The organism is Nocardia sp. NPDC057353 (genome assembly GCF_042667085.1).
GTDB lineage: Bacteria > Actinomycetota > Actinomycetes > Mycobacteriales > Mycobacteriaceae > Nocardia.
Genome location: NZ_JBHVAK010000051.1, coordinates 1 through 53,607, shown reverse-complemented (window position 1 = coordinate 53,607; position 53,607 = coordinate 1). Strand labels below are relative to the sequence as shown.

The 53,607-nt window shown below is 72.3% G+C and carries 55 protein-coding genes and 1 riboswitch; of the genes, 22 read left to right on the top strand and 33 right to left on the bottom strand.

The genetic code is table 11. The annotated features are described in order from the left end of the window. Positions 1-94 precede the first annotated feature (94 nt). Positions 95-718: a uracil phosphoribosyltransferase gene (gene upp / locus ACFUUZ_RS23845; RefSeq protein ID WP_378699745.1), complete on the bottom strand. Its 624-nt coding sequence runs from the start codon at positions 716-718 to the stop codon at positions 95-97. A gap of 120 nt (positions 719-838) precedes the next feature. Between upp and ACFUUZ_RS23840 the strand changes: the two genes are divergently transcribed. Genes ACFUUZ_RS23840 through ACFUUZ_RS23820 form a run of 5 tightly spaced genes read left to right on the top strand, consistent with a single transcriptional unit; the run spans position 839 to position 4,242 of the window. Beyond that, a complete protein-coding gene (locus ACFUUZ_RS23840) occupies positions 839-1,153 on the top strand; it encodes a hypothetical protein (RefSeq protein ID WP_378699743.1) in 315 nt (104 codons plus the stop codon). A 4-nt stretch (positions 1,154-1,157) separates the two neighbouring features. Beyond that, positions 1,158-2,267 carry a C40 family peptidase gene (locus ACFUUZ_RS23835; protein WP_378699741.1) on the top strand — a complete coding sequence of 370 codons (1,110 nt, stop codon included), beginning with the start codon at positions 1,158-1,160 and terminating at the stop codon, positions 2,265-2,267. Further along, positions 2,264-2,614, top strand: coding sequence for a hypothetical protein (locus ACFUUZ_RS23830; RefSeq protein WP_378699739.1), 351 nt, complete (start codon positions 2,264-2,266; stop codon positions 2,612-2,614). Before ACFUUZ_RS23835 ends, ACFUUZ_RS23830 begins: the two co-directional genes overlap by 4 nt. Then, complete coding sequence (locus ACFUUZ_RS23825; protein ID WP_378699737.1) at positions 2,611-2,952, top strand: YbaB/EbfC family nucleoid-associated protein; 342 nt, start codon at positions 2,611-2,613, stop codon at positions 2,950-2,952. The genes ACFUUZ_RS23830 and ACFUUZ_RS23825 overlap by 4 nt, the downstream gene beginning before the upstream one ends. Before the next feature lie 33 nt (positions 2,953-2,985). Further along, complete coding sequence (locus ACFUUZ_RS23820) at positions 2,986-4,242, top strand: primosomal protein (RefSeq protein ID WP_378699735.1); 1,257 nt, start codon at positions 2,986-2,988, stop codon at positions 4,240-4,242. A gap of 4 nt (positions 4,243-4,246) precedes the next feature. Here the strand turns inward: ACFUUZ_RS23820 and ACFUUZ_RS23815 are convergent, their stop codons facing one another. From ACFUUZ_RS23815 to ACFUUZ_RS23805, 3 genes are all read right to left on the bottom strand, one after another. Then, positions 4,247-5,344, bottom strand: coding sequence for an adenosine deaminase (locus ACFUUZ_RS23815; protein ID WP_378699733.1), 1,098 nt, complete (start codon positions 5,342-5,344; stop codon positions 4,247-4,249). Positions 5,345-5,676: 332 nt separating this feature from the next. Further along, a complete protein-coding gene (locus ACFUUZ_RS23810; protein ID WP_378699731.1) occupies positions 5,677-6,966 on the bottom strand; it encodes a thymidine phosphorylase in 1,290 nt (429 codons plus the stop codon). A gap of 153 nt (positions 6,967-7,119) precedes the next feature. Beyond that, positions 7,120-7,521, bottom strand: a complete 402-nt coding sequence (locus ACFUUZ_RS23805) for a cytidine deaminase (protein ID WP_378699729.1) — start codon at positions 7,519-7,521, stop codon at positions 7,120-7,122. A 493-nt stretch (positions 7,522-8,014) separates the two neighbouring features. Between ACFUUZ_RS23805 and sdhC the strand changes: the two genes are divergently transcribed. Genes sdhC through ACFUUZ_RS23785 form a run of 4 tightly spaced genes read left to right on the top strand, consistent with a single transcriptional unit; the run spans position 8,015 to position 11,404 of the window. Beyond that, positions 8,015-8,413, top strand: coding sequence for a succinate dehydrogenase, cytochrome b556 subunit (sdhC, locus tag ACFUUZ_RS23800; protein ID WP_378699727.1), 399 nt, complete (start codon positions 8,015-8,017; stop codon positions 8,411-8,413). Position 8,414: 1 nt separating this feature from the next. Then, positions 8,415-8,846: a succinate dehydrogenase hydrophobic membrane anchor subunit gene (locus ACFUUZ_RS23795; RefSeq protein WP_378699725.1), complete on the top strand. Its 432-nt coding sequence runs from the start codon at positions 8,415-8,417 to the stop codon at positions 8,844-8,846. A 15-nt stretch (positions 8,847-8,861) separates the two neighbouring features. Next, positions 8,862-10,631 carry a succinate dehydrogenase flavoprotein subunit gene (gene sdhA / locus ACFUUZ_RS23790; protein ID WP_378699723.1) on the top strand — a complete coding sequence of 590 codons (1,770 nt, stop codon included), beginning with the start codon at positions 8,862-8,864 and terminating at the stop codon, positions 10,629-10,631. Continuing rightward, positions 10,631-11,404, top strand: a complete 774-nt coding sequence (locus ACFUUZ_RS23785; RefSeq protein ID WP_378699721.1) for a succinate dehydrogenase iron-sulfur subunit — start codon at positions 10,631-10,633, stop codon at positions 11,402-11,404. The genes sdhA and ACFUUZ_RS23785 overlap by 1 nt, the downstream gene beginning before the upstream one ends. Before the next feature lie 62 nt (positions 11,405-11,466). Here the strand turns inward: ACFUUZ_RS23785 and ACFUUZ_RS23780 are convergent, their stop codons facing one another. Both ACFUUZ_RS23780 and ACFUUZ_RS23775 read right to left on the bottom strand, forming a co-directional pair. Then, complete coding sequence (locus tag ACFUUZ_RS23780) at positions 11,467-12,144, bottom strand: RadC family protein (RefSeq protein ID WP_378699719.1); 678 nt, start codon at positions 12,142-12,144, stop codon at positions 11,467-11,469. A gap of 60 nt (positions 12,145-12,204) precedes the next feature. Continuing rightward, positions 12,205-12,408 (bottom strand): type II toxin-antitoxin system VapB family antitoxin, encoded by a 204-nt coding sequence (locus ACFUUZ_RS23775; protein ID WP_378699717.1) that lies wholly within the window; start codon positions 12,406-12,408, stop codon positions 12,205-12,207. Between the two features lie 157 nt (positions 12,409-12,565). Between ACFUUZ_RS23775 and ACFUUZ_RS23770 the strand changes: the two genes are divergently transcribed. Continuing rightward, entirely contained in the window at positions 12,566-13,462 is an 897-nt protein-coding gene (locus tag ACFUUZ_RS23770) for a phenylalanine 4-monooxygenase (protein WP_378699715.1), read from the top strand. Here the strand turns inward: ACFUUZ_RS23770 and ACFUUZ_RS23765 are convergent. Beyond that, positions 13,451-14,047: a TetR family transcriptional regulator gene (locus ACFUUZ_RS23765; protein ID WP_378699713.1), complete on the bottom strand. Its 597-nt coding sequence runs from the start codon at positions 14,045-14,047 to the stop codon at positions 13,451-13,453. The genes ACFUUZ_RS23770 and ACFUUZ_RS23765 overlap by 12 nt on opposite strands. Before the next feature lie 81 nt (positions 14,048-14,128). Between ACFUUZ_RS23765 and ACFUUZ_RS23760 the strand changes: the two genes are divergently transcribed. Continuing rightward, complete coding sequence (locus ACFUUZ_RS23760; protein ID WP_378699711.1) at positions 14,129-15,412, top strand: D-alanyl-D-alanine carboxypeptidase family protein; 1,284 nt, start codon at positions 14,129-14,131, stop codon at positions 15,410-15,412. Here ACFUUZ_RS23760 and yhjD read toward each other — a convergent pair whose 3' ends face one another. From yhjD to ACFUUZ_RS23745, 3 genes are read right to left on the bottom strand one after another with little or no spacing between them, the layout of a single operon-like run. Then, positions 15,413-16,432 (bottom strand): inner membrane protein YhjD, encoded by a 1,020-nt coding sequence (gene yhjD, locus ACFUUZ_RS23755; protein WP_378699709.1) that lies wholly within the window; start codon positions 16,430-16,432, stop codon positions 15,413-15,415. Positions 16,433-16,465: 33 nt separating this feature from the next. Then, positions 16,466-17,491, bottom strand: coding sequence for a tryptophan--tRNA ligase (gene trpS / locus ACFUUZ_RS23750; RefSeq protein ID WP_378699707.1), 1,026 nt, complete (start codon positions 17,489-17,491; stop codon positions 16,466-16,468). A gap of 22 nt (positions 17,492-17,513) precedes the next feature. Further along, positions 17,514-18,398, bottom strand: coding sequence for an oxygenase MpaB family protein (locus ACFUUZ_RS23745; protein ID WP_378699705.1), 885 nt, complete (start codon positions 18,396-18,398; stop codon positions 17,514-17,516). Positions 18,399-18,533: 135 nt separating this feature from the next. Here ACFUUZ_RS23745 and ACFUUZ_RS23740 point away from each other — a divergent pair, with 135 nt between their 5' ends. Continuing rightward, positions 18,534-19,172, top strand: a complete 639-nt coding sequence (locus tag ACFUUZ_RS23740; protein WP_378699703.1) for a TetR/AcrR family transcriptional regulator — start codon at positions 18,534-18,536, stop codon at positions 19,170-19,172. Here ACFUUZ_RS23740 and ACFUUZ_RS23735 read toward each other — a convergent pair. The 4 genes from ACFUUZ_RS23735 to ACFUUZ_RS23720 are packed head-to-tail and all read right to left on the bottom strand — an operon-like array spanning position 19,162 to position 21,819. Further along, positions 19,162-19,611 carry a barstar family protein gene (locus ACFUUZ_RS23735; RefSeq protein ID WP_378699701.1) on the bottom strand — a complete coding sequence of 150 codons (450 nt, stop codon included), beginning with the start codon at positions 19,609-19,611 and terminating at the stop codon, positions 19,162-19,164. The genes ACFUUZ_RS23740 and ACFUUZ_RS23735 overlap by 11 nt on opposite strands. Continuing rightward, positions 19,611-20,093 carry a ribonuclease domain-containing protein gene (locus tag ACFUUZ_RS23730; RefSeq protein WP_378699754.1) on the bottom strand — a complete coding sequence of 161 codons (483 nt, stop codon included), beginning with the start codon at positions 20,091-20,093 and terminating at the stop codon, positions 19,611-19,613. The genes ACFUUZ_RS23735 and ACFUUZ_RS23730 overlap by 1 nt, the downstream gene beginning before the upstream one ends. Before the next feature lie 32 nt (positions 20,094-20,125). After that, positions 20,126-20,599, bottom strand: a complete 474-nt coding sequence (locus ACFUUZ_RS23725; protein WP_378699699.1) for an NUDIX domain-containing protein — start codon at positions 20,597-20,599, stop codon at positions 20,126-20,128. Beyond that, positions 20,599-21,819 (bottom strand): helix-turn-helix domain-containing protein, encoded by a 1,221-nt coding sequence (locus tag ACFUUZ_RS23720; protein ID WP_378699698.1) that lies wholly within the window; start codon positions 21,817-21,819, stop codon positions 20,599-20,601. The genes ACFUUZ_RS23725 and ACFUUZ_RS23720 overlap by 1 nt, the downstream gene beginning before the upstream one ends. A gap of 292 nt (positions 21,820-22,111) precedes the next feature. Here ACFUUZ_RS23720 and ACFUUZ_RS23715 point away from each other — a divergent pair, with 292 nt between their 5' ends. Next, complete coding sequence (locus ACFUUZ_RS23715; RefSeq protein WP_378699695.1) at positions 22,112-22,342, top strand: hypothetical protein; 231 nt, start codon at positions 22,112-22,114, stop codon at positions 22,340-22,342. Here the strand turns inward: ACFUUZ_RS23715 and ACFUUZ_RS23710 are convergent. Beyond that, the gene (locus tag ACFUUZ_RS23710) at positions 22,339-23,175 is read right to left on the bottom strand and encodes an exodeoxyribonuclease III (protein ID WP_378699693.1); all 837 of its coding nucleotides are present in this window, start codon (positions 23,173-23,175) and stop codon (positions 22,339-22,341) included. The two genes, ACFUUZ_RS23715 and ACFUUZ_RS23710, sit on opposite strands and share 4 nt — an antisense overlap. A 174-nt stretch (positions 23,176-23,349) precedes the next feature. Here ACFUUZ_RS23710 and ACFUUZ_RS23705 point away from each other — a divergent pair, with 174 nt between their 5' ends. Further along, positions 23,350-24,474 carry an alpha/beta fold hydrolase gene (locus ACFUUZ_RS23705; protein ID WP_378699691.1) on the top strand — a complete coding sequence of 375 codons (1,125 nt, stop codon included), beginning with the start codon at positions 23,350-23,352 and terminating at the stop codon, positions 24,472-24,474. On the opposite strand, the gene ACFUUZ_RS23700 is transcribed toward ACFUUZ_RS23705, so the two are convergent. From ACFUUZ_RS23700 to ACFUUZ_RS23680, 5 genes are all read right to left on the bottom strand, one after another. Continuing rightward, complete coding sequence (locus ACFUUZ_RS23700; protein WP_378699688.1) at positions 24,475-25,314, bottom strand: SDR family oxidoreductase; 840 nt, start codon at positions 25,312-25,314, stop codon at positions 24,475-24,477. Between the two features lie 11 nt (positions 25,315-25,325). Then, entirely contained in the window at positions 25,326-26,558 is a 1,233-nt protein-coding gene (locus tag ACFUUZ_RS23695) for an acyl-CoA dehydrogenase family protein (RefSeq protein WP_378699686.1), read from the bottom strand. A gap of 93 nt (positions 26,559-26,651) precedes the next feature. Continuing rightward, a complete protein-coding gene (locus ACFUUZ_RS23690) occupies positions 26,652-27,284 on the bottom strand; it encodes a TetR/AcrR family transcriptional regulator (protein WP_378699684.1) in 633 nt (210 codons plus the stop codon). A gap of 149 nt (positions 27,285-27,433) precedes the next feature. Next, complete coding sequence (locus ACFUUZ_RS23685) at positions 27,434-28,648, bottom strand: MFS transporter (protein WP_378699682.1); 1,215 nt, start codon at positions 28,646-28,648, stop codon at positions 27,434-27,436. A 135-nt stretch (positions 28,649-28,783) separates the two neighbouring features. Beyond that, the gene (locus tag ACFUUZ_RS23680) at positions 28,784-30,001 is read right to left on the bottom strand and encodes an NADP-dependent isocitrate dehydrogenase (protein WP_378699680.1); all 1,218 of its coding nucleotides are present in this window, start codon (positions 29,999-30,001) and stop codon (positions 28,784-28,786) included. Between the two features lie 401 nt (positions 30,002-30,402). Continuing rightward, positions 30,403-30,513: riboswitch (SAM riboswitch) on the top strand. 14 nt (positions 30,514-30,527) lie between these two features. Here ACFUUZ_RS23680 and ACFUUZ_RS23675 point away from each other — a divergent pair. After that, positions 30,528-31,844, top strand: coding sequence for a bifunctional o-acetylhomoserine/o-acetylserine sulfhydrylase (locus ACFUUZ_RS23675; RefSeq protein WP_378699678.1), 1,317 nt, complete (start codon positions 30,528-30,530; stop codon positions 31,842-31,844). Further along, on the top strand, positions 31,841-32,968 hold the full coding sequence (locus ACFUUZ_RS23670; RefSeq protein WP_378699676.1) for a homoserine O-acetyltransferase: 1,128 nt from the start codon (positions 31,841-31,843) through the stop codon (positions 32,966-32,968). Before ACFUUZ_RS23675 ends, ACFUUZ_RS23670 begins: the two co-directional genes overlap by 4 nt. Here ACFUUZ_RS23670 and ACFUUZ_RS23665 read toward each other — a convergent pair. The 3 genes from ACFUUZ_RS23665 to ACFUUZ_RS23655 form a co-directional block, all read right to left on the bottom strand. Continuing rightward, complete coding sequence (locus tag ACFUUZ_RS23665; protein ID WP_378699752.1) at positions 32,965-33,210, bottom strand: DUF3017 domain-containing protein; 246 nt, start codon at positions 33,208-33,210, stop codon at positions 32,965-32,967. The two genes, ACFUUZ_RS23670 and ACFUUZ_RS23665, sit on opposite strands and share 4 nt — an antisense overlap. Positions 33,211-33,284: 74 nt before the next feature. Next, positions 33,285-33,641: a VOC family protein gene (locus ACFUUZ_RS23660; protein WP_378699674.1), complete on the bottom strand. Its 357-nt coding sequence runs from the start codon at positions 33,639-33,641 to the stop codon at positions 33,285-33,287. A 143-nt stretch (positions 33,642-33,784) separates the two neighbouring features. Then, positions 33,785-34,576 carry a helix-turn-helix domain-containing protein gene (locus ACFUUZ_RS23655; protein WP_378699672.1) on the bottom strand — a complete coding sequence of 264 codons (792 nt, stop codon included), beginning with the start codon at positions 34,574-34,576 and terminating at the stop codon, positions 33,785-33,787. Positions 34,577-34,660: 84 nt separating this feature from the next. On the opposite strand from ACFUUZ_RS23655, the gene ACFUUZ_RS23650 reads away from it, so the two are divergent. Further along, positions 34,661-35,125: a tRNA (cytidine(34)-2'-O)-methyltransferase gene (locus ACFUUZ_RS23650; protein ID WP_378699670.1), complete on the top strand. Its 465-nt coding sequence runs from the start codon at positions 34,661-34,663 to the stop codon at positions 35,123-35,125. 37 nt (positions 35,126-35,162) lie between these two features. On the opposite strand, the gene ACFUUZ_RS23645 is transcribed toward ACFUUZ_RS23650, so the two are convergent. The 5 genes from ACFUUZ_RS23645 to ACFUUZ_RS23625 form a co-directional block, all read right to left on the bottom strand. Further along, positions 35,163-36,230, bottom strand: coding sequence for a DUF4349 domain-containing protein (locus tag ACFUUZ_RS23645; RefSeq protein ID WP_378699668.1), 1,068 nt, complete (start codon positions 36,228-36,230; stop codon positions 35,163-35,165). Between the two features lie 21 nt (positions 36,231-36,251). Further along, the gene (locus ACFUUZ_RS23640) at positions 36,252-39,671 is read right to left on the bottom strand and encodes an error-prone DNA polymerase (protein ID WP_378699750.1); all 3,420 of its coding nucleotides are present in this window, start codon (positions 39,669-39,671) and stop codon (positions 36,252-36,254) included. 162 nt (positions 39,672-39,833) lie between these two features. Further along, the gene (locus ACFUUZ_RS23635; RefSeq protein WP_378699666.1) at positions 39,834-40,286 is read right to left on the bottom strand and encodes a hypothetical protein; all 453 of its coding nucleotides are present in this window, start codon (positions 40,284-40,286) and stop codon (positions 39,834-39,836) included. 79 nt (positions 40,287-40,365) lie between these two features. Then, positions 40,366-41,556, bottom strand: a complete 1,191-nt coding sequence (locus ACFUUZ_RS23630) for an epoxide hydrolase family protein (RefSeq protein WP_378699664.1) — start codon at positions 41,554-41,556, stop codon at positions 40,366-40,368. After that, entirely contained in the window at positions 41,556-41,990 is a 435-nt protein-coding gene (locus ACFUUZ_RS23625; protein ID WP_378699662.1) for a MarR family winged helix-turn-helix transcriptional regulator, read from the bottom strand. The genes ACFUUZ_RS23630 and ACFUUZ_RS23625 overlap by 1 nt, the downstream gene beginning before the upstream one ends. Before the next feature lie 85 nt (positions 41,991-42,075). On the opposite strand from ACFUUZ_RS23625, the gene ACFUUZ_RS23620 reads away from it, so the two are divergent. Beyond that, positions 42,076-42,996, top strand: coding sequence for an SDR family NAD(P)-dependent oxidoreductase (locus tag ACFUUZ_RS23620; RefSeq protein ID WP_378699659.1), 921 nt, complete (start codon positions 42,076-42,078; stop codon positions 42,994-42,996). A 74-nt stretch (positions 42,997-43,070) separates the two neighbouring features. Here ACFUUZ_RS23620 and ACFUUZ_RS23615 read toward each other — a convergent pair whose 3' ends face one another. After that, on the bottom strand, positions 43,071-44,639 hold the full coding sequence (locus ACFUUZ_RS23615) for a DNA polymerase Y family protein (protein ID WP_378699657.1): 1,569 nt from the start codon (positions 44,637-44,639) through the stop codon (positions 43,071-43,073). A gap of 168 nt (positions 44,640-44,807) precedes the next feature. Between ACFUUZ_RS23615 and ACFUUZ_RS23610 the strand changes: the two genes are divergently transcribed. Further along, positions 44,808-45,953 carry a serine/threonine-protein kinase gene (locus ACFUUZ_RS23610; protein ID WP_378699655.1) on the top strand — a complete coding sequence of 382 codons (1,146 nt, stop codon included), beginning with the start codon at positions 44,808-44,810 and terminating at the stop codon, positions 45,951-45,953. A gap of 3 nt (positions 45,954-45,956) precedes the next feature. Here ACFUUZ_RS23610 and ACFUUZ_RS23605 read toward each other — a convergent pair whose 3' ends face one another. Together ACFUUZ_RS23605 and ACFUUZ_RS23600 are read right to left on the bottom strand one after the other, a co-directional pair. Beyond that, complete coding sequence (locus ACFUUZ_RS23605) at positions 45,957-46,592, bottom strand: response regulator (protein WP_378699748.1); 636 nt, start codon at positions 46,590-46,592, stop codon at positions 45,957-45,959. Positions 46,593-46,638: 46 nt separating this feature from the next. After that, complete coding sequence (locus ACFUUZ_RS23600) at positions 46,639-47,943, bottom strand: PspC domain-containing protein (protein WP_378699653.1); 1,305 nt, start codon at positions 47,941-47,943, stop codon at positions 46,639-46,641. Positions 47,944-48,067: 124 nt separating this feature from the next. On the opposite strand from ACFUUZ_RS23600, the gene ACFUUZ_RS23595 reads away from it, so the two are divergent. Together ACFUUZ_RS23595 and ACFUUZ_RS23590 are read left to right on the top strand one after the other, a co-directional pair. After that, on the top strand, positions 48,068-49,675 hold the full coding sequence (locus ACFUUZ_RS23595) for a PspC domain-containing protein (RefSeq protein ID WP_378699651.1): 1,608 nt from the start codon (positions 48,068-48,070) through the stop codon (positions 49,673-49,675). Further along, on the top strand, positions 49,668-49,880 hold the full coding sequence (locus tag ACFUUZ_RS23590; protein WP_378699649.1) for a hypothetical protein: 213 nt from the start codon (positions 49,668-49,670) through the stop codon (positions 49,878-49,880). The genes ACFUUZ_RS23595 and ACFUUZ_RS23590 overlap by 8 nt, the downstream gene beginning before the upstream one ends. Before the next feature lie 44 nt (positions 49,881-49,924). Here the strand turns inward: ACFUUZ_RS23590 and guaA are convergent, their stop codons facing one another. Next, positions 49,925-51,496 carry a glutamine-hydrolyzing GMP synthase gene (gene guaA, locus ACFUUZ_RS23585; protein WP_378699648.1) on the bottom strand — a complete coding sequence of 524 codons (1,572 nt, stop codon included), beginning with the start codon at positions 51,494-51,496 and terminating at the stop codon, positions 49,925-49,927. A gap of 66 nt (positions 51,497-51,562) precedes the next feature. Between guaA and ACFUUZ_RS23580 the strand changes: the two genes are divergently transcribed. Then, on the top strand, positions 51,563-52,387 hold the full coding sequence (locus tag ACFUUZ_RS23580) for an alpha/beta fold hydrolase (protein ID WP_378699647.1): 825 nt from the start codon (positions 51,563-51,565) through the stop codon (positions 52,385-52,387). Here ACFUUZ_RS23580 and ACFUUZ_RS23575 read toward each other — a convergent pair. After that, a complete protein-coding gene (locus ACFUUZ_RS23575) occupies positions 52,347-53,507 on the bottom strand; it encodes a GuaB3 family IMP dehydrogenase-related protein (protein WP_378699646.1) in 1,161 nt (386 codons plus the stop codon). The genes ACFUUZ_RS23580 and ACFUUZ_RS23575 overlap by 41 nt on opposite strands. Positions 53,508-53,607 lie beyond the last annotated feature (100 nt).

Genomic DNA, 53,607 nt, shown 5'->3' with positions numbered 1-53,607 from the left:
GCCGAGACGCACGTGCCGAAGGCGCAAGTCTCGGCCGCTCGGACGTGAGCCCCCGAAGGGCGCGAAGCCCGTCGCGCCGGAGGCGCGACCACAATTACCGCGGCCCGAATTGACGGTCCCCGGCGTCGCCGAGGCCGGGGACGATGAAGGCGTCGGCGTTCAGGCCGGTGTCGATGGCGGCGGTGACGAGCCGCACCGGCAGGCCGGAATCGCCGAGCACGGCGATGCCCTCCGGCGCGGCGACGACGCAGAGCGCGGTGATGTCGCGCGCCTTGCGGGCCACCAGCAGCTCCAGCGTGTGCCGCATGGAGCCGCCGGTCGCGAGCATCGGGTCGAGGACGAAGACCGGCACCTCGGAGAGGTCCTCGGGCAGCGACTCCATGTAGGGCACCGGCTCGTGCGTGGTCTCGTCCCGCGCCATGCCCACGAAGCCGATCCTGGCGTCCGGCACGAAGGCCGCGGCCGCGTGCACCATGCCGAGCCCGGCCCGCAGCACCGGGACCAGCAGCGGCGGCGCGGCGAGCCGGGTGCCGTCGGCGATCGAGACCGGGGTGGCGACGTCGAAGCGGGTCACCGGGGCGTCGCGTAGAGCCTCGTAGACGAGAATTCCGGTGAGATCGCGCAGCGCGGAGCGGAACTCGGCATTGACGGTGCGCGCGTCGCGCAACGTGGTGAGCAGGGCGGCGGCCAGCGGATGGTCCACGGTGTGGGTGCGCATGATGGAACGATAAGGTCGCGCCGGGGAAATTCGCCGCCTTGCCGGGGAACCAGGGGCCGAGCGGGCGCGTCGAAGACAGTGAATGACGTACTCTGCCTGGGAAACGGATGGGGGGCTGTTATGGACAAGACGTCGGCGGATACCGACGGCATCGTCGCCTACGGTGCGTCCGCGCAAGTCATGGCAGGCGAGATGGCCGCGGCGGGCACGTCGGCGGCGGGGGCGGGGCCCGCGCTGCTCGGCCCGATCATGGGGTTGATCGGCGGTGATTTCATGGCCGCCTACGCCGCCGCGCACGCGGGCCAGGTCGCCGCCATCGGCCAGCTCTCCGCGGTGCTCGGCAGCATGGGCGGCGCGGTCACGGCCGCGGCGGGCGCCATCGCGGACACCGAGCTCGGCAGCGCGGCCGCCATCGCCGCCGATCCGAACGGGTGAGCGCGTGATCGACATCGACGCACTGGCGAAACCGCTGGTCGAGCTGCTGAATTCGTTCGGCTCCGGGGTACTGCCCTCCGGCGGCCCGGCCGACGCGCTGCGCGCCACCTCCGCCGCGGTGGACCGGATCCACGAGCTCGGCCGCAGCAGCATCAACCAGGTGAACACCGCGTGGGACGGCACCGCCGCCGACGCCACCACCGCCAAGGCGCTGCGGGTGCAGACCTCGGCCGCCACCATCTCGGACAACAGCACCGACATGGCCGCCGTGGTGAACCAGGCCGCGGGCGAGGTGGAGAGCGGCCAGAAGGATCTCAACGGCATCCTGCAGTCCTTCGTCTCCACCGCGACCGCGCTCGGCCCCGCGATCGCCACCCCGCCGGGGCTTACCGCGGTCATCGGCTCCGCCATCGACCACATCAACCAGGCGGTCGGCGTGGTCGGCCGGGTGCAGAACGAGCTGGACACGCACACCGCGAGCATGAACGGGCTGACGCCGCCGCCCTCCACCTCGCTCGCCTCCACCCTTGCCTCGTCCGGGCTGCCGCAGCAACTGCTCTCCGGGGCGAGCGGGGTGGCTAGCAGCGCCGGTTCGCTGCTCACCACCATCATGAACAACCCGCTGGTCACCGAGGCGTCGAAGGCGGCTACGCCGACGGCCACCACGCCGACACCTGGCGCCCAGCCGGACACCGGCTCCGGGGAGGCGACCCGCGACGGCGTGGAGATCACGCTGCCGGACGGCAGCCGGGTGGAGGCGCCGAACGAGCAGGCGGCCACCGCGGTGCAGGCGGCGCTCGGCACGCTCGGCACCCCGTACGTCTGGGGCGGCAACTCCCCCGGCGCCGGGCTCGACTGCAGCGGGCTCACCAAGTACGCCTACGGCGAGGCCGGGGTGGAGCTGCCGCGGCTCGCGGCCGAGCAGGGCAACGGCGCCACCCAGGTCTCCGCGGGCGATCTCATGCCCGGTGACCTGGCGATCTGGGACGGGCACGTGGCGATGGTGATCGGCAACGGCCAGTTCGTCGAGGCCGGTGACCCGGTGCAGATCAGTTCGGTGCGAACGGAGAATGTGGGGATGGACTTCTACGGCTTCTACAGGCCGACGTCGTGAGCGAGCAGCAGGAGCCCGGCGTCCCGCCGGTCACCGTGGCGGCGAGCAGCAATCGCGCGGGCACCGTCACGGTGCGCGCCACCGATCAGGGCATGCCGGTGGAGATCGCCTTCGAGCGCAGCGAGTACCGGTACGGCGCGCAGACGCTGGCCGCCGAGATCCTGCGGCTCACCAAGCGCTCCACCATCGCGGCGAAGGCCAAGCGGCGGGAAGCGCTGGCCGAGGCGGGCATGCCCGCCGACATCCTGGACCGGCTGGGGCTGCCCACCCGCGGCCAGGCGGTGGACGAGCTGGATCGGATGGACGACGCGGACACCGGCCCGACGAGCTGGATGAGGCCGGTATGAGCGCGGAGATGGACGCGCTGGTCGCCAGGGCGACCAGCAAGCTGGAGGCGCTGGAGGCCGCGCTGCACGGCTTGAAGCAGGTGCGCGGCCACTTCGTCACCGAGGACGGCGCGGTCGAGGTCGAGGTGGACAGCGACGGCGCGCTCACCGCGCTGCGGCTCTCCGAGGCGGTCACCGGGCTGCCGCCCGCCGAGGTGGGCAAGCTCATCGTCTGGGCCTGCAGGCAGGCTGCCGAGGAGGCGGGCGGGCAGCGCTCGAAGGTCGTTGCGACACTGAACGAGTCGTTCGCTCCCGAGCCCGCCCCCGGCGCCGCCCCCGGGGTGGGGCAGGCGGGATAGTGCCTGAGCCGGAAGGTCGATAGGCTTCCGCCCATGGCTTCTGGAGACATCGTCCCGATCGAGCTCGGTCTGACCGATGGCGATCTCGTCACCCTCTGGGCACCGCGCTGGCGGGACGGTGACGACGAGTGGGAGGCGTTCCTCGGGCACGAGGACAGCCTGTACGGATTCGAGTCCGTCGCGGAGCTCGCCGCGTTCATCCGTACCGACTCGGACAACGATCTCGTCGAGCACCCGGCCTGGAAGGTCGTGGCCGGGCTGTCGGCGGCGGAGCTGGAGCCGGAAGAGGAGCACACCTTCGACCTGGTCGGCGTCCCCGAGCTGGCCGCGAGCGACCCGGACGGCGACACCGTCGCCGAGCTGGAGGACACGCTCGAGATGGTGCGCACCATCGGCGAGGTCTGCGAGCTGGACCCCGTCACCAAGTTCTTCGGCGGGCACCCGGTGCTCGGCGCGCTGCCCGGCGGGCCGAACTCCTTCGCAGGCCGGGAGGGCGAGGAGCTCTGGGACCAGATCGGCGCCGCCATCGCCGAGGGCTGGGACGACGTGCTCGACGCCATCGACGGCGTGGTGAAGTCGCCCGAGGTGGACGCCGAGGCGGTCGCGGTGGCCGAGGCCGAGCTGCTCGCCGCGGCGGAGAACGTGGTCGACGCCGACGACGCCGCGGACAGCGAGGAGTTCGAGGCCGTCGATCTCACCAAGACCGACGACGAGGACCCCGACGACGAGGACGAGGACGAGTCGTTCTGGGCCGAGGTCGGCATCGACCCGGTCAAGATCATCACCTCGGACGGCACCTGGTTCACCCTGCGCTGCTACCTCGACGACGAGCCGATCTTCCTCGGCCGCAACGGCTCCATCGCGGTCTTCGACTCCGAGCGCGCGCTGGCCAGGCACCTCGCCGACGACCACGAGCACGACCTGGCCAGGGTGAGCACCTACGACGAGGTGCAGACCGCGGCCATCGACGGCTCGCTGGAGGTCGAGGTCACCGACGAGAACGTCTACGTGCTGCCCGGCCTCGGCGACGACCTCGGTGAGGGCCCGCTGACCGTCGACGTGGACCAGCTGGACCTGGCCGTCGAGCTCTTCACCGACGCCGCCGACTACGCCGAGGACGACGCGGTGGAGAAGGCGCTCGCCCCCTCCACCCCGCTCGGCTGGTACGTCTCCTACCTGCTCAACCCGGACCCGACCCGGCTGGCCCCGAGCCCGCCGTTCCAGGCCGAGGCCGCCGCGTGGCGCGAGCTGGAGACCTGGTTCGAGGGCAGGCTCGACCGGCCCGAGTGAGCCGCTACCCGAGCATCACCGCGTAGCCCGGCTTGATCACGTCGTCGATGATCTTCAGCCGGTCCGGGAACGGGATGAACGCCGACTTCATCGCATTGATGGTGAAGCGCTCCAGGTCGCTCCAGCCGTAGCCGAAGGTCTGCACCAGCTTGAGCATCTCCGCGCTCATGCTGGTGTCGCTCATCAGCCGGTTGTCGGTGTTCACCGTGACCCGGAAGCGGAGCCGGGCGAGCAGGTCGAACGGGTGCTTGTCGAGCGAGGGGACGGCGCCGGTCTGCACATTGGACGACGGACAGAGCTCCAGCGGGATCCTGGTGTCCCGCACGTACTTCGCCACCAGCCCGAGTTCGGCGTCGGCGACCGAGCCCGCGACGGTGATGTCGTCGGTGATCCGCACCCCGTGGCCGAGCCGGTCGCAGCCGCAGTAGGCCAGCGCCTCGTGGATCGAGGGCAGCCCGAAGGCCTCGCCCGCGTGGATGGTGAAGTGCGCGCTGTTGGCCCGCATGTACTCGAAGGCGTCCAGGTGCCTGGTGGGCGGGTAGCCCGCCTCGGCCCCCGCGATGTCGAAGCCGCCGACGCCGCGGTCCCGGAAGCGCACGGTGAGCTCGGCGATCTCGCGCGAGCGGGCGGCGTGCCGCATGGCGGTGAGCAGGCACACCACCCTGATCCGGCCGCCCGCCGCCGCGACCAGCGCCTCGCCGTCGCGGAAGCCCGCAAGGGTGTGCTCGACCACCTCGTCCAGGGTGAGGCCGCGGTTCAGGTGCTGCTCCGGCGCGAACCGCACCTCCGCGTAGACCACGCCGTCCGCGGCGAGGTCCTCGACGCACTCGCGGGCGACCCGGCGCAGCCCCTCCGGGGTCTGCATGACGGCGACGGTGTGCGCGAAGGTCTCCAGGTAGCGCTCCAGCGAACCGCTGTCGGCGGCATCGCGGAACCAGGTGGCGAGCGACTCCGCGTCGGCGGCCGGTAGCTCGTCGTAGCCGCACTCACGGGCCAGTTCGAGGACGGTCGCGGGGCGCAGCCCGCCGTCCAGGTGGTCGTGCAGCAGCGCTTTCGGCGCGCGGCGGATCGAGGCGAGGGTGAGCGGCATCGGTCCTGTCATGACCCAACGTTAGCCGCCATCGGCGCCCGCGTACCGCTGGTTACCGGCTGTGGCAGCGCTGGTTCACCACCCGCTCGCCGGGTGCCCCCTTCCGGTTGGCCGCGGCGTCACGCGCGGCGGCGCCGCGCACTGCCGCGAACCGTTCGCGGCGGATGGCGCCGCGCGCCGCGGCGGCGTGCGGTACGCCGCCATCCAGTTCCGACCACGCGGATGGCACGCGCGCTCCGGTCACGCCTGCGGCAGGGGTCGGAGCGATCGTCCCTGCGCACCGGCTTGCCCGAGCGCGACGGGGGCGGCCGCACGGTGCGTGGCCTCGGGCGTGGGGAGCGGCGTCAGCCGATCCGGTCGAGGATCAGGGGGCCCGCGGGGGTGTCGCCCGCTTCGGGGGCGATCGTCGTCGCGCCGTCCAGGGCTGCGCGGGCGCCGTCGAAGGTCGCGGGGGTGTCGGTGTGCAGGGTGAAGAGCGGGGTGCCCGCGCGGACCCGCTCGCCGGGCTTGGCGTGCATGACCACGCCAGCCCCCGCCTGCACGGGATCACCCTGGCGGGCCCGGCCCGCGCCCAACCGCCAGGCGGCGATGCCGACCGCACGGGCGTCGAGCCGGGTGAGCACACCGTCCGCGGGGGCGGTGACGGTCTCGGTGTGCGCCGCGCGCGGGAGCGGGGCGTCCGGGTCGCCGCCCTGGGCGGCGATCATCGCCCGCCAGTGGTCCATGGCGCGCCCGGAGGCGAGGACATCGGCGGGGTCGGTGTCGAGCCCGGCGGCGGCGACCATCTCGCGGGCCAGCGCGAGGGTCAGCTCGACCACGTCCGCGGGCCCGCCACCGGCGAGCACCTCGACCGATTCGGCGACCTCGAGCGCATTGCCCGCGGTCAGCCCGAGCGGGCTCTCCATGGCGGTGAGCAGGGCGGTGGTGCGCACCCCGGCGTCGGTGCCGAGCTCGACCATGGTGCGGGCGAGTATCCGCGCGTCGGCCAGGTCGGGCAGGAAGGCCCCCGCCCCGACCTTGACGTCCAGCACCAGTGCCGCGGTGCCCTCGGCGATCTTCTTGCTCATGATCGAGCTGGCGAGCAGCGGCACCGACTCCACCGTCCCGGTGACGTCGCGCAGCGCGTACAGCTTGCGGTCCGCCGGGGCGAGGTCGGCGCCCGCCGCGCAGATCACCGCGCCGATCGCCGGATCCACCAGCAGCTCGCGCATCCGGGCGACCGGGATGTCGGCCTGCCAGCCCGGGATCGCCTCCAGCTTGTCCAGGGTGCCGCCGGTGTGCCCGAGGCCGCGCCCGGAGAGCTGCGGCACGGCGGCGCCGCAGGCCGCGACCAGCGGCGCCAGCGGGAGCGTGATCTTGTCCCCGACCCCGCCGGTGGAGTGCTTGTCCACGGTGGGCCGCGGCAGGTCGGTGAAGTCCATCCGGCGGCCGGAGGCGATCATGGCGGCGGTCCAGCGCGCCGTCTCCCTGCGGTCCAACCCGCGCCAGACGATCGCCATGGCCAGCGCCGACATCTGCTCGTCCGCCACCGCGCCGCGGGTGTAGGCGTCGACGACCCAGTCGATCTGTGCGTCGGTGAGCTCGCCGCCGTCCCGCTTGGCCGTGATGATGGAAACCGCGTCGAGTGCCGTCACGGGCCCGAGTGTGGCACAGCGCCGCCGCCCGCGCCCGGCCGCGAAAGCCGCCGTGTGGGCGGCGGCTCGCGAACCGCGCGGCCCCGCCTCGACCGCTCCCGCAGCGTGGCAGCGGCCGGGCCGAGCGACGCCGCGGGGCGCGGTGCCGGGAGTTCAGCGCTCCTGTTCGCCCGCGGCGAGATCGTCCGGGCCGAAGGCGTCCGGGAGCAGGGCGCCGAGCGGCTTCGGCCCGGAGACGTGGTCGACGAGCAGCTCCGCGCCCCCGTGCTCGAAGAGCACCTGCCTGCACCGCCCGCACGGCATCAGGATCGCGCCGCGGGAATCGCAGACCGAGACCGCGCGCAGCCGCCCGCCGCCGCCTGCGACGGCATTGCCGACCAGCACGCACTCGGCGCACAGCCCGAGCCCGTAGGACACGTTCTCCACATTGCAGCCGGTCACCACCCGGTCACCGACCAGCGCCGCCGCGCCGACCGGGAAGCGCGAATAGGGCGCGTAGGCTCGTTCCATCGCCCCCCGCGCGCTCGCCCGCAGCCCCGCCCAGTCGATCGTCATCCGCACCCACTTTACGTTTTTCCGATTACCGCCGAGTAGCTTTCCGGGCACGGGTAGCGACGCGGTGAGACATTTTGCACATTGCGCCGGTGCGCAATGCGGAGCATCGCATCACCTCACCGCTCCCGGAGCGGAATACGGAGAAGTCGGACAGCAGCCGCGCCCTATTCGGTTTCCCCCTTGTCACACAGGGTATTTCACTGACGGAACCGGGTCGGGAAGACCCACCGCACCGGCCCGGAAACGGACATGCGGAGGCCGCACGACAACCCTTTCCGCTGCGACAAAGGTAAGCCTAACTCCAACCGGTGTAGCGCAACGCACGGCACGCCGAATTAGTTCCGGCAAACCCGGAGGATTAGAGTCGTTCACAGAACGGTTCAGTTTCCCGGCGGCGGGCCGGAGCGCAGCCACCTGGGCATTCGCCCCCTCCACGCAGCCGGCGTCGGATCTGTGACCGGGTCCATCAACGACGTTGGAGGCACCGCACGCTATGACCACGATCGAAGCTCCGGCTCAGCCGAAGCGGAAGACGCTGTACCGAGGCGACCCCGGAATGTGGTCCTGGGCGCTGCACCGGATCACCGGCGTCACGCTGTTCTTCTTCCTTTTCGTCCACGTGCTGGACACGGCGCTGGTCCGGGTGAGCCCCGAGGCCTACAACGCCACGATCGAGACGTACAAGAACCCGCTGGTCGCCCTGATGGAGATGGGGCTCGTCGTCGCCGTGCTCTTCCACGCGCTGAACGGCGTGCGGGTCATCCTGGTCGACTTCTGGTCGCAGGGCCCGCGCTACCAGAAGCTGATGCTCTGGGTCGTCCTCGGCGTCACCGCGGTGCTGGCCGGCGGCGCCATCGGCCGGATGTTCTACTACCTCTTCACGGAGCACTGAGATGTCTGCACCCGTTCTCGGCAAGTCCTACGACCGCCCGGCCAGCCTCGACCTGCCGCGCTCGCCGCGCGGCCGGGCGGGCAACAACTTCGAGAAGTACGCCTGGCTGTTCATGCGCTTCTCCGGGCTGCTGCTGATCTTCCTGGTGATCGGCCACATGTCGATCATGCTGCTGCTCGACGGCGGCGTGAAGCGGCTGAACTTCGCCTTCGTCGCGGGCCGCTGGTCCAGCCCGTTCTGGCAGATCTGGGACCTCTCCATGCTCTGGCTGGCCCAGCTGCACGGCGGCAACGGGCTGCGCACCGTGATCGCGGACTACTCCCGCAAGGACTCGACCCGGTTCTGGCTGAACACGCTGCTGGCCATCTCGATGATCCTGATCATGGGCGTCGGCACGTACGTCATCTTCACCTTCGACCCCAACATCAGTTAGGAACAGGCACCCTCGATGACAGACATTCGTCCTGTTCAAGAGCACCGCTACGACGTACTGATCGTCGGCGCGGGCGGCGCGGGCATGCGCGCGGCGATCGAGGCGGGGCCGCGGGCCAGGACCGCCGTCCTGACCAAGCTGTACCCGACCCGCAGCCACACCGGCGCGGCCCAGGGCGGCATGTGCGCGGCGCTGGCCAACGTCGAAGAAGACAACTGGGAGTGGCACACCTTCGACACCGTCAAGGGTGGTGACTACATCGTCGACCAGGACGCCGCCGAGATCATGGCCAAGGAGGCCATCGACGCGGTGCTCGACCTGGAGAAGATGGGGCTGCCGTTCAACCGGACGCCGGAGGGCCGGATCGACCAGCGCCGCTTCGGCGGGCACACGCGCGACCACGGCAAGGCGCCGGTGCGCCGCGCCTGCTACGCCGCGGACCGCACCGGCCACATGATCCTGCAGACGCTGTACCAGAACTGCGTCAAGCACGACGTGGAGTTCTTCAACGAGTTCTACGCGCTCGACCTGGTGCTCACCGAGACCGACCGCGGCCCGGTCGCCACCGGCATCGTCGCCTACGAGCTGGCCACCGGCGACCTGCACGTCTTCCACGCCAAGTCGATCATCTTCGCGACCGGCGGCTCCGGCCGGATGTACAAGACCACCTCGAACGCGCACACGCTGACCGGCGACGGCATGGCGATCGTGTTCCGCAAGGGGCTGCCGCTGGAGGACATGGAGTTCCACCAGTTCCACCCGACGGGGCTGGCCGGGCTCGGCATCCTCATCTCCGAGGCGGTCCGCGGCGAGGGCGGCATCCTGCGCAACGCCGACGGTGAGCGGTTCATGGAGCGCTACGCCCCCACCATCAAGGACCTCGCGCCGCGCGACATCGTCGCCCGCTCGATGGTGCTCGAGGTGCTGGAGGGCCGCGGCGCCGGGCCGAACAAGGACTACGTCTACATCGACGTGACCCACCTCGGCGAGGACGTGCTCGAGGAGAAGCTGCCCGACATCACCGAGTTCTCCCGCACCTACCTGGGCGTCGATCCGGTGAAGGAGCTGGTCCCGGTCTTCCCGACCTGCCACTACGTGATGGGCGGCATCCCGACCCGGATCCGCGGCGAGGTGCTGCGGGACAACGAGAACGTGGTGCCGGGGCTGTACGCCGCGGGCGAGTGCGCCTGCGTCTCGGTGCACGGCGCCAACCGGCTCGGCACCAACTCGCTGCTCGACATCAACGTCTTCGGCAGGCGCGCGGGGATCGCCGCCGCCGAGTACGCCGAGCGCTCGGAGTTCGTCGAGCTGCCGGAGAACCCGGCCGCCATGGTGCAGGACTGGCTGGCGCTGATCCTCTCCGACCACGGCAACGAGCGGGTGGCCGACATCCGGACCGAGCTGCAGCGGTCGATGGACAACAACGCGTCGGTGTTCCGCACCGAGGACACGCTGAAGCAGGCGCTCACCGACATCCACGCGCTCAAGGAGCGCTACGCGCGGATCACCGTGCAGGACAAGGGCAAGCGCTACAACAGCGACCTGCTGGAGGCGGTCGAGCTCGGCTTCCTGCTCGAGCTGGCCGAGGTCACCGTGGTCGGCGCGCTGAACCGCAAGGAGTCGCGCGGCGGGCACGCCCGCGAGGACTACCCGGACCGCGACGACGTCAACTTCATGCGGCACACGATGGCGTACAAGGAGGGCGCGGAGCTGCTCTCGGACATCCGCCTCGACTTCAAGCCGGTCGTGCAGACCCGCTACGAGCCGATGGAGCGTAAGTACTGATGACTGCCGTACTCGAGAAGACGACGCCGTCGAACCCGGCACCGGTGCCGGAGGGCTCGGTCATGATCACCGTCAAGGTGGCGCGGTTCAACCCGGAGAACGACCTCGGCGCGCACTGGGAGTCGTTCCAGGTGCCTGTCCTCTCCACCGACCGGTTCCTGAACGTGCTCACCTACATCAAGTCCTACCTGGACGGCACGCTCACCTTCCGCCGCTCCTGCGCGCACGGGGTCTGCGGCTCCGACGCGATGCGGATCAACGGGGTGAACCGGCTGGCCTGCAAGGTCCTGATGAAGGACATGCTGCCCAAGGACGGCAAGAGCATCACCGTCTCCGTCGAGCCGATCCGCGGCCTGCCCGTGGAGAAGGACCTCGTGGTGGACATGGAGCCGTTCTTCGACGCCTTCCGCGCGGTCAAGCCGTACCTGATGACCTCGGGCAACGAGCCGACCCGCGAGCGGATCCAGAGCCAGGCCGACCGCGCCAGGTTCGACGACACCACCAAGTGCATCCTCTGTGCCTGCTGCACCACCTCGTGCCCGGTGTACTGGCACGACGGCAGCTACTTCGGCCCGGCCGCGATCGTGAACGCGCACCGCTTCATCTTCGACAGCCGGGACGAGGGCGCGCGCGAGCGGCTGGACATCCTGAACGACGTCGAGGGCGTGTGGCGCTGCCGCACCACCTTCAACTGCACCGACGCCTGCCCCCGCGGCATCGAGGTGACCAAGGCGATCCAGGAGGTCAAGCGGGCCCTGCTCTTCGCCCGCTGAGCCCGGAGCACTCCGCGGCGACGGCCGCTCTCGCCACCGGCGCGAGAGCGGCCGTCGCCGTCTCACCAGCCGTCCGGCAGCGGATCCGCGCGGGACCAGCGCTCGCCGGCGAGCACCACGTGGCCGAGGAAGCGCAGCCCGACGGTGTTCGCGGCGGCGCCGAGCACGGTGCTGGCGCGCCGGTCGTCGTAGCTGGGGGACGGATCACCGGACGGGTGGTTGTGCACGACGGCGAAGGCGCGGCCGTCGTGCCTGAGCACGGTATTCAGGATCTCCCGCACCGGCACCGCGACCTCGTCCAGCGCGCCCTGCGCGACGAAGACCCGGTGCCGCAGCCGGTGCCTGGCATCGCAGACCAGGACCAGCAGCCACTCCACCCTGGCCCCGGTGAAGAGCGGGGCCGCCACCGCGGCCACGTCGGCCGCGCCCGCGAGCACCCGGCCGGGGGCGGCGCCGCGGGCCCGCGCGGCGAGGTGGAACGCGGCGACCACCGTCGACGCCTTGGCGACGCCCATGCCGGTGCGTCTGGCCAGCTCCTCGGGGCGGGCGGCGGCCAGCCCGGCGGGCCCGCCGTACTCGGCGAGCAGGGCGAGCGCGAGCTCGACCACGCCGATGCCGCGGTTGCCCTCGCGCAGCAGCAGCGCCAGCAGCTCACCGTCGGTGAGCGCGTGCGCCCCGAGCGCGAGCAGCCGCTCCCGTGGACGCTGATCGCCGGGTAGACCGGCCAACGGTACCGACATCGAACCCCCTCCATGCACGGTGCAGGTGCGCCATGATGCCAGGGGGTACCGACAGACCGGTCAGCCGTCGAGCACGACCGGCTCGCGCGGTGGCAGCGCGGCGAGCCGGTCCGCGGTCAGCCGCTCGAGCTGCCGCAGCTGCCGCTCGTGCACGACGATCCGGCGCAGCGCCTCGTTGACGGTGGCGTTGCTGCTCGACGTGCCCATGATGGCGGCGGCGTCGGCCAACAGCCGCTGGTCCAGATCGATCCGCACAGTTCGCATGCGTCCTCCTCAATACATTCGCCATCTTGCGTCATGCGAGCCGTCGAAGCGAGAGCTTCGGCCCGAATCACGTACCGCGGTGTTCCCAACTGAGCAGTGTGTACAGCTGCGGCGGCGGCCGTTGCCGTGCCCGGCCCCGCGGTGCTTGCATCGGGGCATGTTCACCGAAGCGCAGCTCTACTCGCCGGTGACCCGCGACGGCGACGGCGCGGTCAGCGTCCGGCTGAGCGCCGACCACCCCGGTGCGCGCGACCCCGAGTACCGCGCCCGCCGCGGCGCGATCGCGGCACTGGCGCTGGCGCACGCGCCGGGCGAGCCTGCGCCGCGGGTGGCCTACACCGAGCGCGAGCACGCCGTCTGGCGCACCGTCGCGGCCGAACTCGCGCGCAAGCACCGGCGCTACGCCTGCGCCGAGATCCGGCGCGCGGCCGCGGAGTTCGGGCTGCCCGCCGACCGGGTGCCGCAGCTGGACCAGGTCTCGGCCGCGCTGGCGCCGCTGAGCGGGTTCCGCTACGCGCCCGCGGCCGGGCTGGTTCCGCTGCGGCAGTTCTTCGGCGCCTTCGCGGACCGGACCTTCCACGCCACCCAGTACCTGCGGCACCACAGCGCCCCGCTCTACACCCCGGAACCGGACGCCGTGCACGAGATCGTCGGGCACGGCACCCAGCTGGCCAGCGCGCGGCTGGCCGCGCTGTACGTCGCGGTGGGCGCGGCGGCGCGCAGGCTGCGCACCGACGCCGCGCTGAAGTTCCTGGCCGACGTCTTCTGGTTCTCGCTGGAGTTCGGGGTGCTCCGGGAGCGCGGCGAGCTCCGCTGCTACGGCGCCGGGCTGCTCTCCTCGTACGGCGAGATCGAGGAGTTCCGCGCGGCCGCGCTGCGCCCGCTGGACGTGGCCGCCATGGGCACCGCGGTCTACGACATCGCGCACTACCAGCCGGTGCTCTACTGCGCCCGCTCGTTCACCGAGGTGGAGGAGGTGCTCGGCGCCTTCTTCACCGGCATGGACGACGACACCCCGGCCCGCTGCGCCAGGGACGGGCGGCTACCCGCCTGACCGGCCGAGCCGCAGGCCGTCCTCCAGCTGGGCCATGGCCGAGTCCAACGCCCGCCAGTCCAGCGGCCTGCCGAGCACGGTGACGAGCGCGGCGCCGACGAACGCGCCCGCCAGCACCCTGACCTCCCGGTCGGCGGGGTCGCGGCCCAGCCGCTCGGCGAACAGCCCGGTCAGCATGTCGACCCCACGCTCGATCTCCAGCGCGATGGCCGAGCGCAGCTCGGGGGTCCGGTAGAGCAGGTCATGGCGCTCCCGCTCGAAGGCGAGCTCCGCCGGGGACAGCGTGCGCAACACCGCTCGCACGGCCGCCCGCAGCGCCGCGAGCGGGCTGCACTCCGGCGGCTGCGCACGGAACTCGGCGATCAGCGGGGCCGCCAGGTGGTCGGCGAGGACCAGCTGCTCCTTGGCGGGGAAGTAGCGGAAGAAGGTGCTCGGCGAGACCGCGGCGGCGGCCGCGATCTGCTCCACCGTCGTCGCCGCGTACCCCTGCGCCCGGAACAGCGAGAAGGCCCGCTCGCGGATGGTGCGGCGGGTGCGCTCCTTCTTGCGCTCGCGCAGTCCGCGCCCCGCGACGTCATCGGCCATGCCCCCGATTCTGACGGATCGGCGGCGCGGCGTGTCCACCGCTTCCGCCGCGCTGTCCAGACCCCGATACCCTTCTCCGTGATGAACACTCGCGACCCGTGGCGCGCGGTCGCCGCGGTGCTGGCCACCGCCGCCCTGCTCGCGGGCGCCGGGGCCGCACCGGCTCTCGCCCAGCCCGCCGAACCGCCGACCACCACCCCGTTCAGCACGCCGGACACCGGCGACTGCGCCCAGCGGACCAGCCCGCCCGCCCCGGTCGACCTCTCCGAGGTGCCTGCGCCCGGCGAGCGCGCACCCGGGCCGCTGCCGGTGCCGAACCCGCCGATCGGCGGCAGCCGGATGGCGGAATGCGGTGTGGTGCTGCCCGATTCGGCCAAACCCGTGCCCGCCGACATCTCCGCCACCGCCTGGCTCGTCGCCGACCTCGACACCGGCGAGGTGCTGGCCGCCAAGGACCCGCACGGCCGGTACCGGCCAGCGAGCACCATCAAGGTGCTGCTCGCCACCGTCGCGCTGCGCGCGCTGAAGCTGGACACCGTGGTCACCGGCACCGCCGCGGACGCCGACGTGGAGGGGACCAGGGTCGGGATCGGGCCGGGCGGGCGCTACAGCAACCGGCAGCTGCTGCAGGCGCTGGTGATGGCGTCCGGGAACGACGCCGCGCACGCGCTCTCCGCCCAGCTCGGCGGCGACCCGGTGACGGTCGCCAAGATGAACGAGCTGGCCCGCGAGCTGCGGGCGCTGGACACCAGGGCCGCGACCCCGTCCGGGCTGGACGGACCCGGCATGAGCACCTCCGCCTACGACCTGGCGGTGCTCTTCCGCGAGGCCATGTCGGAGCCGCGGTTCGCCGAGTTCATCCGCACCGAGCAGATCGATTTCCCCGGCTTCCCGCCGGACCCGCGGATCCCCGGCGACACCGACCACCCCGGCTTCGTGATCGGCAACGACAACCACCTGCTCTACAACTACGAGGGCGCGCTCGGCGGCAAGACCGGCTTCACCGACGACGCCAGGCAGACCTTCGTCGCGGGCGCCGCGCGCGACGGCCGCAGGCTGGTGGTGACGCTGCTCAAGGCGGATGTGCGGCCGCTGCGGCCGTGGGAGCAGGCGGCGCGGCTGCTGGACTACGGGTTCGCCGTGCGGGCGGGCACCGGGGTCGGGTTGCTGCCCGCCGAAGCGGCGGAGGCGCCCGCGCCGGGAGCGCCCACCCTGGCCGCGCCGCCCGTCGGCACCGGGACGGACCGGTCGGGGCCGAGCAGCGACGCCCGCGAGCGCGCCCGGCTCTTCTTCGTCGCCGCAGGCGTCTTCGTCGTGCTCGCGCTGCTCGTCGCCGCGCGCGGGGTCAACCGACGCAGGCGCTGATCACCGCTTGCGCAGCAGCGAAAGGCCAAGCGCGGCAAGGGCACCGGCGCCGAACCAGGCGGCACCGGCCGCGGCCGTGGTCCCGGCGGGCCCGACCCGCGGCTCGATGATCGCGGGCGCGGGCGCGGGGATCACCGCCTCGCGCTCGTTCTCCCGCGCGGTCGCCGCCCACGCTGTCGCGAAGAGCACGATCCGGTAGGTGATGTAGCTGAACACCATGAGCCCGATGATCGAGCCGAAGGTCGCCCCGGCCGGGCTGCTCAGCACCGTCTGCAGGTAGAACGAGGCACCCAGCTTGAACACCTCGAAGACCACCGCGGCCAGCGCAGCCGCCTTCACCGCGCTCTTCAGCGTGACCGGCTCGCGCGGCAGCCGGGCGATGATCCAGCAGAAGACCGCCAGCGAGGCGAGCGAGCCGAGCAGGATGCCGATCAGCACGAGCAGGAACCGCGCGCCGGGCAGCTCGGAGAGCTTGAAGAACTCCAGCAGCCGCTCCCCCAGCCCGCTGGAGGCCAGCCCGGAGAGCCCGAGCGAGACCACCATGGCCAGCCCGAGCCCGACCAGCGCGACGAAGTCGGAGAGCTTGGTGACGAACCAGTTCCCCTCCTCGGTCTTCTGGTCCCACTGCTCGGTGAGCGCGGCGCGCAGGTTCGACATCCAGCCGAGCCCGGTGTAGACGCCGGTGAGCAGGCCGAGCACGCCGACCGTGCTCCTGGACCGAATGGCCTGGTCGATCAGGTCGTTGAGTTGGTCGCCCATCGAGCCGGGGATGTTCTCGATGACCTTCTGCTGCACCTCGGCGAGCAGCTCGGGGTTGCCCGCGAGCACGAACCCGGCGGCCGCGAAGGCCACCATGAGCAGCGGGAAGAGCGAGAGCACGGTGAAGTAGGTGATGCCTGCGGCGTAGTAGTCACCGCGCTGCCGCTGGTAGCGGCCACCGGCCCGGACCAGGTGGTCCAGCCACGGCCGAGCCTGGATGCGCCGCTCGATGCCTGCCTTGGTGTCGTCGATCGACTGCATGGTCTCGCCCCTCGGTCCGGCCCCCGCGCCCACTCATCGAGTGAGCAGACCGACCCGATCGTAAACCTGCGCGAGCGTGTTGCCCGCGATCTCGCGCGCCCGCTCGGCGCCCGCGGCGATGATGCGGTCGAGTTCGCCCTGATCGCTCAGGTACTCGTCCACCCGGGCGCGCAGCGGGGTGACGAAGTCCACCAGCACCGCCGCGACGTCGGCTTTCAGATCGCCGTAACCCTTGCCCGCGTAGTCCTTGTCGAGGGTCTCGATCGGGGTCCCGGAGAGCGAGCTCAGGATCACCAGCAGGTTGCTGACGCCCGGCTTCGCCTCCGGGTCGAAGCGGATCTCGCGCTCGGTGTCGGTGACCGCGGAGCGGATCTTCTTCGCCGTCACCTTCGGGTCGTCGAGCAGGTTGATCAGCCCGGCGTCGGTCGAGGCCGACTTGCTCATCTTGGCCGTCGGGTCCTGCAGGTCGTAGATCTTGGCGGTGCCCTTGACGATGTGCGCCTCCGGCACCACGAAGGTCTTCTTGAAGCGGGTGTTGAAGCGCTGCGCGAGATTCCGGGTCAGCTCCAGGTGCTGGCGCTGGTCCTCGCCGACCGGGACCTGGTGCGGGCGGTAGAGCAGGATGTCTGCGGCCATGAGCACCGGGTAGGTGAAGAGCCCGACGGTGGTGTTGTCCGCGCCCTGCTTGACCGACTTGTCCTTGAACTGGGTCATCCGGCTCGCCTCGCCGAAACCGGTGATGCAGCTCAGCACCCAGGAGAGCTCGGCGTGCTCGGGCACCTGGCTCTGCACGAAGAGCGTCGACTTGGCCGGGTCGATGCCGATGGCGAGCAGCTGCGCGGCCGCGCCGCGGGTGCGCTTGCGCAGCTCCTTCGGGTCCTGGGCGACGGTGATGGCGTGCAGGTCAGGGATGAAGTACAGGGCGTCGTAGTCGTCCTGCATGGTGACCCAGTACTGCAGCGCGCCCAGGTAGTTGCCGAGGTGGAACGAGGAGCTGGTCGGCTGGATTCCGGAGAGCACGCGCTGCTTGCGCTCGCCGGGCTGCGCTGGACTGGACATGCCCCGATCTTCGCACGGCGCATCAAGCGGAATTGCGGGTGTCCACCCCCGGCATGCTCGGCCTTCCGGTGCGCACCAGCTGCTGCTCGCGCTTCGACACCAGCTTGTACATCGGCGCGCTCGGCCCGGCCAGGGTGGTGCGCAGCACCGGGGGCAGCAGCGGCGGCCGCAGGTGCGCGGCGCGCGCGGCCCGCACCAGCGCCCGGTACCCCGCCTCCTCGCGCAGCCCCCAGCGCATGCCGTACATCTCCCTGATGCGCGGCGGCAGGCTGCCCTGCACCATCAGGAAGAAGCCGGAGGTGAGCTGCTGCAGCGGCGGCCGCTGCGGGTACGGCACCCGCTGCCCGGCCAGGTAGGAGCCGACCAGCTTCGCCTCCTCGGTGAGGAAGAGCTGGTCCGAGGCGAGGTAGCCGTCGAAGTACGCGCGGAAGCCGCGGTAGCTCGCGGGCGCGGCGCTGCGCGGCATGCCGAAGAGCTCGCCCCAGCGCACGTAGTCCTGGTAGAGCCCCTCGCGCTCGCCGTCGGTGAGCCGGTGCACCAGCAGGTCGTACATGACCTCGGCGGAGTCGAAGGTGAAGGCCATGGTCAGGAACATGAGGTGCGGGTCGTTCGCGGAGTAGGCGGTGCCCGCCGGGTGGTGCGCGCCCGCGTCCTCGGGGAGCGCGCCGCGGACCGGGGCGTGCCTGCGCGCGGTGTAGGCCAGCGCCCGGTCGGCCTCGTCCCTGGTGCCGAGGAAGACCGCCTCGAAGAGCCTGCCGGTGAGCGCGAGCCGGGTGTAGGGGGTGGCGCGGTGCGCGGTGTTCTCCGCGGTGCCGACGTAGAGCAGCGGGTTCACCGCGCCGACGACGAGCGCGCGCTGCCCGTAGGTCAGCCCGACGATGCGCTTGCGCATGACCCGCCTGGCCATGGAGCTCTCCGCGAAGTATCCGGTGCTAATCGGGGGTGCCGCCTTCCGTTCGTGGCATCTGGCAAGATGATCCCCCAGATTGCGGCGCGGGGCAAGCGCAGGGAGCCGGAACACGGCCGTGTCAGAATCGAGACCGTGACGGCCCAGCGAACCTACGGCGGCGTCTCCGCCGACGAGCGGCGGGCGCAGCGGCGATCGGCCCTGCTCACAGCGGCGCTGGAGATCGTGGGGACGCACGGCCTCGGCAAGCTCACGGTCTCCGGGCTGTGCACCGCGGCCGGGCTGAACGAGCGGTACTACTACGAGAGCTTCGACAGCAGGGACGCGGTGCTCACCGCGCTGATCGACAGCATCGCCGAGGAGCTCGCGGCCGCCATCCTGAACGCGCTGCGCACCGCCCCCGACGAGCCGGGCGCCAAGGCGCAGGCCGCCATCGCCGCGGGCATCCACCTGCTCACCGACGACCCGCGCAAGGCCGAGGTCGCGCTCATCGCGGGCATGGCCACCCCGGAGCTGCGCGCCCGCACCAATGCCACCGTGCGCGCCTTCGCCCGGCTGGTGGCGGCGCAGGGCGGCGACTTCTACGGCGTCACCGACCCCAGCTCGGCCCCGCTCATCGACTTCCGCGCCACCTACCTGGTCGGCGGCCTCGTGCAGACCCTGACGGTCTGGCTGCAGGGCGACCTGACCATGTCGAAGGAGCAGCTCATCGAGCACACCACCGAGGTGTTCGTGCTGCTCGGCGAGGACCTGGCGCGGCGCTTCAGAACGTGAGCGGCACCGCCCGCACCGGGGCGGGCTCGCCCTGCAGCACCACCCGGAAGCGCACGTTCCTGCGCTCCCAGTACGCCGCGCCGTCCCGCATGGCGTCCGCGAACCACTCCCGCTCGGCGGGCTGTTCGGCCAGCAGCTCCGCCGAATCCCTGACGACCGCCAGGTACCCCTCGGCCGTGCCGAGGCTCTCGTCCAGGTCGCGCAGGCACTCGTCGAAGGCGTCCTTGTTCGCGCCGAAGTAGTACGGGAACTGGAGGGCGGCGGCGAACTCGTCGAAGACGCCTTTCACGGTGCGCATCCGACTGCCGCGCAGTTCACGCACCACGAAACCGGCAGGCGCGCGGTGGCGGACCTCGCTGAACTCGGCCGGGTCGACCGCGAGCGAGCCCAGCGGTGCGTCCGCGGCGAGGAAGCCTGCCAGCGTGATCGGCCTGGTCATCAGCGCATCCTCGTGAAGGTGGCGTAGTGGTCGCCGGTGTACCAGGCGGTGCCGTCGCTGCCGGTGACTATGCGCTCGGCGTCGCGCGATCTGTTGCGCTGCTTCGGGTTGACGTCCCACTCCTGGTAGGTGACCGGTCTGCCGTCGGCGCCGGTGCGCGGGAGGTTGCCTTCCCTGTTCTGCCAGCGTTCGCCGCCCTTGGTGCCGGGCGCGTTGGCGGAGTCCGGCCAGCGGCCCGCGTCGATTTCCGCCAAGGTCTCGTAGGCGCGGGCCGGGACACCGGGCGCCTGCGCGGTGATCGGCGTATTCCGGTCTGCCGAGGGGGTCGCGGGCTTCGCCGACTGCGTGGTCGCGGACGGTGCGGCGCTCCCGGGGTCGTCGCCGCCGCGCGCGAACAGGCCGACCAGGACGACGACGACCAACCCGCCGAGCGCGATCAGTACCTTCGTCAGGGCGCTGCGTCCCGTGCCCTGCCCGCTCATCATGACGATGAACTTACGTCACCTACCGATCGTCACCCCAGGTACGGAGCCGACCCCTGTTCGACGTGGTGGCGCAGTCGAAGCCGGACAGTATCGTGCACGGGCAGCGCATCCAGTTCTTCGAGGCCGAAAAACTTCACTTCCGTCGACTCGTCGGATACCGAGATCTCCCCGCCGATCACCCGGCCGTAATAGACCACCGCGAACTCTTGCCTGATCTCTCCATCCGCGTGGACGATGACGTGCTCGGGATCGGTATAGATACCGAGCAGGCCCGTGATCGTTATAGCGAGCCCGGTTTCTTCACGGGTCTCCCGAACAGCGCAATCTGCAAGAGTCTCGCCCAACTCCATAATCCCGCCGGGAAGCGACCAGTTACCCGAATCGCCACGACGCTGCATCAGCACGCGTCCACGCTCATCGGTGACCAGTGCCGAAGCTCCCGGCTTCAGCGAGTTCGGAAGGGGGGCGTCCGGGTCTCGGTAGTAATCACGCCGTGCGCCCACTACGCCGCGATACCTACTTCATCGCATAGACGCCGGATATCGGTGCGCATCCCCGATGGCGGATTCTTCCGCAGCCCGTGCAGCATCTCCCGGGCGAAGCCGTTGTATCGAATCGTCTCCGGCGCGGTTTGTGCCGCCTTGTCCAGCAGCGCGAAGGCGGCCACGTGTTCGTCGCGGTGCGTATGCGCCCGTGCCACCTCGATGAAGTGGCGGGATCGTCGCGGCACCGACGCGATGCTGTCGGCATCGAAGCTGTTCGCAGCCCGCAGCGCTTCACCCGAGCGCCGCAGTTCCACGCCGAGAGTCGTGGCGTGCGCTGCCATGACCGGCACCGAGAACGAGGTCTGGACGTGCCGATATCCGGGGCCGAGCGCACGGGCCGTCCGATCTGCCTTCTCCCAGTACGCCCAGGCTTCACCATGCCGACCGCGGCGAGCGTGGACGTAGGCGAGCTCGGCGGCCAAAGCGCCGGTGATGCCGCGCCAATCGTCCGACGTGTTGTCGCGATCGAGGTAGGGAGCGATTCGCTCGCTCGCTGTCCGGGCGAGGCCGAGCGCTTCCTCCCAGCGCCCGGAATCCCGCAGCGCCTGGACCATCGCCCAGGCGCCACAGGCGATGACGTAGGGGTCGTCGGATTCGTAGCCCTCGTTCAAGGCCCGGTCGGCGACGAGCCAGACCAGCTCCGGAGCGGGTTGATAGGCGACGTAGAAATCCGCCAGTTGATAGACGCCCGCCAGAACCCGACGCGCGGCTCGGCGGTCTGGTCCGCCGGAGCGGACCGCGCCCTGCGCGTCTCGGATCAGGCCGGGCAGCAGTGCGCCCAATTGCGTTCTGTGGTCCGGGCTGGAATGGCGAATTGTCCAAGCCTGATTCAGGCGTACCGCCAGGTGCCCCACCGATTCTGGTCGTGGCGCGCTGTGCATTCGGTAATCGGTGAGCGCCAATTGCACGTCGGTCAGCGCCGCATGACGTTCGCCGGCGAAAATACCGACGGGGACGGCATGACCGTCTCCAGTCAGCTCGGCCAGGTCCTCGATTTCCAGAGCCCGCGCGATGCGGAGCAGCATCGGCAGCGCAGGCGTCTTGATGCGGCCGTTCTCCACGGCCTTGACCCATTCGGCAGACCTGCCGAGAAGTCCGGCCAGCACCGGCCGCGACATGCCCCGTCGGGTCCGGAGCCGTTTGATTCGCATCCCGATCGGGAGTTCATCGGTTGTCATCGTGGGATCACCTTCCCGCCTGGCGTCACCTCGTATCAAGGGTATCCGCTGCGTAGGGGGTAGGAAATGTACCCAGCGCGGGCGCACGGACTTCCTACCGTCTTTCCCCAGCGCTCGGCACCGGTGTCGGCCCCTGGTGTCGAGCGCGAACCACTCGACGAAGGGGGAATTGATGAGAAAGTCCTTGCCGCAACGTGTTCCGTTCCCTCGGACGCAGCGACAACACCGCGCCGCCTCACCGGAGACACTGCAAGCCGTCGCGGACGCGCTCCGCACCTGGCAGGGGCCAGAAGTGAGCAAGGAACAGAGGGTGCCTCCCTCTCCGGCGCCGGACGAGCCGGATGTGCATCTGCGCATCCGGCTCGGCGGGACACCGCTGGACTACGTCGCCTGCCTGACTGCGGCACTGATCTTCGTGCAGGAGCAGGCGGAACGCCGGTACGTGGATGCGGTGTGGGTGGACACCGACTGCGCTGCGCGATTCCGCCGGCTACCGAACGAACGTCTGTACCTGATCACCTAGGAAGTGCGGCTGTCCACCAGGGTCATGCTGGGCCGAGAACCGGTGAGCCCCGGTAGCGCGCTGAACCCGACCGTGACGGGGGCATGATCGGACCACCGCTCGGCGTAGGTGGCCGCCCGCTCTACTCGCGCGGACTCCGCGGACACCGCGATATCCGCGGTGGCGTAGAGCGCGTCGATGCGCCAGCCGGTGTCGTTGTCGTACGCGCGGCCGCGGTAGGACCACCAGGAATACGGCCCATCCACGTCAGGGTGCAGGGCGCGCACGACGTCCACCCACCCGTTGGCGAGCAGTTCGTCGATCCAGGCGCGCTCCTCGGGGAGGAACCCGGAGGACTTGCGATTGGCTTTCCACGCCTTCAGGTCCCGCTCGGTGTGCGCGATGTTCCAGTCACCCGCCACCACCATCGCGCCGGTACGAGCACCCAGGTGGGCGCCGAGCTCGGCGAGGAAGCGGTACTTCTCGTCCTGGCGCGGGGTGCCTGCGTCACCGGAGGGGACGTAAACGCTGGCGACGGTGGACCCGTCGAAGTCCGCTTCGATGTACCGTCCGGATCCGTCGAATTCGGCACTGCCGAAACCGATCCGGACGGCCGACGGCTCCTGCCGGGAGAGGATCGCGACTCCGGCGCGGCCCTTGGCCCCCGGCTCGGCGTTGGCCAGATGCCAGTCCCGCAGCGCGGGAGCGAGCGCGGCGCGGGTCTGGGCATCAGTGGCCCTGGTTTCCTGTAGGCAGACGATGTCGGCCTCGGTGGCGGCCAACCACTCCAGGAGCCCCTTGCCGGTTGCCGCTCGAACTCCGTTGACGTTGACGGTTGTGATGATCGCAGCCATCGAAAAACCGTACAATGCTGGTCACACGTACGTTTCCGGCGCCACACCCGGCACCGAGCGTCCGCGGGAGCCCACCGCACCGGCGGGCTCCGCAACCCCGGGGCCGACCGGCCCCGGCGAACGACCCCCGGGCGTCGCGACACCGCCGTCACCGCCCAGGAAGGGGTGCCGACGATGTCGTCCGACACCGGTTCTTCCCGCCGCACTTTCCCGCGCGCCCCCTTCGTCCGCCGCCGCCGGGTCGGGCCGCTCGACGCGGCCGTCCCGGACGCCAAGCCCCTGGCCCCCGCCGCAGGCGAACTGCTCCCGACACCCACCGGCGGCCGCGCTGAGGCACGGGAGGGCACGGCGGAACCCGCCGCCAGTGGGCCGAGCGAGGAACCGCTGACCCGCCCTTCGGGCACCCGACGCGTCACCCAGTTGCCGGTGCGCCCGGCACCCGAACCCGCACCGAAGCCGAAGCGCCCGACGGCGACCCGCCCGCAGCCGATCGCCGCACTGCACCTCGGCTCCGGCGACCCGCTCCTGCTCCTGCACGGCTTCCTGCTCTCCCCGCACTGCTGGGAGCAGGTGGCAGCGCGCATGGCGGCCCGCTGCGAGGTCTTCGCCCCTGCGCTGCCCGGTCACTGGGGCGGCGCTCCGGTCGACGGCCCGCTCGACGTGGCGAAGCTGGCCGACCACGTCGAGCAGATGCTGGACGAGAAAGGCTGGCGCACCTGCCATATCGCGGGCAACTCGCTCGGCGGCTGGATCGGCGCCGAGCTGGCGCGCCGCGGCCGGGCCCGCACCCTGACGCTGATCGCCCCCGCCGGCGGTTGGCCGTCGCCCTCGCTCACCCAGTTCCGGGTCGGGCTCAAGTTCCTCGCGCTGGTGCCGTTCGCCGAGGCCGGGAAAAGGATCGGGGTGCGGCCGATGGACAACCCGGTCGTGCGCAGGCTGGCCGGGTACGCGCTGGCCAAGCACCCGGGCCGGGTCGCGAACCGGGATGCGAGCGCCGCCGTGCAGGCCGTCCTGCAGTGCGCGGCCATGGTTCCCATGCTGCTCGGCGGGGTGCGGCACCCCGCCCAGCCCGACCTCTCCACGCTCACCACCCCGGTGCGGCTGCTGCTCGCGGAGTACGACCGGGTGATCCCGAACCGCGTCTACGCCCGCCGCTACCTGGCCGAACTCCCCGACTCCGCGGACCGCATCCTGGTCAACGGCGTCGGCCACGTCCCCATGCTGGAGGCGCCGGACCGGATCGCCACACTCATCGCCGAGCACGTCTACGCCAGCCGGAGCCGGCTGCGCGCGCTGTAGCTATTCGTCCTCGCCCCGCGCGCGGCGCTCGTAGGCGCTGCGCGCGGCGGTGTCGACATCGTCGAGGAAGACCTTCTCCAGGCCGAAGGCGTGCGCCAGGTACTCGCTGACCTTCGTCGGCAGGAAGTACTGCGAGGCGACCAGCGCCCCGGCCAGCTTGGTGACCGCGACCCGCCGCTTCGGCTTGCCGATCAGCCCGGCCACCGCGGCCGCGATGTCCTCGGGCTCGGCGTTCTTCATGCCCTTGGCGCCCGCGGTGCCCGCCACCAGCTCGGTATTGGTGAAGGTCGGCAGCACCGCGGAGAACTCGACGCCCTGCTCGCGGTACTCGGCGCGCAGCGTGTCGGTGAGCGCGAGTACCGCCGCCTTGCTGGCGCAGTAGGTGGCCAGCCCGGGCGTCGGCGCCTCGCCCGCCAGCGAGGCGATATTGATGACGTGGCCGCGGCCGCGCGGCGCCATGCGCTGGGTAGCGAGCTTGCTGCCGACGATCACGCCGTGCACGTTGATGTCCATGATCCGGCGGCTCACCCGGTCGGGTTCTTCGTCGAAGCGGCCCGCGGGCATGATCCCGGCATTGTTGACCAGCACGTCCACCGGGCCGAGCTGCCGCTCCACCTGGTCGAGGAAGGCGGCGAACGAATCCGGGTCGGTGACGTCGAGTCTGCCGTAGACCTCGAGCCCGAGGTCGGCGCCCGCCTCCTTGACCTTCGGCTCGTCGATATCGCCGATCGCCACCTGGGCACCCTGGTCACGCAGGTGCTTGGCGGTGGCGAAGCCGATGCCGCGCGCGCCGCCGGTGATGACGACGACCTTGCCCGCGATGGTGGTTGCGGTAGCCATCTCGGTTCCTCTCAGCGCTTGGTGGCGGAGTCGGCGAGCAACCCCTTGGCGATGTGGGTGACCTGGATTTCATTGCTGCCCGCGTAGATCATCAGCGACTTGGCGTCCCGCGCCAGCTGCTCCACCCGGTACTCCTGCATGTACCCGTTGCCGCCGAACAGCTGGATCGCGTCCATCGCCACGTCGGTCGCCGCCTCCGAGGCGTACAGCTTCATCGCCGAGGCCTCGGCCAGGCTCGGCGGCTTCCCGGCCCGGCCGCGCTCCAGGGTGCTGAAGACCATGTTGCGCACGTTGATCCTGGCCACCTCCATCTTCGCCAGCTTGAGCTGGATGAGCTGGAAGCGGCCGATCTCCTGGCCCCAGAGCGTGCGCGACTTGGCGTAGTCGACCGAGAGCCGCAGGCACTCCTCGATGATGCCGAGCGCCTGGAACGCCACCCCGACGCGCTCGGCGGTGAAGCTGGAGCGGGCGCTCTCCCTGCCGTCACCGCTGTGGTGCTCCTCGGTCTCGCCGAGCAACCGGTCCTTCCCGAGCCGGACGTCGTCGAAGAAGAGCTGGCCGGTGGGCGAGGCGTGCAGCCCCATCTTCTTGAACGGCTTGCCCTGGGTGAAGCCGGGCATGCCGGAGTCGAGCACGAAGGTGAGGACCTTGCGGTCGCGCTTGGCGGTGGTGCCGTCGTCCAGCTTGGCGTAGACGATGACCACGTCGGCGTACGGACCGTTGGTGATGAAGGTCTTCTGGCCGTTGAGGATGTAGTCGTCGCCGTCGCGGCGGACCGTGGTCTGCATGCCGCCGAAGGCGTCCGAGCCGGAGTCCGGCTCGGTGATCGCCCAGGAGGCGACCTTGCGCATGGTCATGAGATCGGCGAGCCAGCGCTCCTTCTGCGCCAGCGTGCCGCGCGCCCTGATGGTGGCCGCACCCAGCCCGAGGCTCACGCCGAGCGCGCTGACCAGGCCCAGGCTCACGCCGGAGAGCTCGGAGATGAGCACCGCCATCATGGAGTCCTGCGAGTTCTCCTCGCCCGCGCCCGCGCTGCTCTCGCCCGCCCGCTCCCTGGCCAGCGACTTGCGCACCGCCTCGTCGGACATGGCGTCGATGCCGAACTGGGCGAAGAGCTTCCGGATCACCGGGTACGGCGGCAGCTCACCGCTCTCCAGCTCGTCCAGCTTGGGCCGGATCTCCTTGTCCACGAAACCGCGCACCGCGTCGCGGATCATCAGGTCGGTCTCGGACCACTCGAACATCGTTGTTCCTCCCGGCGCACATGCGTGCACGCTTGTATGAAAGTGACCATACCGCCGGGCCTGCGGGGGCGGGCGAGATCGCTGGAACCGGTGTCAGCGCGGCGCGCCGGGGGGCTGTTCCGGCAGCGTGCGGCGCAATTCGGTGACGGCGCGGAGCCAGCGGCGGCGGGCTCGTCCCGGGTCGGTGCCGACGAAGTCGGCGACCAGGATGCCGCGCAGCACGTCCATGGCGGTGTAGAGGAGGTCACGGAGCGGGCGGGCGTCGCGGTCGGCGGGGAGCAGGTGCGCGATGGTGGCCAGGACCATCTCGTCGATGACCGGCTCGGCCTCGCGCAGCGCGGCGGCGAGCACCGGGTCGGTGCGGCCCGCGATCCAGAGCTCGGCGGAGGCGGCGAAGAGCGGGCCCTGGTGCGTCTCCCAGAGCAGTTCGAGCGCGACACCGAGCGGGTCGGCGCTGGTGGTCGCGCGATCCAGTTCGCGGACCGCGACCTCGGAGCGGCGCTGCGCCAGGTGCCGGACGGCGGCGACCACCAGGTCCGCCTTGGCGCCGAAGTGGTGCACCTGGGCACCGCGGGTCACCCCGGCCCTGGCGGCGATGCGCGGCGTTGTGGTGCCCGCGTAGCCGTACTCGACCAGGCAGTCGACGGTGGCGTCGAGCAGCCGCTCACGCATGGCGCTGCTGCGCTCGTGCTGGGTGCGGCGGCCGCGGGTCACACTGCTGGCCATCAGCGGAGTCTACGCGCGAGGTGCGCGGGACCGGTGGCGCACGAATCGCGCGGGCAGCGCGGCACAGCGCGCGGGCAGCACGGTACAGCGCGAGCGGCGCGACGCAGCGCGAGCGGCGCGACGCAGCGCGCGGACAGCGGGGCAGCGTCTTACGAGAGGCCGGGTGCGGCCGCGGGATTGCGCTTGGCCAGGGCGACGGTGACCGTGAAGAGGACGACGCCGGTCACGGCGAGGGCTGCGCCGACCGCCGCGGGGGCGGTGTAGCCGTAACCTGCGGCGATCACCAGGCCTCCTAACCAGGCACCGGCCGCATTGGCGATGTTCAGCGCGGCGTGGTTGAGGGCGGCGGCGAGCGTCTGGGCGTCGGCGGCGACATCCATGAGCCGGGTCTGCAGCCCGGGGGCGAGCGCGGCGCCGGAGGCGCCGACCAGCAGCGCGCCGACCGCCGCGGTGACGGGGTTGTGCGCCGCCGCCACGAACCCGGCCAGGATCACCACCATGGCACCCATGCCGAGGAAGATCGAGCGGTCAACCCCGCGATCGGCCAGGAAACCACCGGCGATATTGCCGATCACCATCCCGACGCCGAAGAGCGCGAGCACCAGCGGCACCAGCGCGGAACCGAGCCCGGCCACGTCGGTGAGCGTGGTGGCCACGTAGGTGTACACCGCGAACATGCCGCCGAAGCCGATCGCCCCGACCGCCAGCGTGAGCAGCACCTGCGGCCTGCGCAGCGCGCCCAGCTCGGTGAGCGGGTTGGTGGTGACGATCCCGGTCAGCGGCGGAACGAAGCGCAGCAGCGCCGCGACGGTGGCGAGCCCGATCACCGCGACCACCACGAACGCCGAACGCCAGCCGAAGGCCTGGCCGAGCCAGGTGGCGGCGGGCACGCCGACCACATTGGCCACGCTGAGCCCCAGCATCACCGCCGCCACCGCCTTTGCCCGCTGCCCGGCGGGCGCCAGCGTCGCGGCGGCCAGCGAGGCGACGCCGAAGTAGGCGCCGTGCGGCAGCCCGGCGACGAAGCGCGCCGCGATCAGCGCGCCGTAGCTCGGCGCGAGCACCGTCGCCAGGTTGCCGACGGTGAACGCCACCATCAACCCGACCAGCAGCTTCTTCCGCGCCACCCGGGCGAAGGCGGCCGCGATCAGCGGCGCCCCGATCACGACGCCGAGCGCGTAGGCGGAGATCGCGTGCCCCGCGGTCGGCTCGGAGATCCGCAGCGCGCCCGCGATGTCGGGCAGCAGCCCCATGGCGACGAACTCGGTGGTCCCGATCCCGAACCCGCCGAGCGCCATGGCGAGCACGGCGGGCAGGTGCCAGCTGGTGCGCGGAGTCTCGACGGCGGTAGCGGTAGAAGTCACGCTTCCGTGCAACCCCGCGGTACCGCGGCGGGGTTCCCGATCCCGGGGTGAGATCGGCCACCCCCTCCGGGCCATGCGCGGATACGCGGAGACCCCCGCTCCGCAGTCGGCGGAACAGGGGTCTCGAAGCCGGGATCAGCGCAGCGCGCGCGCCAGGTTGGCGTCGAGCGCGCCGAGGAACTCCTCGGTGCTGAGGTAGCCCTGGTCGCCGCCGACCAGCGCCGCCAGGTCCTTGGTCATCTGCCCGCCCTCGACGGTCTTGATGACGACGTCCTCCAGCGTCTGCGCGAAGCCGATCACCTCGGGGGTGTTGTCCAGCTTGCCGCGGTGCTCCAGCCCACGGGTCCAGGCGAAGATCGACGCGATCGGGTTCGTCGAGGTCGGCTTGCCCTGCTGGTGCTGGCGGAAGTGCCTGGTCACGGTGCCGTGCGCGGCCTCGGCCTCACAGGTCTTGCCGTCCGGGGTGAGCAGCACCGAGGTCATCAGCCCGAGCGAGCCGAAGCCCTGCGCGACGGTGTCGGACTGCACGTCGCCGTCGTAGTTCTTGCAGGCCCAGACGTAGCCGCCCTCCCACTTCATGGAGGAGGCGACCATGTCGTCGATCAGCCGGTGCTCGTAGGTGAGCCCGGCGGCGTCGAACTGGCTCTTGAACTCGGCGTCGAACACCTCCTGGAAGGTGTCCTTGAACATGCCGTCGTAGGCCTTGAGGATGGTGTTCTTGGTCGACATGTAGACCGGGTAGTTCTGCTGCAGGCCGTAGTTGAACGAGGCCCGCGCGAAATCCTCGATGGACTTCTTGAAGTTGTACATGCCCATGACGACGCCGCCGTCCTCCGGCATCTTCACGACCTCGTGCACGATCGGCTCGCCGCCGTCCTCCGGGGTGAAGGTGAGGGTGACGGTGCCCGCCTCGAACACCTTGAAGTCGGTGGCGCGGTACTGGTCGCCGAAGGCGTGGCGGCCGATGATGATCGGCTTGGTCCAGCCCGGCACCAGCCGCGGGACGTTGGAGATGATGATCGGCGCGCGGAAGATCGTGCCGCCGAGGATGTTGCGGATGGTGCCGTTCGGCGACCGCCACATCTTCTTCAGCCCGAACTCCTCGACCCGCGCCTCGTCCGGCGTGATCGTGGCGCACTTGACACCGACGCCGTGCCGCTTGATCGCCTCGGCCGCGTCCACGGTGACCTGGTCGTCGGTCTTGTCGCGGTACTCGATGCCGAGGTCGTAGTACTCGAGGTTCACGTCGAGGTACGGGTGGATCAGCTTGTCCTTGATGAACTGCCAGATGATCCGCGTCATCTCGTCGCCGTCGAGCTCTACGACGGTGCCTTCAACCTTGATCTTGGACATGGATCTTCGTGTCCTCCTAGGGTGTGTGCCCTCATTGCACGGCCAGGCGAACACGCTTGTGAGCGGACCCCAGCTGTCCAACAGACAACGTCTATGTCCCGCTTGGTCGGCGAGACCCTGTGGTGCAAACAAGACAAGCGTACTGCTGCCCGACCTCGCATTGCACGGCGAGGGTCGCCCTTTCGGGGACCCCGGCTCGTTACCCGCGAGTAGGTCCGGCGTGACCGAGGACACGCCCCTTGCTCACGGTTCGAGCCTACGACGAGAGCCCGCCGGGGCGCAGCACCCACCCGCTCAGAGTCCACAGGAAGCAGCTGTGAGCGCATTCACAGCGGCTACCTGTGGATAACTCCGCACACGGGTTCGATCGGCAGACCTCGGTCCGGTTACGATGTCGAACAGGTCATGAGTGCCAGCGCCAAGCCCCGGCTCGCTGGCCGGCAACCCTCCAGCAGCGGCGGGGTGCTCCGGGTGACGACCCGGCTCCCGACGGCCGGGAGCAAGCGCGCTCTCCTGGAGGTAACACGTGACCGAGACGACCGACCCCACCGCGAACTGGTCCTTCGAGACCAAGCAGATCCACGCGGGTCAGGCCCCCGACGGCAGCACCAGCGCCCGCGCCCTGCCGATCTACCAGACCACCTCCTACACCTTCCGGGACACCGCGCACGCCGCGGCGCTCTTCGGCCTCGCCGAGCCGGGCAACATCTACACCCGGATCATGAACCCCACTCAGGACGTGGTGGAGCAGCGGATCGCGGCCCTCGAAGGCGGCGTCGCGGCGCTGGTCGTCGCCTCCGGGCAGGCCGCCGAGACCTTCGCCGTCCTGAACGTGGCGAACGCGGGCGACCACATCGTCTCCAGCCCGCACCTCTACGGCGGCACCTACAACCTCTTCCACTACACCCTGCCCAAGCTGGGCATCGCGGTCTCCTTCGTGGACGACCCGGACGACCTGGAGCAGTGGCGCGCCGCCGTCCGGCCGAACACCAAGGCCTGCTACGGCGAGACCATCGCCAACCCGAGCAGCGCCATCCTCGACCTGCCCGGCATCTCCGCCGTCGCGCACGCCGCGGGCGTCCCGCTGATCGTGGACAACACGGTCGCGACCCCCTACCTGCTGCGGCCGCTGGAGCACGGCGCCGACATCGTGGTGCACTCGGCCACCAAGTACCTGGGCGGCCACGGCGCCGCCATCGCGGGCGCGATCGTGGACGGCGGCACCTTCGACTGGCGCGGGAAGACCGAATCCGGCGAGGACCGCTTCCCCGGCTTCACCACTCCCGACCCCAGCTACCACGGCGCGATCTTCGCCGACCTGGGCGCGCCCGCCTTCGCGCTCAAGGCGCGGGTGCAGCTGCTGCGCGACCTCGGCTCCGCCGTCTCGCCGTTCAACGCCTTCCTGATCAGCCAGGGCATCGAGACGCTGAGCCTGCGCATGGAGCGGCACGTGCAGAACGCGCAGGCGGTCGCCGAGTTCCTCGCCACGCACCCGGCGGTCACCTCGGTCGCCTACGCCGGGCTGCCCACCTCGCCCTGGTACGAGCGCGCGCAGCAGCTCACGCCGAAGGGCGCGGGCGCGGTGATCGCCTTCGAGCTGAAGGGCGGCGTCGAGGCGGGCAAGAAGTTCGTCGACGCGCTGACGCTGCACAGCCACGTCGCCAATATCGGCGACGTGCGCTCGCTGGTGATCCACCCGGCCTCCACCACGCACTCCCAGCTCACCCCCGACGAGCAGGCGAGCTCCGGCGTCACGCCGGGGCTGGTCCGGCTGGCCGTCGGCATCGAGGGGCTGCAGGACATCCTGGCCGACCTGCGCGCGGGCTTCGACGCGGCGTCGTGACCGTGGGCATCGAACCGGGCACCGCCCTGCTACCGCCGCCGGACGGGACGTCCGGCGTGCTCGCGGTCGGCGACGTCAAACTGGAGAACGGCGCCGTCGTCCCCGATGTGCGGCTGGCCGTGCAGCGCTGGGGCGAGCTCTCCCCCGCCATGGACAACGTGATCCTGGTCGAGCACGCGCTCACCGGCGACGCGCACGTCGCGAGCGCCCCCGACAACCCGGCGCCCGGCTGGTGGGAAGGCATGGTCGGGCCCGGCGCCCCGCTGGACACCGACGAGTGGTGCGTGATCGCCACCAACGTGCTCGGCGGCTGCAAGGGCAGCACCGGCCCCGCCGCCCCCGCTCCGGACGGCAAGCCCTGGGGCAGCCGCTTCCCCGACATCTCCATCCGTGACCAGGTGAGCGCCGAGATCGCGCTCGCCGACCTGCTCGGCATCGAGCGGCTGGCCGCCGCGGTCGGCGGCTCCATGGGCGGCATGCGGGTGCTGGAGTGGATGGTCGGCCACCCCGAGCGGGTGGCCGCGGCGCTGGTCCTCGCCGTCGGCGCGCGCGCCACCGCCGACCAGATCGGCACCCAGACCACCCAGATCGCCGCCATCGTCGGCGACCCGGCCTGGCAGGGCGGCGACTACCACGGCACCGGCAGCGCCCCGGTCACCGGCCTCGCCGTCGCCCGCCGGGTGGCGCACCTCAGCTACCGCACCGAGGCCGAGCTCGACCACCGCTTCGAGAACCTGCCGCAGGCGGGCGAGGACCCGTGGGACGGCGGCCGGTACGCGGTGCAGAGCTACCTGGAGCACCAGGCCGAGAAGCTGGTCGCCCGGTTCGACGCCGCCACCTACGTGCTGCTCTCCGAGGCCATGAACCGGCACGACGTCGGCCGCGGCCGCGGCGGGGTCGCGGCGGCGCTGGGGTCGACTCCGGTGCCGTGCGTGGTCGCCGGGGTCGACTCGGACCGGCTCTACCCGCTGCGCACCCAGCGCGAACTCGCCGAGCTGCTGCCCGGCTGCGCGGAACTGGACGTCATCCACTCCAGGGACGGCCACGACGGCTTCCTCACCGAGGCCGACCAGATCGCCGCGCTGCTGGCCCGCACCGCGGCGCTGGCCAGGGCGAACCGCTAACCGACGCCGAGGGTGTTGATCGTGGCGGCGAGGAAGACGATGGTGCTGCCGAGCAGGCTCAGCGCCGCCACGTCGAACGGCTTGCCGCGCACCGCGAGCAGCCCCACCCGCACCGTCGGCAGGCACAGCCGGAACACCGCGGCCAGCAGCGCCGCGCTGCCGAAGATGAAGGCGCCGCGGCGCCAGCGATCGGAGGCGACGAAGACGATCGCCACCAGCACGACCAGCACCACGATCACCATCGGCAGGTGACAGCGCAGGAACTGCGCGCCCCAGCTGCCGCCTCCGGATTCGCGCCGCGCCACGGTCGGGTCTGTCACGCCTGCGATTGTGGCAGACCGGGCTGGTGCAGCCCGAATCGCACGCCCTGGTCGTCTCGGCAGAAGGCGAAGCGGCCGAAGCCCTCCGTCTCCGGGCCGGGGTCGTCGGCCTCGCCGCCGAGGTCGCGGACCCTTCGCGTCGCGGCCTCGATGTCGTCGACGCGGAAGAAGATGCCGATCCAGCGGTCCTCGTCGCCGTCGTGGACGCCGCCGCGGACGCCGCCCGTTTCCAGCCAGGCCGGGCCGCCGGGTTTCGTCTCGTGGGACTTCCAGCCGAGGAGTTGTTCGTAGAAGGTGCGGGCGCGGGTGGCGTCCGGGACGCCGATCTCGAAGAAGCTCGGTTCACCGGTCATGGTCGGTTCCCTCCGTTTCGGTGGTTCGCCCCGACCCTAGGTTCGCGGAGGTGCTCCGGTCTTGAAGGAATGTTCGCGCGTGGCGCCGACCGCAGCCCCGGCCGGGGGGCGGTTCGGCTCGTGGCCGCCGCGGCGACGCGATCTCAGCCCTGACCAGCGGCCCATGCGCTCGGCGGGCGGCCGGCGAACTCGCGGAAGTCGCGGGTGAAATGTGCCTGGTCGGCGTAGCCGCAGGCGAGCGCGACGGCGCTGAGCGGCCGCGGGTCCGGCGCGCGGAGCAGCGCGGCGGCGCGCTCGAAACGGATCACCCTGGCCGCCGCCTTCGGCGTGAGCCCGACCTGGGCCCGGAAGCGGCGCGCCAGTCGGGCCCTGCTCCAGCCGATCTCGGCCAGGATCGCGCCGATCCCCGCCGTCCCCCCGGTCCGCCGCAGCGTGCGCCAGGCGTACGCGACCTCGGGATCCGGCTCCGGTCCGCCCACCGCGGCCCGCCCGAACAGCGCGTCGAGCAGCGCGAACCTGCTCGCCGGATCCCCCTGCGCCGCCAGCCTTTCCGGCAGTTCCCGGCCGGCCCGGCCTAACAGATCGGGCAGTCCGACCGCCCGATCGGCCAGCTCGGACACATCCCCCGCCACCCGATACAACCCGAGCGGCGGCAACCGCACCTGCACACAGTGCTGCACCCCCGCGTGCTCGGTTCGCGTCGGCCCCAGGCTCGGCCCCGCCGCGAATGCCCGCAGGCTCCGCGCCACCCCCGGCTCCGCCACATCGGTCACCACCAGCGGATCCGCGAACTCCACCACCAGCACCACCCCGGCATTCGCCGGCTCATACCGCACCACCGGCCCACCGACCCGCTCCCGGAACTCGGCATACTCGCCGACCAGCCCGGCCAGCGCCGCGTGCGGCTGCGCGGTGACCACCTCCCAGGAGTTCATACTCCCCATCCTGCGCCCACCGCAGGACGAAGGTGGGTCGGTCCGGCGGAGACACCCTGCCGCGATCTGGGAGTATCTCCCGTTGTGTTCCATCTGATGTTCCACGAGCCGTGCATTCCGCCGAACACCGGCAATGCGATCCGCCTGGTCGCGGGGACCGGGTGTGAGCTGCATCTGATCGAGCCGCTGGGGTTCGACCTGTCGGAGGCGAAGCTGCGCAGGGCGGGGTTGGACTACCACGATCTGGCGGCGGTGCGGGTGCACGCGGATCTGGAGACGGCGTTCGAGGTGGTGCGGCCGGAGCGGGTGTGGGCGTTCAGTACGCAGGGGGAGGTGCGGTATACGGATGTCGCGTATCAGCCGGGGGATGTGCTGCTGTTCGGGACCGAGCCGACGGGGTTGCCGGAGGAGGTGCTCGCGGATCCGCGGGTGACGGCGCGGGTGCGGATTCCGCTGGTGCCGGGGCGGCGGTCGATGAATCTGTCGAACGCGGCGGCGGTGACGGTGTACGAGGCGTGGCGGCAGCAGGGGTTTTCCGGCGGGGTCTAGCGATCTCGAAGCGCCTGTGGCGTGCGGGTCGTGCCCCCTACGGCTGTTGGGGGTGATCGTCGCGCGGACGGTCGGCATCGGGGGTGTCCCGGGTGGGGTTCGAAGCGGGTTCGTCCGATCGCGTCGGCTCGGCTTCCGCAGGCGCCGCCCCGGTAGCCGGGGCCGATTCGGGCTCGGCCCATGCCTTACCCGGCGCGGGCGCGGGGGCGGGACCGCGACGACGGCGGCGCACCGCGCGGACCACCGCGAAGATCAGCCCGCCGACGACGGCGAGGAAGGCGAGCGTCGGCAGCGCCTTGCCGGTGAAGACGACCGCGTCACCGAGCCAGTCCACCAGCCCGTTCCAGCCGGCGACGAGGCCGCCCCAGAAGGAGCTCGGCTCGTCCTCGTCGACCGGGTTGGCCGCGGGGGTGCTGACCGAGATGCTCAGGGTGGAGAGCGCGACCTGGTCGTCCAGCAACCGCTGCTGCGAGATCAGGCTGTCCAGCTCGCCCTGGCGGGAGGAGAGCGCTTCCTCGGCGGCGATCAGGTCGGCGGTGTTGGTGGCGCCCGCGATGAGGGCGCGCAGGCGGTCGACCGAGGTCTGCAGCGCGCGGATGCGGGCGTCCAGGTCTTCCCACTGCATGGTGACGTCGGCGCGGTTCAGGCTGACCCTGGTGACGCGGCCGACCTGGCCGAGGCCGTCGACGAAGGCGTCGGTGCGGTCGCTCGGCACCCGCACGGTGAGCGCGGCGCTCGGCCCCTGCGGCAGGGGGCGGTAGCCGGAGCCGCCGTCGTTCTCGTCGGTGCGCGGCTGCTCGGTGCGGCTGTCCACCCGGCCGTCCAGGTCGCGGACCCGGTCGGCGATCACGGCCGCGGCGGCGATGGGGTCGTCGGCGACCAGCGCGACGTCGCCGGTGACGACCTCCTTGCGCGCGGTGTCCGGCGCCTGCTCGTTGTCGGCGGGCGCCGGTGCGCCCTGTTCACGCAGCCCGGGCGGGCTCACGGCGGGCGCGGCGATCGAGGAATCGGGTGCGCCCGAGCCGCTTTCGGGCGTGTCCGCCCCACACCCGACGAGCAGCGCGAGGCCGAGCAGCCCCGCGCAGAACACCGCAACCTTCCGCATGCCCCGCAGCGTAGCGGCCCGCTACCGGAAGTCCCGCGACTTCGACACCATCCGCAGGTCCAGCGGCTGCAGGTGTTCGGCCACCACGCTCACCGCGCCCTCGGCGTTCTGCACCAGCCCACGCACGATCAGCGCCGAGGCGCTCTGCGCGAGCCTGCGGTGCCGCTGCCACAGCCCCACCGAGCAGACCACGTTCACCATGCCGGTCTCGTCCTCCAGGTTCATGAAGGTCACCCCGCCCGCGGTGGCGGGGCGCTGCCGGTGCGTCACCGCGCCCGCCACCAGCACCCTGGTGCCGTCGCGCACCGCGAGCAGCCCGGCGGCCGGGCGCACGTCCAGGCTGTCCAGGTAGGCGCGGAGGAACTCGGTGGGGTAGCTGTCCGGGGAGACGCCGGTGGCCCAGACGTCGGCGGCGGCCAGCTCGAGCCCGCTCATCCCTGGCAGCGATGGCGCCGCGGTGGCGGCGCCGATGCCGGGCAGCCGGTCCGGCCGCTCCCCCGCCGCCGCGCCCGCGGCCCAGAGCGCAGCGCGGCGCGGCCCGGCCAGTGCGCCGAGCGCGCCCGCGGTGGCCAGCGACTCCGCCTGCGGCACAGTCAATTCGACCCGGCCGGTGAGGTCGGTGAAGGAGGTGTAGGGGCCGTCCCGTTCGCGGGCGGCGACGATGCGGGCGGCCAGTTCGTCGCCGATGTGCCGCACCGCGGCCAACCCGAGCCGCACCTCGGTGCCGCGCCGCTCCAGGGTGGGCTCGGCGCGGCTGGCGTTCACGTCCGGGCCGTGCACCGCGACCCCGTGCCTGCGGGCATCGGCGACCAGCGACTGCGGCGAGTAGAACCCCATGGGCTGGGCGCGCAGCAGCCCGGCGCAGAACGCCGCCGGGTAGTGCAGCTTGAACCACGCGGAGTAGAAGACCAGCGCCGCGAAGCTCTGCGAATGGCTCTCCGGGAAGCCGAAGTTCGCGAAGGCGTACATCTGCTCGTAGATCCGCTCGGCCACCTCGCCGGTGATGCCGTGCTGCTCGCGCATCCCGGCGAAGAGCCGGTCCTTGAGCCGCTCCATCCTGGCCCTGGAGCGCTTGGAGCCCATGGCCCGGCGCAGCTCGTCGGCCTCGGCGGCGGTGAAGCCCGCGACGTCGACGGCGAGCTGCATGAGCTGCTCCTGGAACAGCGGCACGCCGTAGGTGCGGTCCAGGGTGGGGCGCAGCGCCTCGTGGTCGAGCCGGTAGGGCTCGCCGTTGCGGCGGCGGATGTAGGGGTGCACCGAGCCGCCCTGGATCGGGCCGGGGCGGATGAGCGCGACCTCGACCACCAGGTCGTAGAACTCGCGCGGCTTCAGCCTGGGCAGCGTCGCCATCTGCGCGCGCGACTCCACCTGAAAGACGCCGACGGAGTCGGCCCTGGTCAGCATGGCGTAGACGGCGGGCTCGCCGAGATCGATCGCGTGCAGCTCCACCGTTGTCCCGATGTGCTCGCGGACCAGGTCGATCATGTAGTGCAGGGCGGAGAGCATGCCGAGCCCGAGCAGGTCGAACTTCACCAGGTTGATGGCGGCGCAGTCGTCCTTGTCCCACTGCAGCACGCTGCGGCCCGCCATCCTGGCCCACTCCACCGGGCAGACGTCGGCGATCGGGCGGTCGCAGATCACCATGCCACCGGAGTGGATGCCGAGGTGCCGCGGCAGCCCCTCCAGCTCGGCGGCCAGCTCGAGCACGTCGGCGGGGATGTCGGTGTCGGTCTCGGCGGCGACCCCGGACCAGCGGCTCACCTGCTTGCTCCAGGCGTCCTGCTGGCCGGTCGAGAAGCCGAGCGCCCGCGCGGCGTCCCGCACCGCCGACTTGCCGCGGTAGGTGATCACATTCGCCACCTGCGCCGCGTTCTCCCGGCCGTACCTGGCGTAGACGTGCTGGATGGCCTCCTCCCTGCGGTCGGACTCGATATCGAGGTCGATGTCGGGCGGGCCGTCCCGCTCCGGTGCCAGGAACCGCTCGAAGAGCAGGTGGTTGCCGACCGGGTCGACATTGGTGATGCCGATGGCGTAGCAGACCGCGGAGTTGGCCGCGGAGCCCCTGCCCTGACAGAGGATGCCGTTGCGGTGGCAGAAGTCCACGATGTCGTGCACGACCAGGAAGTAGCCGGGGAACTTCATCCGGCCGATCACCGCGAGCTCGTGCTCGATCTGCGCGTAGGCCGGCTCGTTCTCGGCGCGCGGGCCGTAGCGCTTCGCCGCGCCCGCATAGCTGAGTTCGCGCAGCCAGGACAGTTCGTCGTGGCCCGCGGGGACCTCGAAGGGGGGCAGCGTCGGGGCGATGAGCCTGAGGTCGAAGGCGCACTCGCGGCCCAGCTCGGCGGCGTGCGCCACCGCGGCGGGGCAGTCGGCGAAGAACCCGGCCATCTCCGCGCCGGAGCGCAGGTGCGCCCCGCCCGCGGCGGCCAGCCAGCCGGACATCTCGTCCAGGCCGCGGTTGGCCCGGATCGCGGCGAGCGCCATGGCGCGGCGGCGGTGCGCGGGGGCGGCGAAGTGCGCGCCGGTGGTGGCGAGCACCGGGAGCCCGGCCCGGTCGGCGAGCGCGATGAGCATGGCATTGCGCTCGTCGTCCTCCGGGATGCCGTGGTGGGTGAGCTCGACGCTCACCCGGTCGGCGCCGAAGCGCTCGACCAGCTCCCGCAGCGCGGCCTCGGCGCGCGGGGCACGGGTGTCGCCCGCGCGCACGTCCAGCGCGAGCGCGCGGCGCACCGTCCCCTTGCGGCAGCCGGTGAGGATGTGCCAGTGCCCGCCCGCCGCGGCGGTGAGCGCGTCCAGGTCGTAGCGCAGGATTCCCTTCTCACCCGCCGCCAGGTGCGCGGCGGCGACCTCGCGGGAGAGCCTGCGGTACCCCTCGGCGCCGCGGGCGAGCACCAGCAGGTGCGGGCCTGCCGGGTCGGGCTCGCCGGTGCGCGGCGCGGAATCCGGTGCGCCCGCGTGCCCGCCGACCGCGCTCCCGGTCGGCGCGGCCTCGACCGCGGGACCCCGAGCCCCACGGTTGCGCAGGGCGGACCCGCCCGGTGCCCGGCCACCCCGCCGCACACCGCCGAGCCCGGCCGCACCCCGACCGCTTCGGGACCCGCTGCCGCTCCAGCCGTCCCCGGCGGTCGGGAACCCCTCCTCCCGGCCCGCATTCCGGGAGGAGGGATCACCACAACCGGCGACCGCGGAACGTCCCCGCTCCGGCGCCGAGCCGAGCGAGAGCTCGACGCCGAAGACGGTGGGCAGCCCCCACTCCTTCGCCGCCTCGGCGAACCGCACGGTGCCGTAGAACCCGTTGTGGTCGGTCAGCGCGAGCGCCGAGAGGCCCAGCCGCACAGCCTCTTCCACCAGCTCCTCGGGGTGCACGGCACCGTCGAGGAAGCTGTACGCCGAGTGCGCGTGCAGCTCCGCGTACGGCACCGTCGCCCCCGCGGGCTCCACCGGCCCCGCCCGGTACGCGCCGCGCCTGCGCGACCACGCCGGGCTGTCGCCGCCGTCGCCCGGGTACATCGCCTCCGGATCGCCCCGGCCCGAGCGACCGGAGAGCACCCGCTCCAGCTCCGCCCAGGTGGGCGGGCCGTGATCCCAGCCCACGGCGGCGGCTCAGGCCGAGAGCCGCTCGGTGGAGCCCGCCGCGAGCGCCTGCTCCACGTGCTCCAGCCCGGACCGGATGATGTCGCCGTACGCGTCGTGCGCCAGCACGTCGAGGTGGCCGCGCGCGATGGTGAGCTGCATCCGGGCCGACTCGAAATCGCCGGTGCGGCGCTGGCTGTCGGCCAGGTTCAGGTAGAGCGAGGGGAGGAAGCCGCGGAGCCCCTCGTCCAGCGGGACGCCGTAGGCGAAGACCGCCGCCAGCGCCCGCTGATCCCAGTACAGCGCGTCCTCCGCGCAGTCCTGGACATCCGCGAGGTGGTGCGCGACCACGCACCGCTGCACGGGATCACCGTTCTCGCCGAGCTCCTCCCATACCTCCATGAGCGCGCGCCGCGCCGCCTCACGATCCACACCTCCGAGCCGCACCGCGGCGTAGATATCCGCCATCCGATCGTCCGCCATGCGCCGAGTATCGCACATGCGTTCGAACGTTTCGAGCGCAGTTCGAACATCTGTTCGCAAATTCCGGGTTATCCGGCGGTCAGCGCGACCCGCGGAAGGTTCGCCGCAGGTCAGCGACCCATTCGTCGGGAATCTCCCAGGGGATGAAGTGGCCGCCGCGGTCGTGCACGGTGACCTCTTCCAGCCGGTACCACTCGGCCCGGGTGGCGCGGAACCACGCGGCGCGCTCCGCGGTCGGCACGCCGGGCGGGTTCTCGTGCGCCACCAGCGTCACGCCGGTCGGCACGCCGACCACCGGGCTGCGGTCGTGCGCGGGCGTCCACGGGTAGCGGTTGTTGTTGGCGTAGGTGCGCATCGAGGTGCCGATCGAGTTGGTGACCCAGTAGATCGTGGCGTGCGTGAGCAGGTCGTCGCGCGGGAAGACCCGCTCGACGTCGCCGCCGCAGTCGCTCCACGCCGTCCAGCGCTCCAGGATCCAGGCCAGCATGCCCGCGGGCGAGTCGGCCAGCGCGTGTGCCAGGGTATCCGGAGCCAGCGTGTGCGCGGCCAGGTGCACGGCGAAGCGGTGCTCGAGGGCGATCAGCCGGTCGCGGGCGGGGCCGGGCATGTCGTCCGGGATCGGCCTGCCGCCGCTGACGTCCCAGCCGCGGTCGCCGTTGAAGAGCGTGAGCGGCTGCCCGGAGCCGATGTGGATGCCGCGCAGCGCCTCCGGGTACCGGTGCCCGAGTTCGGCGGTGACCAGCGCGCCGACATCGCAGCCCGCGGCCGCGTACCGCTCGAAGCCGAGCACCTCGGTCATCAGCGCGTGCCAGAGCTCGGCGATCTTCCAGAAGTTCAGGTCGGCGCGGTCGAGCGGGCCGGAGAAGCCGAAGCCGGGGAGCGAGGGGACGATCAGGTCGAAGGCGTCGGCCGGGTCGCCGCCGTGCGCGCCGGGGTCGGCCAGCGGCTCCAGGACCCGGGCCCAGTGCCAGAAGGTCCACGGCCAGCCGTGCGTGAGGATCAGCGGCCTCGGTGCGGGGCCGGTGCCCGGCCTGCGCAGGAAGTGCACCGGAATGCCGTCGATCTCCACCCGGTGGTGCTCGTAGCGGTTCAGCGCGGCTTCCGCTGCGCGCCAGTCGTACTCGGTGCGCCAGTACTCGCACAGGTCGTGCAGGTAGTCGCCGGAGACGCCGTAGCCCGCGCCGGGCACCGCGGCCCTGCGTGTCAGGGCGAGGCGCTGCCGCAGGTCGTCGAGTACCTCGTCGGGCACGTGGATCGGGCTCGGCTGCATCACCGGCTCCGCTCGTCGTCGAGTTCGGCCAGCCGGGCCAGCGCGGGGAGCGCGGCGGTCAGCGCGGCGCGGTGCTCGGGTTCCAGCAGCGCGACGAGCTCGGCCATCCGCGCCACCCGGGCGGTGCGCCTGGCGGAGACCGTCGCGGCGCCGCGCGGGGTGATCCGGACCAGCACCGCGCGGCCGTCGCTCGGGTCGGGGCCGCGCTCGACCAGGCCGTCGCGCTCCAGCTTGGCCACGATCTGGGTGATGGCGGGCTGGGTGACCTGCTCGCCCGCGGTCAGCGCGGAGAGCCGCTGCGGGCCGCGCCCGGCCAGCGTGTGCAGCACCGAGAGCGTGGTGAAGCTGCGCTGCTGCACCGCGGGGAGCCGGATGAACATCCGGGTGAACTGCTCCATGACGGCGGTCAGCGCGGCGGGGTCGAGGTCGGGCACGCTCCCTTTGTAGCAGAAATTTATATAAGTTTCTCATTCAATACAGGTCTTGGCAGGTCAACTTACTTGAGAGTAAGTTCAGCCCATGGGTGAAACTCTGACCGGCAGGCACGTGCTCATCACCGGCGCCTCCTCCGGGATCGGCCGGGCCGCGGCCCGCGCGGTGGCCGCCAAGGGCGCGACGGTGTTCCTGCTCGCCCGGCGCGCGGACGAACTGGACGAGGCGGTCGCCGAGGTGCGCGCGGCGGGCGGCGCCGCGCACGGCTACCCCTGCGACATCACCGACGACGAGTCGGTGCAGCAGACGGTGCACGCGATCCTGGCCGAGCACGGCCACGTCGACATGCTGGTGAACAACGCGGGCCGCTCCATCCGGCGCGCGATCCACCGCTCCACCGACCGGCTGCACGACTTCGAGCGCACCATGGCGGTGAACTACTTCGGCGCGCTCCGGCTCACCCTGGCGCTGCTGCCGCAGATGCGCGAGCGGCACTTCGGGCACATCGTGAACATCAGCAGCGCCGGGGTGCAGGTGGCCACCCCGCGCTTCGCCGCCTACCTGGCCAGCAAGGCCGCGTTGGACAAGTTCACCGAGGTGGCGGCGGTGGAGACGATGGCCGACGGGGTGACCTTCACGACCATCCACATGCCGCTGGTGCGCACCCCGATGATCGCGCCGAGCGGGAACCAGGGGCCCGCCGAGACGCCGGAGTGGGCGGCGGCGACCATCGTGCGCGCGCTGGTCGAGCGGCCGCGGCGGATCGACGTGCCGCTCGGCACCATCGCCGAGTACGGCGCGCTGCTCACCCCCAAGCTGCGCGACCGCGTGCTGCACCGCTACTACCGCGCGCTACCCGACTCGCCCGCCGCCAAGGGCGAGAACGGCGATGCGCCGCAGGAGGATTCGGGCTGGGCCGAGCCCGCGCGGTCGCGCTCGGCGCCGCTGCGGATCACCGGGACCGCGCTGCGGCGGGTCGGGCGCTGGGTGCCGGGCACGCACTGGTGACGTGCCGGGCGGGCCGGTTCGGCCCCGGAGCGCAGTCGCAGCACAGCCGGGTATCCGCAGGAGCGGGCCGCGCGTCAGTCGTACACCCCTTCCGCGCGCCAGCCGCCGTCCCGGTAGGCGAGCAGCAGCACCCTGGCATCCGCGGGCTCACCGTCCAGCCGGACCTGCGCGCGGGCAAGCACGGTCGCCGAGCCCGGCGCCCACCAGCGCTCGTCCACCGGCCACGGCCCGGCCCAGCCCGCCAGCGCCCACTGCCTGCTCCCCCAGCGCAGCCGGGCCGGCGCGGCGGTGAAGACGCCGCGCTCGGTGACCTCGACCGCGGCGCCGTCGGCGGCCTCGAGCAGCACCGCGGGCTGATCCACCAGGACGACGCCGGGCGCGGGCTCGGGCAGCCTGCCCGGCCACGGCAGCGCCGGGTCGGCGGCGGGCACCCGCTCGTCGCCGAGCGCGATCATGGTGACCCGCTCCTCCGGCCCGCGGCCGCCGCTGAGCACCCCGAACTGCACCGCCTCCCCGCCGAGCAGCCCCTGCACCCGGATCAGCGCCCGGCGCGCCTGCCCCTCGGTCTCCCCCGACCCGCCCCACAGCCCGAGCTGCAGCGCCCCGGCGGGCACCACCTCGCTCGGCTCCAGCCGGAGCACGGTGATCGGCCCGGTCGGCCGGGAGCGGTGCGTGAGCCAGCCGTCCAGCTGCCAGCGCACCCGGTCCGCCGTCCCCGCGGCGGTGAGCGGCTCGGCGCAGCGCCAGAACCGGGAGAGCTCCTCGCCCGCTTCGGTTTCCGCGCTCACCACCAGCCGGGTGCATGCGGTGCCCGCTGCGGCGAGCGCGCCGTGCAGCCTGGTGGCGAGCATGCGGCCGGCGAAGGCGGCGGCGTCCACCCGGTCGATCGGCGGGTCGCAGCGGTAGACCACGGTGAACTCGGGCGGCGGACGGCGCGCGGAGACGGCGCGCTCAGGCAGCGCGCGGGCGCAGCGGTGCGCGGCGACGGCGTCGGCGCCGAAGCGGGAGGCGATCTCGGCCGGGGTGAGCGCGGCGAAGTCGCCGATCCGGCGCAGCCCGAGGCGGTGCAGCAGGTCGACGAGGTCGGCGCGGTACTTCGCATCCGCCCCGGGCTCGGCCGCGAGCTCGGCGACCGGCAACGGGGCCAGAAACTCCGCGCCGCCGCCCGGCGCCACGATCGCGCCGCGGCGGGCGGCGAGCACGGCGGTGGAGAGCGAGTCGGCGATGCCGACCGCCGCCTCCGCGCCCGCCGCCGCCACCGCGTCCACCAGCCGCTCGGCCGCGCGCTCCTCGGAGCCGAAGTAGCGGGCGGCGCCGCGGGCGGCCAGGACCAGCAGGCCGGGGCGCAGCACCTCGACGCCGGGCACCGTGGCCTCCACCGCGGTCACGATCGGCTCGAAGAGCCGGGCATCGCGGTCCAGGTCCTCCTTCGCCAGGAAGACCTCGGGGCAGCGGGCCTGCGCCTCGCGGCGGCGCAGCCCGCGCCGCACCCCGTCGGCCCGGGCAGTCGCGGTGCAGGCGACCACCCGGTTGGCCGCGAGCACCGCCACCGGCCGGTGCGCGGGAATCCCCGCCACCGACGCCGCCGCGACGGCGGGCCAGTCCGGACACCAGAGCGCGAGCAAACGGGAGTTTCCCTCCATGAATCCCGCACCTCCGGCCGCCAGCAATCGATCCGCAATCGAATATACGTTCGAGCGGCGCGCAGGGGAAGCCGACCCCGGGTCGGCTCCGCTGCCCGAACCGGACGGGCGTTCCACCCCCGCCCCGAATCAGGTCGACTACCACAGCTTTCCGCTACCCTGCACACCATGATCGATCGCCCCCGCCCCATCATCGGCCCGGACTACCTGGTGGCAGGCCGGTACCGGCTCCAGTCGAAGATCGGCGGCGGTGGCATGGGTGCCGTGTGGCTGGCCCACGACCGACTGCTCAACCGGGACGTGGCGATCAAGCAGGTGCTCACCACGGCCGGGCTGGACGAGGCGACGGCGCGGGCGGTGCGGGAGCAGATCATGCACGAGGGCCGGGTCGCGGCGAAGCTCTCGCACGAGCACGCCATCGCCGTCTACGACGTGGTGCTGGAGGCGGGCGAGCCCTGGCTGGTGATGGAGCACCTACCCTCGCGCAGCGTCGCCAGGGCGCTCTCGCTGGTGGAGGCGCTGCCCCCGGTCGAGGTCGCGCAGATCGGCGCCCAGGTGGCGGACGCGCTCGCCGCCGCGCACGCCGCGGGCATCGTGCACCGCGACATCAAGCCGGGCAACATCCTGGTCGCCGACCGCGGCCCCGAGGTCGGCAAGGCCAAGCTCAGCGACTTCGGCATCTCCAGCGGCGCGGGCGACCCCGCCGACCACCAGGACGGCATCATCACCGGCACCCCCGCCTACCTCCCGCCGGAGGTGGCCCGCGGCGCCGCCCCGACCACCGCGAGCGACGTCTTCTCGCTCGGCGCGACGCTCTACACCGCCATCGAGGGCCAGCCGCCCTTCGGCTTCGACGACGACAGCGACGCCGTGGTCGCCAGGGCCGCCATGGCCCAGATCATCCCGCCCACCCGCAGCGGCGTCCTCACCAACGCGCTGCTGCACATGCTGGAGCCCGCCCCCCAGCGCCGGCCGAGCATGGCCGAGGCGCGCGACGAAATCCTCACCGCCGCATTTGGTCCCGGCACCGCCCCCTACATCCTCGGCGCCCCCGTGCGCACCGAGGACGGCACCATCCCGGCCTGGGCCGCCCGCAACTCCGCCTCCGGCCTGCGCAGCCCGCACTCCACCCCGCTGCCCCGCCCGCACCACCAGCACGCCGGGGCGCAGGCGGCGCCGCAGCCGCAGCGGCTCGGCGGGGGCAGCTCGGGCACCGGCGGCTTCACCAGCAACCCCGGCGCCCCGCTCGCCGTCGCCGCCGGGCTGCTCATCGGGCTGGTGCTGGTGATCGCGATCATCATCGTCGCGCTGTAGGGGTCAATCGATCCGGCGGCGGTGCGCCCAGCGGGTCAGCGCGTTGCGGTTCGACTGCTGGGTCTTGCGCAGCACGTTGGAGGCGTGCGTCTCCACCGTCTTCACCGAGATGAACAGCGCCTCGGCGATCTCCCGGTAGGTGTAGCCGCGGGCGAGCAGCCGCAGCACCTCCAGCTCGCGCGGGGTCAGCGAGTCCAGCTCGGGGTCGAGCGGCGGCTCCGGCACCGGCGAGCGGCCGGTGAACGAGTCCAGCACGAACCCGGCCAGCCGCGGGCTGAACACCGCGTCGCCCCCCGCGACCCGCCGGATCCCGTCGGCCAGCTCGGCACCGGAGATGGTCTTGGTGACGTAGCCGCGCGCCCCCGCCCTGATTACCGCGATCACGTCCTCGGCCGCGTCCGAGACGCTCAGCGCCAGGCAGACCGGGCCGTCATCGATGCCGTTGAGCACCGCGACCCCGCCGCCGTCCGGCATGTGCACGTCCAGCAGCACCACGTCCGGCCTGGCGGTATTGATGCCCGCGACCGCCTCGGCGACGCCCCCCGCCTCGCCGATCACCTCCATGTCGGGTTCCCGCCCCAGCTCGGCCCTGACCCCGGATCGGAATACGGCGTGGTCGTCGACCAGGAAGACGCGCACGCTCACCGGATACTCCTCGTCACCCGGCCATCATGCCCCCGACGGTTCACGGCCGCGGCACGGGATCGCCGAGAAGCGGGACCGTCACCGCGGCGGCCGCTTCCGATTCGTCCCCGGAATCGGTGCGCGGCATGACGATCCGCACCTCGGTTCCGCGCCCGGGGGTGGAGCGCACCTCGACGGTGCCACCGCGCCGCTCGATCCGCCCGCGCACCGAGCGCGCCAAACCGTGCCGATCAGCCGGAACCTCATCGGGGTCGAACCCGACCCCCCGATCCCGGACGAACACGCTCACCTGGTGCGGCTCGGCCTCGGCGAACAGGTCGATCTCCGGCACACCGGCGTGCTTGGCCGCGTTCACCAGCGCCTCCCGACCCGCACCGAGCAGTGCGGTGAAGTGCTCCTTGGGCAGCCCGCTGCCGGTGTCACCGGAGTCCATGCTGACGTCACCGACGGTGACCGGGGTGACCTTCACCCCGTGCTGGTCCTCGACCTCGCCCGCGATGGTGCGCAGCGCGGCGGCGAGGCTGGAGTGGGCGGGGACGGTGTCCTCGAAGAGCCAGCGGCGCAGCTCGCGCTCCTGGCTGCGGGCCAGGCGGAGCACCTCCTGGGCGTCGCCCGCCTGGCGCTGGATGAGGGCGAGCGTCTGCAGGACGGAGTCGTGCAGGTGCGAGGCGATCTCCTCGCGCTCCTCGTTGCGGATGCGGGCGGCGCGCTCGGCGTTCAGGGCGCGCACGGTCTTCAGCCAGAGCGGGACGGTGAGCAGGCCGGCGCCGACCAGGGTGACGCCGACGGCGAGCAGGGCGGGGCCGAGCGAGCCGAGGTCGATCCTGGCCAGGACGACGACGCCGAGCCCGACCACGACCAGGGTGACGCCCGCGATGATGCGGGACCAGGTGATCACCGTCGGTTTGGCGGGGAGGCCGAGCAGGGAGCGGGGGCCGCCGCCCGCGGCGTCGTATTCGCGCCAGACCAGCGCGGCGCCGACCGCGACGACGACGATGGGGGCGACGATGCCCGCGACCCGCCCGCTGAAGACCCAGGACACCGCCACCGCGAGCCCGATGCCGAGCAGGACGAGCCCGACGGCCTGGCGCCGCTCCTCGCCGGAGACCTCCTCGGTGTCCGCCCCGGCGGGGGTGAAGAGCCAGAGCAGGCCGTAGCCGAAGATGCCGGCCCCGGCCAGCGCGGAGAGCAGCACGAAGGCCATCCGGACCTGGAAGACCTCGATGCCGAGGTGGTCCGCGATCCCGCCCGCGACCCCGCCGATCACCCGGCCGCCGGTGCGCCGCAGCAGCCGCGGCGCGGACTGCGGTTCGGTGGGCACAGGTGTGGCGCTGGCGGGGGGCATGATTCCGATGGTGGCACGCCGCCGCGCCCGGCGGCATCGGGAAACACCCTGATCCGCCGGGTCGGGTGCCGATTCAGGGTTACCCCCGATGCGCGAAATCCCAGGTCTCGGCACCATGGAAAACATGAAGACGAGCATCGGAGACCAGCTCCAGCAGTTGTGGCAGACCCGGCCGGTCCGGATGTCTCGCCAGGGCCCGGTCGCGGGCATCGCCGCGGGCTTCGGCAGCCGCTACGCCATCGATCCGGTGCTGGTGCGGATCGCCTTCGTGGTCTCGGCGCTGTTCGGCGGGGCGGGCATCGTGCTCTACCTGCTGGCCTGGCTGATGTTCGACGACGTCGGCGACGCGACCGTCCCCCCGCGCTCGCTGCTCGACCGGCAGCACTCGCAGACCAAGACGGTGGTGCTGATCGTCGCGCTGGCCATCGCGGTGAGCACGATGGGCCCGATCGGCGTCGGGCTCGGCGGCTCCGGGCTGATCAGCATGGCGTTCATGCTCGGCGGCTGGTGGCTGCTGTACCTGCGGCAGCCGGAGGTGCCCGCCGGGTTGCCCGGCCAGGTCGCGGGCGCGCTCGGGGGGTTCCCGGCGACCGGGTACCCGGGGGTGTTCCCGGCGGGGGCGCCGCTGCGCTCGGTCGGCGACATGTTCCGCGCCGATCCCGGCCCGTACTCGCCGTACACCAAGCTCCCCGACGCCTATGTGCCGGAGCGGGATGCGGCGCAGACCACGCCGCTGCGCGCGGAGCCGGTCGAGCGCACGGGGGCGGACCCGACCGAGGGGCCGGAGCAGGCAGGCGCCGGAGCGAGCGCAGTCGGGACACCCGCGCGCACCACCGGCATTCCGGCGAGCGCAACCGGCGCCACGGCGAGCGAAACCGGCGCCACGGCGAGCCACTCCGACGCTGCGGCGAACAGGACCGGCGGTCCGGCGAGCGCAACCGGGAGCGGCCCGGGCACCCCGGCCGACCAGGACACGGCCGGTCCCGACCGCCCGTCCACCCCCGCCCGCCCGAACCTCACCAAATCCCCGACCCCCGCGGCCGCCCACCCCTTCGCCACCCCGGTTCCCCCCTCCTGGGACCCGCTCGGCGTCGCCCCCCTCGCCTGGGATCTCCCCGAGCCGACCCCCGCCAAGCAGCCTGCCCCGACCCCGGAGCGCCGCCCCCGCTCCCGCCTCACCCCGGTGGTGCTCGGCCTCGCCATCCTGGCGGCAGGCGCGGCGGGCGCCATCGCCGCCGCGGGCGCGGACTGGATGACCCCCGCCATGATCGGCGGCGCCGCGCTGGCGGTCCTCAGCATCGGCCTGGTGATCGGCGCCTACCTGCGCCGCGGCCACGGCCTGTACCTGGCGGCCGTTCCGCTCGCCGGGTTCGTGCTGCTGACCTCGCTGATCGGCCCCATGAACTTCGACCGTGCCGACATGGGCGAACACGTCTGGACCGCCGCCTCGGCGGGCACGCTCGAGCCCGCCTACCGGGTGAACATGGGCAATGCCACGCTGGACCTGCGCGAACTCACGCTCACCGAGGACCGCGCGGTGGCGCTGGAGGTCAGGATGGGCGAGGCCGAGGTGCTGCTCCCCGCCGACCTCACGGTGAACATGACCTGCGCCACCACCATGGGCGAGTCCAACTGCGTCCCCGGCATCAGCGGCCCGGCCACCCCGGGCGCGCCGGTGCTCGACCTGAACATCGACATCGTCGCCGGGAACGTGGAGGTGACCCGTGGCTGAGCACGAGACCCCCTGCCGCGACCGCCGCCGCGGGCCGTCGCTGTCCATGCTGGTGTCCGGGCTGATCGGGCTGGCGATCAGCCTCTGGGCCTTCGTCGGCCCGAGCGCGGTGGACATCATCCCGCTCGGCTGGGCCGCCGTCGGCATCGCCATCGTGGCGGGCATCCTGCTGATCCTCCCGCGCGGGCGGAACAAGAAGAACTGAGCGAATCGGGCGCCGCTCCCACCGGGAGCGGCGCCCGTTCCGCGTCACTCCCACTCGATGGTGCCCGGCGGCTTGCTCGTCACATCGAGCACCACCCGGTTGACCTCGGCGACCTCGTTGGTGATCCGGGTGGAGATGCGCTCCAGCACCTCGTACGGCAGCCGGGTCCAGTCGGCGGTCATGGCGTCCTCGCTGGTCACCGGGCGCAGCACGATGGGGTGGCCGTAGGTGCGGCCGTCGCCCTGCACACCGACGCTGCGCACGTCCGCGAGCAGCACCACCGGGCACTGCCAGATCTGCCCGTCCAGCCCGGCCGCGGTGAGCTCCTCGCGGGCGATGGCGTCGGCCTGGCGCAGCGTGGCCAGCCGGTCGCCGGTCACCTCGCCGACGATCCGGATGGCGAGCCCCGGCCCGGGGAAGGGCTGGCGGCCGACGATCTCCTCGGGCAGCCCGAGCTCGCGCCCGACCGCGCGCACCTCGTCCTTGAAGAGCAGCCGCAACGGCTCCACCAGGGCGAACTCCAGATCGTCCGGCAGCCCGCCGACATTGTGGTGCGACTTGATGTTCGCGGTGCCGGTGCCGCCGCCGGACTCCACCACGTCCGGGTAGAGCGTGCCCTGCACCAGGAATTCGACCGAGGGCGTGCCGCTCCCCTCGCTCTGCTCGGCCACGATCCCGGTGACCGCGTCCTCGAACGACCGGATGAACTCCCGGCCGATGATCTTGCGCTTCTCCTCCGGGTCGGTGACGCCCTTCAGCTCACCGAGGAACTTGTCCACCGCGTCCACCGTCACCAGCTTCGCGCCGGTCGAGGCCACGAAGTCCTGCTGCACCTGCTCGCGCTCACCGGCGCGCAGCAGCCCGTGGTCGACGAAGACGCAGGTCAGCTTGGGTCCGATGGCCCGCTGCACCAGCGCCGCCGCCACCGCGCTGTCCACCCCGCCGGAGAGGCCGCAGATGGCGTGGCCGTCGCCGATCTGCTCGCGCACCGCGCCGATCAGCGACTCCGCGATATTGGCCGGGGTCCAGCCCGCCGGGATCCCGGCCAGGTCGTGCAGGAACCGGCTCAGCACCTGCTGGCCGTGCGGCGAGTGCAGCACCTCGGGGTGGTACTGCACCCCGGCCAGCCTGCGCGCCCGGTCCTCGAAGGCCGCCACCGGCGCGCCCGCGGTCGTCCCGGTGACGGTGAAGCCGTCGGGGGCGTCGGTCACCGCGTCGCCGTGGCTCATCCAGACCGGCTGGATGGTCGGCAGCCCGCCGTGCAGCACGCCGCCGTCGATGTTCAGCTCGGTGCGGCCGTACTCCCTGGTCCCGGTGCGCGCGACGGTGCCGCCGAGCGCCTGCGCCATGGCCTGGAAGCCGTAGCAGATGCCGAAGACCGGGACGTCCAGTTCGAAGAGCCTGGCATCCAGCCGCGGCGCGCCGTCGGCGTACACGCTGGCCGGGCCGCCGGAGAGGATCACCGCGGCAGGCTGCTTCGCCGCGATCTCCTCCACCGTGATGGTGTGCGGGACCACCTCGGAGAACACGCTCGACTCCCGGACCCGCCGGGCGATCAGCTGGGCGTACTGCGCGCCGAAGTCGACGACGAGAACAGGGCTCTGGGTTTCTGCCACCCGCACAGTTTAGTGAGCGCGCGAATCGCCCCGCGCACCCCCGCGCCGCCGGCTATCCTCATCGGCGTGCCGTTCGCCCGTGCGATAGACGCCGAGATCCACTACGAGGACAGCGGGGGCGCCGGGCCGGTGGTGTTGCTCGCGCACGAATTCTTCATGGATCGAACGATGTTCGCCGCGCAGCAGGCCGCCCTCACCCCGGAGTTCCGCATCGTGTCGTGGGACGCCCGCGGCCACGGCCGCACCCGCGACCAGCGGCTGCCCTTCACCTTCTGGACCGCCGCCCGCGACGCCCTGACCGTGCTCGACCACATCGGCGTGGAGCGCGCGGTGGTCGGCGGCATCGCCCAGGGCGGTTTCACCGCGCTGCGCACCGCGCTGCTCGCCCCGGAGCGGGTGGCCGGGCTGGTGCTGATCAGCACCGAGGCGAACGGCCTCAGCCGCGAACAGTCGACGGCCACACTGCGTTTCCTCGACCTCTGGTACGACGAGGCATCCCGCGAGCGCGCCGCCCAGCAGCTCGCCCGCTGGCTCATCGGCGACGACGACTGGTACCGCGCCATCTGGACCAGGCGCTGGCTCGGCCAGGGCCGCCGGGACATCGAGGTCGCCGCGGGCTGCGTGCTCGCCCGCGACTCGGTGGCCGAGCGGCTCGGCGAGATCACCTGCCCCGCGCTGGTGATCCACGCCACGGACAGCGGCATCACCAGGGGCAGGGCGCGCGAACTCGCGCTCGGGCTGCCCGGCTCCACCTACCTGGAGATCGACGGCGCTCGGCTCGCCGTCACCATGACCCACCCGGAGCCGGTCAATATCGCGCTGGCCCAGTTCCTCCGGGCCAACACCGCGCTCAGGCCCGGACCGTCAGCCCGACCTTCTGGAACTCCTTGAGGTCGGAGTAGCCCGCCTTCGCCATGGACCGGCGCAACCCGCCGACCAGGTTCAGCGAGCCGAACGGGTCGTCGGAGGGGCCGAAGAGCACCCGGTCCAGGCTCGGCCGCTCGCGCTCCGGGTCGGCGCCGCCCGCGTCCCACGGGTCGTCCACGTCGAGCAGCGCGCCGCGCGGCACCGAGGGGTGCGCGGCCGCGGAGGGCCAGTACCAGCCCCGGCCCGGCGCCTCGGCGGCCAGGGCCAGCGGGACGCCGAGCACCGCGGCGTCCGCGCCGCAGGCGATCGCCTTCGCCAGCTGCCCCGAGGTCGCCACGTCGCCGTCCGCGATCACGTGCACGTAGCGGCCGCCGGTCTCGTCCAGGTAGTCCCGCCTGGCCGCCGCGGCGTCCGCGATCGCGGTCGCCATCGGCACCCCGATGCCGAGCACCTCGCCGGTCGTGGTCGCGCCCGGGTACGAGCCGTAGCCGACGATCACGCCCGCCGCGCCGGTGCGCATGAGGTGCAGCGCGGTGCGGTGGTCGCTCACGCCGCCCGCCACCACCGGAACGTCCAGCTCCGCGATGAAGGTCTTGAGGTTGAGCGGCTCGCCCTCGCTCACGTGCTCGGCCGAGATGATGGTGCCGTGCACCACCAGCAGGTCCACCCCGGCCTGCACCAGCGCGGGGGTCAGGGCGCGGGCGTTCTGCGGGCTCACCCGCACCGCGACCGTCACCCCGGCCGCGCGCACCTGGGCCACCGCCGCGGCCAGCAGGTCCGGCTGCATCGGGGCCGCGTGCAGCTGCTGCAGCAGCGCCACCGCGCGGTCCGACGGGCCGTCCGCGGCCAGCTCGGTGAGCTGCTCGATCTTCGCCTGCACATCGGCGTGCCTGGCCCACAGCCCCTCGCCGTTGATCACGCCGAGGCCGCCGAGCCTGCCCAGCTCGATGGCGAACTCGGGCGACACCAGGGCGTCGGTGGGGTGGGCGACCACGGGGATGTCGAACCGGTAGGCGTCGAGCTGCCAGGACAGCGAGACCTTCTTGGACGACCGGGTCCGCCGCGACGGGACGATGTCCACGTCGTCCAGGTCGTAGGTGCGGCGAGCGGTACGCCCCATCCCGATCTCAACCATGTCGCGCATAAAGAGTGCCTTTCTGCCCGCTGGCGCGGGCGGGGTTTGCGGCCCTTCGGGGTCCCGCGTCCGGCGGCCGAGACTCGCGGCTGCGCCGCATTGCTTCGGC

Coding starts and splice junctions, on each gene's coding strand:
- ACFUUZ_RS23720 (WP_378699698.1), bottom strand. CDS start 21,819: ATGACAACCGATGAACTCCCGATCGGGATGCGAATCAAACGGCTCCGG.
- ACFUUZ_RS23770 (WP_378699715.1), top strand. CDS start 12,566: ATGTTCACCGAAGCGCAGCTCTACTCGCCGGTGACCCGCGACGGCGAC.
- ACFUUZ_RS23815 (WP_378699733.1), bottom strand. CDS start 5,344: ATGACAGGACCGATGCCGCTCACCCTCGCCTCGATCCGCCGCGCGCCG.
- ACFUUZ_RS23745 (WP_378699705.1), bottom strand. CDS start 18,398: ATGGCCAGGCGGGTCATGCGCAAGCGCATCGTCGGGCTGACCTACGGG.
- ACFUUZ_RS23730 (WP_378699754.1), bottom strand. CDS start 20,093: ATGAGCGGGCAGGGCACGGGACGCAGCGCCCTGACGAAGGTACTGATC.
- ACFUUZ_RS23645 (WP_378699668.1), bottom strand. CDS start 36,230: ATGCGGAAGGTTGCGGTGTTCTGCGCGGGGCTGCTCGGCCTCGCGCTG.
- ACFUUZ_RS23635 (WP_378699666.1), bottom strand. CDS start 40,286: ATGGCGGACGATCGGATGGCGGATATCTACGCCGCGGTGCGGCTCGGA.
- ACFUUZ_RS23655 (WP_378699672.1), bottom strand. CDS start 34,576: ATGAACTCCTGGGAGGTGGTCACCGCGCAGCCGCACGCGGCGCTGGCC.
- ACFUUZ_RS23680 (WP_378699680.1), bottom strand. CDS start 30,001: ATGTCCAAGATCAAGGTTGAAGGCACCGTCGTAGAGCTCGACGGCGAC.
- ACFUUZ_RS23795 (WP_378699725.1), top strand. CDS start 8,415: ATGTCTGCACCCGTTCTCGGCAAGTCCTACGACCGCCCGGCCAGCCTC.
- ACFUUZ_RS23825 (WP_378699737.1), top strand. CDS start 2,611: ATGAGCGCGGAGATGGACGCGCTGGTCGCCAGGGCGACCAGCAAGCTG.
- ACFUUZ_RS23610 (WP_378699655.1), top strand. CDS start 44,808: ATGATCGATCGCCCCCGCCCCATCATCGGCCCGGACTACCTGGTGGCA.
- ACFUUZ_RS23735 (WP_378699701.1), bottom strand. CDS start 19,611: ATGACCAGGCCGATCACGCTGGCAGGCTTCCTCGCCGCGGACGCACCG.
- ACFUUZ_RS23695 (WP_378699686.1), bottom strand. CDS start 26,558: ATGTTCGAGTGGTCCGAGACCGACCTGATGATCCGCGACGCGGTGCGC.
- ACFUUZ_RS23775 (WP_378699717.1), bottom strand. CDS start 12,408: ATGCGAACTGTGCGGATCGATCTGGACCAGCGGCTGTTGGCCGACGCC.
- ACFUUZ_RS23705 (WP_378699691.1), top strand. CDS start 23,350: ATGTCGTCCGACACCGGTTCTTCCCGCCGCACTTTCCCGCGCGCCCCC.
- ACFUUZ_RS23660 (WP_378699674.1), bottom strand. CDS start 33,641: ATGACCGGTGAACCGAGCTTCTTCGAGATCGGCGTCCCGGACGCCACC.
- ACFUUZ_RS23700 (WP_378699688.1), bottom strand. CDS start 25,314: ATGGCTACCGCAACCACCATCGCGGGCAAGGTCGTCGTCATCACCGGC.
- ACFUUZ_RS23615 (WP_378699657.1), bottom strand. CDS start 44,639: ATGGAGGGAAACTCCCGTTTGCTCGCGCTCTGGTGTCCGGACTGGCCC.
- sdhA (WP_378699723.1), top strand. CDS start 8,862: ATGACAGACATTCGTCCTGTTCAAGAGCACCGCTACGACGTACTGATC.
- sdhC (WP_378699727.1), top strand. CDS start 8,015: ATGACCACGATCGAAGCTCCGGCTCAGCCGAAGCGGAAGACGCTGTAC.
- ACFUUZ_RS23665 (WP_378699752.1), bottom strand. CDS start 33,210: ATGGTGATCGTGGTGCTGGTCGTGCTGGTGGCGATCGTCTTCGTCGCC.
- ACFUUZ_RS23630 (WP_378699664.1), bottom strand. CDS start 41,556: ATGCAGCCGAGCCCGATCCACGTGCCCGACGAGGTACTCGACGACCTG.
- ACFUUZ_RS23690 (WP_378699684.1), bottom strand. CDS start 27,284: ATGGCCAGCAGTGTGACCCGCGGCCGCCGCACCCAGCACGAGCGCAGC.
- ACFUUZ_RS23575 (WP_378699646.1), bottom strand. CDS start 53,507: ATGCGCGACATGGTTGAGATCGGGATGGGGCGTACCGCTCGCCGCACC.
- ACFUUZ_RS23620 (WP_378699659.1), top strand. CDS start 42,076: ATGGGTGAAACTCTGACCGGCAGGCACGTGCTCATCACCGGCGCCTCC.
- upp (WP_378699745.1), bottom strand. CDS start 718: ATGCGCACCCACACCGTGGACCATCCGCTGGCCGCCGCCCTGCTCACC.
- ACFUUZ_RS23595 (WP_378699651.1), top strand. CDS start 48,068: ATGAAGACGAGCATCGGAGACCAGCTCCAGCAGTTGTGGCAGACCCGG.
- yhjD (WP_378699709.1), bottom strand. CDS start 16,432: ATGCAGTCGATCGACGACACCAAGGCAGGCATCGAGCGGCGCATCCAG.
- ACFUUZ_RS23780 (WP_378699719.1), bottom strand. CDS start 12,144: ATGTCGGTACCGTTGGCCGGTCTACCCGGCGATCAGCGTCCACGGGAG.
- ACFUUZ_RS23600 (WP_378699653.1), bottom strand. CDS start 47,943: ATGCCCCCCGCCAGCGCCACACCTGTGCCCACCGAACCGCAGTCCGCG.
- trpS (WP_378699707.1), bottom strand. CDS start 17,491: ATGTCCAGTCCAGCGCAGCCCGGCGAGCGCAAGCAGCGCGTGCTCTCC.
- ACFUUZ_RS23820 (WP_378699735.1), top strand. CDS start 2,986: ATGGCTTCTGGAGACATCGTCCCGATCGAGCTCGGTCTGACCGATGGC.
- ACFUUZ_RS23710 (WP_378699693.1), bottom strand. CDS start 23,175: ATGGCTGCGATCATCACAACCGTCAACGTCAACGGAGTTCGAGCGGCA.
- ACFUUZ_RS23805 (WP_378699729.1), bottom strand. CDS start 7,521: ATGACGATCGACTGGGCGGGGCTGCGGGCGAGCGCGCGGGGGGCGATG.
- ACFUUZ_RS23765 (WP_378699713.1), bottom strand. CDS start 14,047: ATGGCCGATGACGTCGCGGGGCGCGGACTGCGCGAGCGCAAGAAGGAG.
- ACFUUZ_RS23760 (WP_378699711.1), top strand. CDS start 14,129: ATGAACACTCGCGACCCGTGGCGCGCGGTCGCCGCGGTGCTGGCCACC.
- ACFUUZ_RS23785 (WP_378699721.1), top strand. CDS start 10,631: ATGACTGCCGTACTCGAGAAGACGACGCCGTCGAACCCGGCACCGGTG.
- ACFUUZ_RS23840 (WP_378699743.1), top strand. CDS start 839: ATGGACAAGACGTCGGCGGATACCGACGGCATCGTCGCCTACGGTGCG.